This window comes from Clostridium celatum DSM 1785, from assembly GCF_000320405.1.
Classification (GTDB): domain Bacteria; phylum Bacillota; class Clostridia; order Clostridiales; family Clostridiaceae; genus Clostridium; species Clostridium celatum.
Window position 1 is genome coordinate 1 of record NZ_KB291649.1, and the last position, 50,259, is coordinate 50,259.

At 27.7% G+C, this 50,259-nt stretch carries 48 protein-coding genes, 1 pseudogene, 1 riboswitch and 1 other annotated feature; of the genes and pseudogenes, 6 read left to right on the forward strand and 43 right to left on the reverse strand.

Annotated elements, in window-relative coordinates; translation table 11 throughout:
* Positions 1-70: 70 nt before the first annotated feature.
* From HMPREF0216_RS08970 to HMPREF0216_RS09085, 24 genes are all read right to left on the reverse strand, one after another.
* Positions 71-1,021 carry a TDT family transporter gene (locus tag HMPREF0216_RS08970; RefSeq protein WP_040419555.1) on the reverse strand — a complete coding sequence of 317 codons (951 nt, stop codon included), beginning with the start codon at positions 1,019-1,021 and terminating at the stop codon, positions 71-73.
* A 398-nt stretch (positions 1,022-1,419) separates the two neighbouring features.
* Entirely contained in the window at positions 1,420-1,878 is a 459-nt protein-coding gene (locus tag HMPREF0216_RS08975; protein ID WP_005213725.1) for an MOSC domain-containing protein, read from the reverse strand.
* A gap of 5 nt (positions 1,879-1,883) precedes the next feature.
* Positions 1,884-2,855 (reverse strand): GTP 3',8-cyclase MoaA, encoded by a 972-nt coding sequence (gene moaA / locus HMPREF0216_RS08980; RefSeq protein ID WP_005213726.1) that lies wholly within the window; start codon positions 2,853-2,855, stop codon positions 1,884-1,886.
* Positions 2,856-2,989: 134 nt separating this feature from the next.
* Positions 2,990-3,466, reverse strand: coding sequence for a cyclic pyranopterin monophosphate synthase MoaC (moaC, locus tag HMPREF0216_RS08985; protein ID WP_040419558.1), 477 nt, complete (start codon positions 3,464-3,466; stop codon positions 2,990-2,992).
* Positions 3,467-3,477: 11 nt separating this feature from the next.
* On the reverse strand, positions 3,478-4,494 hold the full coding sequence (locus HMPREF0216_RS08990) for a molybdopterin-binding protein (protein ID WP_005213728.1): 1,017 nt from the start codon (positions 4,492-4,494) through the stop codon (positions 3,478-3,480).
* A gap of 15 nt (positions 4,495-4,509) precedes the next feature.
* Positions 4,510-5,001, reverse strand: coding sequence for a MogA/MoaB family molybdenum cofactor biosynthesis protein (locus HMPREF0216_RS08995; protein WP_005213729.1), 492 nt, complete (start codon positions 4,999-5,001; stop codon positions 4,510-4,512).
* A complete protein-coding gene (locus tag HMPREF0216_RS09000) occupies positions 5,001-5,576 on the reverse strand; it encodes a molybdenum cofactor guanylyltransferase (RefSeq protein WP_005213730.1) in 576 nt (191 codons plus the stop codon). The genes HMPREF0216_RS08995 and HMPREF0216_RS09000 overlap by 1 nt, the downstream gene beginning before the upstream one ends.
* Positions 5,577-5,585: 9 nt before the next feature.
* Complete coding sequence (locus HMPREF0216_RS09005; protein WP_005213731.1) at positions 5,586-6,791, reverse strand: molybdopterin molybdotransferase MoeA; 1,206 nt, start codon at positions 6,789-6,791, stop codon at positions 5,586-5,588.
* Between the two features lie 179 nt (positions 6,792-6,970).
* A riboswitch (molybdenum cofactor riboswitch) is annotated at positions 6,971-7,107 on the reverse strand.
* A gap of 10 nt (positions 7,108-7,117) precedes the next feature.
* Positions 7,118-7,615, reverse strand: a complete 498-nt coding sequence (mobB, locus tag HMPREF0216_RS09010) for a molybdopterin-guanine dinucleotide biosynthesis protein B (protein ID WP_040419561.1) — start codon at positions 7,613-7,615, stop codon at positions 7,118-7,120.
* A 241-nt stretch (positions 7,616-7,856) separates the two neighbouring features.
* Positions 7,857-9,083 carry an NAD(P)/FAD-dependent oxidoreductase gene (locus HMPREF0216_RS09015; RefSeq protein ID WP_005213733.1) on the reverse strand — a complete coding sequence of 409 codons (1,227 nt, stop codon included), beginning with the start codon at positions 9,081-9,083 and terminating at the stop codon, positions 7,857-7,859.
* Complete coding sequence (locus HMPREF0216_RS09020) at positions 9,083-9,490, reverse strand: 4Fe-4S dicluster domain-containing protein (protein WP_040419564.1); 408 nt, start codon at positions 9,488-9,490, stop codon at positions 9,083-9,085. The genes HMPREF0216_RS09015 and HMPREF0216_RS09020 overlap by 1 nt, the downstream gene beginning before the upstream one ends.
* Before the next feature lie 210 nt (positions 9,491-9,700).
* Complete coding sequence (locus tag HMPREF0216_RS09025; protein WP_040419567.1) at positions 9,701-11,788, reverse strand: molybdopterin oxidoreductase family protein; 2,088 nt, start codon at positions 11,786-11,788, stop codon at positions 9,701-9,703.
* A gap of 291 nt (positions 11,789-12,079) precedes the next feature.
* On the reverse strand, positions 12,080-13,051 hold the full coding sequence (gene asrC, locus HMPREF0216_RS09030) for a sulfite reductase subunit C (RefSeq protein WP_005213736.1): 972 nt from the start codon (positions 13,049-13,051) through the stop codon (positions 12,080-12,082).
* A gap of 13 nt (positions 13,052-13,064) precedes the next feature.
* Positions 13,065-13,859, reverse strand: a complete 795-nt coding sequence (gene asrB, locus HMPREF0216_RS09035; RefSeq protein WP_005213737.1) for an anaerobic sulfite reductase subunit AsrB — start codon at positions 13,857-13,859, stop codon at positions 13,065-13,067.
* Entirely contained in the window at positions 13,852-14,868 is a 1,017-nt protein-coding gene (gene asrA / locus HMPREF0216_RS09040; protein WP_005213738.1) for an anaerobic sulfite reductase subunit AsrA, read from the reverse strand. The genes asrB and asrA overlap by 8 nt, the downstream gene beginning before the upstream one ends.
* A 304-nt stretch (positions 14,869-15,172) precedes the next feature.
* Complete coding sequence (locus tag HMPREF0216_RS09045; RefSeq protein ID WP_005213739.1) at positions 15,173-15,868, reverse strand: Crp/Fnr family transcriptional regulator; 696 nt, start codon at positions 15,866-15,868, stop codon at positions 15,173-15,175.
* 168 nt (positions 15,869-16,036) lie between these two features.
* Positions 16,037-18,685, reverse strand: a complete 2,649-nt coding sequence (gene adhE, locus HMPREF0216_RS09050; RefSeq protein ID WP_005213740.1) for a bifunctional acetaldehyde-CoA/alcohol dehydrogenase — start codon at positions 18,683-18,685, stop codon at positions 16,037-16,039.
* Between the two features lie 478 nt (positions 18,686-19,163).
* Entirely contained in the window at positions 19,164-19,967 is an 804-nt protein-coding gene (locus tag HMPREF0216_RS09055) for an ABC transporter ATP-binding protein (RefSeq protein ID WP_040419571.1), read from the reverse strand.
* Complete coding sequence (locus HMPREF0216_RS09060) at positions 19,927-20,853, reverse strand: ABC transporter permease (protein ID WP_005213742.1); 927 nt, start codon at positions 20,851-20,853, stop codon at positions 19,927-19,929. The genes HMPREF0216_RS09055 and HMPREF0216_RS09060 overlap by 41 nt, the downstream gene beginning before the upstream one ends.
* The gene (locus tag HMPREF0216_RS09065; protein ID WP_005213743.1) at positions 20,853-21,893 is read right to left on the reverse strand and encodes an ABC transporter substrate-binding protein; all 1,041 of its coding nucleotides are present in this window, start codon (positions 21,891-21,893) and stop codon (positions 20,853-20,855) included. Before HMPREF0216_RS09065 ends, HMPREF0216_RS09060 begins: the two co-directional genes overlap by 1 nt.
* A 244-nt stretch (positions 21,894-22,137) precedes the next feature.
* On the reverse strand, positions 22,138-22,554 hold the full coding sequence (locus HMPREF0216_RS09070) for a HutP family protein (RefSeq protein WP_040419574.1): 417 nt from the start codon (positions 22,552-22,554) through the stop codon (positions 22,138-22,140).
* A gap of 82 nt (positions 22,555-22,636) precedes the next feature.
* Entirely contained in the window at positions 22,637-23,095 is a 459-nt protein-coding gene (locus HMPREF0216_RS09075) for a MarR family winged helix-turn-helix transcriptional regulator (protein WP_040419577.1), read from the reverse strand.
* Between the two features lie 314 nt (positions 23,096-23,409).
* Positions 23,410-24,534 carry an SEC-C metal-binding domain-containing protein gene (locus tag HMPREF0216_RS17905; protein ID WP_005213746.1) on the reverse strand — a complete coding sequence of 375 codons (1,125 nt, stop codon included), beginning with the start codon at positions 24,532-24,534 and terminating at the stop codon, positions 23,410-23,412.
* 124 nt (positions 24,535-24,658) lie between these two features.
* A complete protein-coding gene (locus tag HMPREF0216_RS09085; RefSeq protein ID WP_005213747.1) occupies positions 24,659-25,624 on the reverse strand; it encodes a tRNA dihydrouridine synthase in 966 nt (321 codons plus the stop codon).
* A gap of 216 nt (positions 25,625-25,840) precedes the next feature.
* Here HMPREF0216_RS09085 and HMPREF0216_RS09090 point away from each other — a divergent pair, with 216 nt between their 5' ends.
* Positions 25,841-26,794 carry an alpha/beta hydrolase gene (locus HMPREF0216_RS09090; protein WP_005213748.1) on the forward strand — a complete coding sequence of 318 codons (954 nt, stop codon included), beginning with the start codon at positions 25,841-25,843 and terminating at the stop codon, positions 26,792-26,794.
* Positions 26,795-26,894: 100 nt separating this feature from the next.
* Here HMPREF0216_RS09090 and HMPREF0216_RS09095 read toward each other — a convergent pair whose 3' ends face one another.
* The 3 genes from HMPREF0216_RS09095 to HMPREF0216_RS09105 are packed head-to-tail and all read right to left on the reverse strand — an operon-like array spanning position 26,895 to position 30,351.
* Positions 26,895-27,881: a U32 family peptidase gene (locus HMPREF0216_RS09095; RefSeq protein ID WP_005213749.1), complete on the reverse strand. Its 987-nt coding sequence runs from the start codon at positions 27,879-27,881 to the stop codon at positions 26,895-26,897.
* Positions 27,882-27,903: 22 nt separating this feature from the next.
* Complete coding sequence (locus HMPREF0216_RS09100) at positions 27,904-29,244, reverse strand: hypothetical protein (RefSeq protein ID WP_005213750.1); 1,341 nt, start codon at positions 29,242-29,244, stop codon at positions 27,904-27,906.
* A gap of 3 nt (positions 29,245-29,247) precedes the next feature.
* Positions 29,248-30,351, reverse strand: a complete 1,104-nt coding sequence (locus HMPREF0216_RS09105; RefSeq protein ID WP_040419580.1) for a metallophosphoesterase — start codon at positions 30,349-30,351, stop codon at positions 29,248-29,250.
* 281 nt (positions 30,352-30,632) lie between these two features.
* Here HMPREF0216_RS09105 and HMPREF0216_RS09110 point away from each other — a divergent pair, with 281 nt between their 5' ends.
* On the forward strand, positions 30,633-32,033 hold the full coding sequence (locus HMPREF0216_RS09110; protein WP_040419603.1) for a DUF4317 domain-containing protein: 1,401 nt from the start codon (positions 30,633-30,635) through the stop codon (positions 32,031-32,033).
* A gap of 72 nt (positions 32,034-32,105) precedes the next feature.
* Here HMPREF0216_RS09110 and HMPREF0216_RS09115 read toward each other — a convergent pair whose 3' ends face one another.
* From HMPREF0216_RS09115 to HMPREF0216_RS09135, 5 genes and pseudogenes are all read right to left on the reverse strand, one after another.
* Positions 32,106-32,945: an aldo/keto reductase gene (locus HMPREF0216_RS09115; protein ID WP_040419582.1), complete on the reverse strand. Its 840-nt coding sequence runs from the start codon at positions 32,943-32,945 to the stop codon at positions 32,106-32,108.
* Positions 32,946-32,955: 10 nt separating this feature from the next.
* Complete coding sequence (gene rpiA, locus HMPREF0216_RS09120) at positions 32,956-33,627, reverse strand: ribose 5-phosphate isomerase A (RefSeq protein WP_005213754.1); 672 nt, start codon at positions 33,625-33,627, stop codon at positions 32,956-32,958.
* 33 nt (positions 33,628-33,660) lie between these two features.
* On the reverse strand, positions 33,661-34,515 hold the full coding sequence (locus tag HMPREF0216_RS09125; RefSeq protein ID WP_005213755.1) for a MurR/RpiR family transcriptional regulator: 855 nt from the start codon (positions 34,513-34,515) through the stop codon (positions 33,661-33,663).
* A 200-nt stretch (positions 34,516-34,715) separates the two neighbouring features.
* Positions 34,716-35,027, reverse strand: a complete 312-nt coding sequence (gene trxA, locus HMPREF0216_RS09130) for a thioredoxin (RefSeq protein ID WP_005213756.1) — start codon at positions 35,025-35,027, stop codon at positions 34,716-34,718.
* Positions 35,028-35,910, reverse strand: a pseudogene (locus HMPREF0216_RS09135) (NAD(P)/FAD-dependent oxidoreductase).
* Positions 35,911-36,195: 285 nt separating this feature from the next.
* On the opposite strand from HMPREF0216_RS09135, the gene HMPREF0216_RS09140 reads away from it, so the two are divergent.
* Both HMPREF0216_RS09140 and HMPREF0216_RS09145 read left to right on the forward strand, forming a co-directional pair.
* Positions 36,196-36,867 carry a Crp/Fnr family transcriptional regulator gene (locus HMPREF0216_RS09140; protein ID WP_005213759.1) on the forward strand — a complete coding sequence of 224 codons (672 nt, stop codon included), beginning with the start codon at positions 36,196-36,198 and terminating at the stop codon, positions 36,865-36,867.
* Positions 36,868-36,879: 12 nt separating this feature from the next.
* A complete protein-coding gene (locus tag HMPREF0216_RS09145; RefSeq protein ID WP_005213760.1) occupies positions 36,880-37,302 on the forward strand; it encodes a cytidine deaminase in 423 nt (140 codons plus the stop codon).
* Between the two features lie 63 nt (positions 37,303-37,365).
* On the opposite strand, the gene HMPREF0216_RS09150 is transcribed toward HMPREF0216_RS09145, so the two are convergent.
* Together HMPREF0216_RS09150 and fliB are read right to left on the reverse strand one after the other, a co-directional pair.
* Entirely contained in the window at positions 37,366-39,333 is a 1,968-nt protein-coding gene (locus HMPREF0216_RS09150) for a class I tRNA ligase family protein (RefSeq protein ID WP_005213761.1), read from the reverse strand.
* A 58-nt stretch (positions 39,334-39,391) separates the two neighbouring features.
* Positions 39,392-39,670: a binding site (T-box leader), on the reverse strand.
* An 88-nt stretch (positions 39,671-39,758) separates the two neighbouring features.
* Positions 39,759-40,907: a flagellin lysine-N-methylase gene (gene fliB, locus HMPREF0216_RS09155; RefSeq protein WP_040419584.1), complete on the reverse strand. Its 1,149-nt coding sequence runs from the start codon at positions 40,905-40,907 to the stop codon at positions 39,759-39,761.
* 169 nt (positions 40,908-41,076) lie between these two features.
* On the opposite strand from fliB, the gene HMPREF0216_RS09160 reads away from it, so the two are divergent.
* The gene (locus tag HMPREF0216_RS09160) at positions 41,077-41,772 is read left to right on the forward strand and encodes a YoaK family protein (protein WP_005213763.1); all 696 of its coding nucleotides are present in this window, start codon (positions 41,077-41,079) and stop codon (positions 41,770-41,772) included.
* A 197-nt stretch (positions 41,773-41,969) separates the two neighbouring features.
* Here HMPREF0216_RS09160 and HMPREF0216_RS09165 read toward each other — a convergent pair whose 3' ends face one another.
* From HMPREF0216_RS09165 to HMPREF0216_RS09195, 7 genes are all read right to left on the reverse strand, one after another.
* Complete coding sequence (locus HMPREF0216_RS09165; RefSeq protein ID WP_005213764.1) at positions 41,970-42,284, reverse strand: nucleotide pyrophosphohydrolase; 315 nt, start codon at positions 42,282-42,284, stop codon at positions 41,970-41,972.
* A gap of 67 nt (positions 42,285-42,351) precedes the next feature.
* Positions 42,352-42,627 (reverse strand): hypothetical protein, encoded by a 276-nt coding sequence (locus tag HMPREF0216_RS09170; RefSeq protein WP_005213765.1) that lies wholly within the window; start codon positions 42,625-42,627, stop codon positions 42,352-42,354.
* 42 nt (positions 42,628-42,669) lie between these two features.
* Entirely contained in the window at positions 42,670-43,197 is a 528-nt protein-coding gene (locus HMPREF0216_RS09175) for a putative immunity protein (protein ID WP_005213766.1), read from the reverse strand.
* A gap of 199 nt (positions 43,198-43,396) precedes the next feature.
* Positions 43,397-44,212, reverse strand: coding sequence for a MerR family transcriptional regulator (locus HMPREF0216_RS09180; RefSeq protein ID WP_005213767.1), 816 nt, complete (start codon positions 44,210-44,212; stop codon positions 43,397-43,399).
* Positions 44,213-44,224: 12 nt separating this feature from the next.
* Positions 44,225-45,541 (reverse strand): MATE family efflux transporter, encoded by a 1,317-nt coding sequence (locus tag HMPREF0216_RS09185; RefSeq protein ID WP_005213768.1) that lies wholly within the window; start codon positions 45,539-45,541, stop codon positions 44,225-44,227.
* 191 nt (positions 45,542-45,732) lie between these two features.
* Complete coding sequence (locus HMPREF0216_RS09190; RefSeq protein ID WP_005213769.1) at positions 45,733-46,908, reverse strand: macrolide family glycosyltransferase; 1,176 nt, start codon at positions 46,906-46,908, stop codon at positions 45,733-45,735.
* Positions 46,909-46,940: 32 nt separating this feature from the next.
* Positions 46,941-47,366 (reverse strand): helix-turn-helix domain-containing protein, encoded by a 426-nt coding sequence (locus HMPREF0216_RS09195; protein WP_040419585.1) that lies wholly within the window; start codon positions 47,364-47,366, stop codon positions 46,941-46,943.
* A gap of 285 nt (positions 47,367-47,651) precedes the next feature.
* Between HMPREF0216_RS09195 and HMPREF0216_RS09200 the strand changes: the two genes are divergently transcribed.
* Positions 47,652-48,032 carry a hypothetical protein gene (locus HMPREF0216_RS09200; RefSeq protein ID WP_005213771.1) on the forward strand — a complete coding sequence of 127 codons (381 nt, stop codon included), beginning with the start codon at positions 47,652-47,654 and terminating at the stop codon, positions 48,030-48,032.
* A 64-nt stretch (positions 48,033-48,096) separates the two neighbouring features.
* Here HMPREF0216_RS09200 and HMPREF0216_RS09205 read toward each other — a convergent pair whose 3' ends face one another.
* Positions 48,097-48,954: an AraC family transcriptional regulator gene (locus HMPREF0216_RS09205; RefSeq protein ID WP_005213772.1), complete on the reverse strand. Its 858-nt coding sequence runs from the start codon at positions 48,952-48,954 to the stop codon at positions 48,097-48,099.
* Positions 48,955-49,063: 109 nt separating this feature from the next.
* On the reverse strand, positions 49,064-49,993 hold the full coding sequence (locus tag HMPREF0216_RS09210) for a MerR family transcriptional regulator (protein WP_005213773.1): 930 nt from the start codon (positions 49,991-49,993) through the stop codon (positions 49,064-49,066).
* Between the last annotated feature and the right edge of the window lie 266 nt (positions 49,994-50,259).

Below are 50,259 nucleotides of genomic sequence, written 5' to 3' on the forward strand. Positions count from 1 at the left end.
TGTTGCCCATGCTGGGCACACACAAAAAAAGATGACCCTTTTATAAGAATCATCTTTTAATAATATATAATTATTTTGTTTTGTAACTATTAACTAACATCATAAAGAATTTAAATAATACAAAACCTATTATAGCTGTTGTTATATACATTTGAATTCCTGCAATTTGATTAACTGCATTTCCAAAGCTTTCATATCCTTGCTTTATTAAGTATGCAGACATCTTAGATGATGCTACAATACCTATAGCCATAGGGAATGTAAGTCCAGCAAATCCTGGATGGAAATCAAATGAGAAGAACTTTGGTAATTTAACTAATATAAATAATAATGCGCAAATTACTGCAAAGTATAAATAATACACCATAAATTTATTAGGTGTTTCAATAAAATTAAAGTAACTTACTAAGCAAAGACTTGATGGAGCAAGTACTATAGCTTGAGTATGGAATAATGGAGTATTTAATTCATGCTTACATAATCTATAAATCATAAATGGTATTATTATAGTGAATACTGCAATACCATAGTAAACAACTATTTTACCAATTAAAGGCTCATTCATAACTCCACCAACAACTGTTGAAACCATTATACCATTGTATGTAACAAACCAACTTGGAACGAAAGTTTGAATATTTACACCTTTAACAACATTTCTATATGTAAATACTAAAATATGAATTGCATGTAATATTAAACCTACAAACCATAATGTTTTCCCAAAAACAGGACTAGCATTGTAGAAATAACTACCTAAAATCATAGTTATCATAGTAAATCCAGCATAAAGTGAAGCTGGTACTGTGTTTGAGTATTCCTTAGCACAAGTCTTTGGATATACAACTATCTTTGTAAGATAAGCAAGTAAAACTACAACTGCTACCCATGAAGTTATATGTCTTACCCATGTATACCCCATATTAGAGTAAACAGTTGATAATGTTAATGCCCCAACCATAGTTGGTAAAACTGGAACAGGCATGTTTTCGATCTTTTGTATTAATGATCTGTTATTCATAATTCCTCCTAAAATATTAAAAATAAAATAATTTCTTTATTATATTTTGCTCATTTATTAACATTTAATCATTTGTTAATTTTTTCACTTTAAACTTCACAAAATTCATAAAACATCCGAGCACAATTTAGATTATAATTTTTTTTGTAGACAAAGTATGTGATTTATATCACAATATTGTTAATTTTTTAATTATTTTATTTGATTTTTCAAATTACTTTATTTAAGATATTTGCCTCATCTTCTTTAGCTTGCTTATTTTTTAAATAAATATTATAAAAAAATAATTTACAACAAAAAAAAAATCATATGCGAAATAATACTAATACACATATGATTTTTAAAATTTCAAAATTACTTTCTATGATTTTTCATAATAAAAATATAGTATCAGAAAATTATAAGCTTAATATCTTCTTTCCAGTATCAACTAAAGTTACTTCATCGTTAAGCTTAACCTTTCCACCTTTTAATACTCTAGTGAAAATTCCATTCTTAGGCATTATACATTCACCAACTTGATAGTATATTGCACATTTATCATGACATTCTTTACCTATTTGAGTTACTTCTAATAAAACATTTTCTCCAATAGTTAATCTTTGCCCAACAGGAAGCTTATTTAACTCAAAACCTTCTATTACTAGATTTTCTCCAAAAGCTCCAAAATCAACATTTCCACCTTTATTTCTGAAATCCTCAATCTTTTCTAATGCTAAAAGACTTACTTGTCTATGCCATTTTCCAGCATGAGCATCTCCTTCTATTCCAAACTCTTCTATAAGATTTGCTTCCGGAACCTCATTCTTTAATGTTCCTTTATGTTTACTCGTACATATAGCTATAACTTTTCCCATTTTTCCTATCCTCCAATTTGATTCATAAATTTTAATTCTTTATGCTCACTATCTTCTAAAAATAAATGTTTTTCTGGTTTATCATATATATTGTTATAAATTACTTCTTTAAGTTTCTCATCATTTACGCCTTCTCTAAGTATAGACTTTAAATCTACTCCATAATCAAAATGTAGACATTGCTTTAAAAACCCTTCTGGAGTTAATCTTATTCTGTTACAATCTTCACAAAAGCAATTACTCATTGCACTTATAAATCCAACTTTACCCTTAGCTCCATTAAGTCTTATATAAGTTGCCGGACCTCCAGATTGATTTCTTACTACTTCTTCAAAATCAGAAGCTTTTCTTCTTATAATATTTAACACCTCTTCATTAGCTACGCCCTTATAATTTATTGCAATTCCTATAGGCATAAGTTCTATAAATCTTACATCTATCTCTTTTTCTTTTGTAAGATTTACAAAATCCATAATTTCATCTTTATTTATATCATTAACTATAACTGTGTTTAATTTTACCTTTATTCCTAAAGAAATAGCTTTATCTATAGCAGCTAACACATTATCTACATGCCCTAATCTAGTTAATTTATTAAATCGATCTTCTTTTAATGAATCCAAACTAATATTAACACCTTTAAGACCATTTTTAACTAATTCATCCAATCTATCTGCAAGTAAAATCCCATTAGTAGTTAAATAAATTTCTTCAATGCCCTCAATACTATTTATTTTTCCTATAAGGTCAACTACTCCAGGTCTCACAAGAGGTTCTCCTCCTGTTATTCTTACCTTTTTTATACCTAGTTTTGCACTTTCCTTTACAACTCTATATATTTCATCATCAGTTAACTTCTCATCTTTCTTCAAGAATTTATTGTCCTTTTCATCCATACAATAAACACATCTTAAATTGCAATTATCCGTTACTGATACTCTTAAATAATCTATCTCTCTTCCGAATCTATCTTTCATATTTTAATTATCGAGTAAAGTTTTAATATAGATACTTTATTGCGTATTTAGATATTTATTAAAATATATTATAACTAATTATTTAAAATTTCATTATTTCTTGGTGAATATCTAATACCAACATTTAGCCTTTATTAAAAGTTAAACTCTCCACTCTTTCCTCCTGTTTTTTTAAGCAAATGAGTTCCTTCTATAATCATTCTCTTATCTACAGCTTTACACATATCATAAATAGTTAATGCAGCAACTGTTGCAGCTGTTAATGCTTCCATTTCTACACCTGTCTTATCAACTATTTTTACTGTAGCAGTTATTCCTATATAACTTTCATCTTTATTTATATCAAAATCAACATTACAGCTTGTTATCATTAACGGATGACACATTGGAATTAAGTTTGAAGTTTGTTTACTAGCCATTATCCCTGCTACTCTAGCAACACCTAAAACATCTCCTTTTCCAATCTTTCCAGCTTCAATAAGCTCTAATGTCTCTGCACTTACTTTTATTTTAGATACTGCAACTGCAACTCTAGCAGTTTCCTTTTTCTCAGAAACATCTACCATTCTAGCATTTCCGCTATTATCAAAGTGTGTTAATTTATTATCCATATTGTTACCCCCTATTTTCCAAATGAACAATGTGGGAATGTACAAACTTTACAATCTAAACACAATCCCCCATGACCGTATTCCACTATATCATCTATTGTTAGTCTTTCATCACTTAATACTCTTGGAAGTACTAAATCTAAAACTGTTCTCTTTGAATACATAGCACAACTTGGTACTCCTAGTATTGGAGTATTGCCATGATATGCAAGTAAAAACATAGCTCCTGGTAATACTGGTGATCCATAGGTTACAAGTTCTCCTCCACATTCTTTAATTGCAGTTGGAGTTACATCATCAGGATCTACAGACATTCCTCCTGTACATATAACCATATCCACACCTTCGGCTAAACCTTTTTGAATTTCTTCAATTATTCTTTCTTTTTCATCTGGTAAGATTACTTGCCTTATAACTTCACTTCCATAATAACCTAACTTTTGCTTAATTACAGGTAAAAAAGCATCTTTAATTCTTCCTTTATATACTTCATTTCCCGTAGTTATTAAAAGACATTTTTTAGGTTTAATTTCTGCTACAGTTATTATTTTTTCTTTAATTAAATTTTCAGCTGTTATAATTCTTTCTTCATCTATTATTAACGGAATAACTCTTGTTGCTCCTATTTTTTCACCTTTTTTTATTGGAGTATTATTATGTAGTGTAGACACTATAATTTCTCCAACTGAATTTAATTTAAATAAATTATCCTTATCTATTTTTAAAACTCCATCTCTTGCAGCAAAAAAGTCAACTTTACCCTCTTTTATTTCATCAGATAAACTCACACCTTCACCAACTACTAAATCTGCTATTCTTGTAGCTGCATCATTTTCATGTAACTGACCTTCTACTGGCTCCCAAACATAAACATGTTCTTTTCCTATAGATAATAATTTTTCTATATCTTCTTCTTTTATAATATGACCCTTTTTAAATAATCTTCCTTTAAATTCTCCTGGTATTATTTGTGTTACATCATGAGAAAGTATACTTCCTACAGCATCTTCAACCTTTATCATTTTCATTTTCAAGCCCCTCCTTTATTTTCTAGCACATTCCTTTGCAGTACCTAATAATATATCTATTCCATGCTTTATATCATTCAAGGCAAAATCTAAAGCTTCCTTACACGCCTTAGGACTTCCTGGTAAATTAACTATTAATGTATCTTTTCTTATTCCACTTACTGCTCTTGAGAGCATAGCTCTTTTAGTAATTTGAAGGCTATACCATCTTATAGCTTCACATATGCCTGGAGCTTCTCTCTCAATTACTTGCTTAGTAGCTTCTGGTGTTATATCTCTTTTTGAAAAACCAGTTCCACCTGTACTTAATACTAAATTAACCTTTAGTTCATCACACATATATTTAAATTCGTTAGCTAACATTTCTTTTTCATCAGGTAATATGACTTGTTTAACCACTTTAAATCCAGCAGCCTCTACTATTTCTCTAACTACCTCGCCACTTTTATCTTCTCTTTCACCAGCATATCCTTTATCACTACTTGTAATTATTCCAACTGTATACATTAACGCTCCTCCAATTCACTATATTCTTTTTCTGTATTTATATTCAAAAAATCATCTTCTATAAACTTTGCTTCTTCATTACCTTCAATAATCTTATAATTTAAAGATTTAATTAATAATTGAAGCTTATTGTTATTTTCTTTTATAGCTTCTTCTAAATTTCTAATTATTTTTTTAGAATATATTGAGCATAAAGGTTGTAACCTTTCACTTACTCTAGGTATTAGCACCTCATAGTCGCCACTATAATCTCCTAAAATATTTAAAGTTTTTTCAGTAATAAGTGGCATATCACAAGCTATACACAAAACTTCATCTGTAGTTGAATTTACTAGTGCTGAATGTATTCCACTTAAAGGTCCATTTCCCTTATATATATCTTCAACTACTCTTAGGTTAAATCCTTTATATTCTTCTTTATTATTTGAAATTATAATTATTTCTTTATAATTTTTTCCTGCCTCAATTATATGTTCTATAAATTTCTTTTCTTTATAATTTAATAATGCCTTATTGTTATAATTCATTCTACTGCTTTTTCCACCAGCTAAAATAGCTAAAGTTTTATTTATCATAATATTCTCCTAAAACTTAATTATATCTACTAGTTCTCCCTTTTTAAGCCCTTCATTTCCAGCTTCAACTTCAATCATACAATTAGAGTTTAAGTTAGAACTTAGTATACCATTTCCACTTTTAACTTGAGTTAAATATACATTTTGCACTCCATCTTCAATTACAGCTTTCCCTCTAATAAATCTTCTTTGAGGACTCTTTTTTCTAACTTCATCACATAAAACAGCTTTTTCTCTTTTTATTTCTAAAGTTTCTCTTCCTAATAATTTTTCTAATGTAGTTTTTACAAAAAGTTCAAATCCTGTTAATGCAGCAGTTGGATTTCCTGATAAACTAATTACTACCGCATTATTAACTATGCTACACAACACTGCAGATCCAGGTTTCATCTTAACTTTCCAGAAAAGTCTCTTACCATCAATATTATTAATTGCTTCATTTAATAAATCTTTTTCACCAACCGAAACTCCACCAGTTGTAATAATTAAATCCATATCTGTTGATATTTTTTTTATTTCCGCTCCGATATCTCCTTGAGAATCTTTTATATGATTTATATACTTAACGTCATGTCCAAGTTCCATTACTCTTGAAATAATAGTATATTTATTACTATTAAATATCTTACCTTCTATAAGCTTATTTTCTATATCTATAACTTCATCACCAGTACTTATTAGTGCAATTCTTGGCATTTTATAAACCTTAACTTTATCAATACCTGTACTTGCTATAATACCTATATCAGCAAAATCTAATCTTTTATTCTTTTTTACTAATAAAGTTCCTTTTTGTATATCTTCACCTTTAAAACATATATTTTCATTTTCTTTTAAGGTTTTAGTTAAAGTTATATATCCATCATTGTCTAAAATAACATCCTCTTGCTTAACTACGGCATTTGCACCTTTAGGTATAGGAGCGCCTGTCATTATTCTTATAGCTGTTTTTTCCACTACTTCACTAGTACAAATATCACCTGCAAATACTTTATCTATGACATTTATCTTTTCATTACTATTACTATCATTAGCAATAACCGCATATCCATCCATAGCAGATTTATCAAATGGTGGATTATCTATTTTTGAATAAATATCCTCTGCTAAAACTCTTTTAACAGCCTCAATTAAAGTAACTTCCTCAGCTTCCAGGCCTTTTATATTTTCATTTAATATACTAATAGCCTCTTCTAATGATATGAAAGACTTCATCTACTCACCCCTTCAATATAGTTTGTAATTTATAAATTAATCTCTACCTTAACACTACTAACTTCTAATTATAAAAATAGGCTTATTACTTCATATTTTAGGTATGAGTAATAAGCCTATTTTAAATATAAAGCCGTAAATTTATACGTTATAATTTATTTAGTAAATTATTAAATATATTTAAATCAACTTATTTTCCTTCCCAAAACGTGGAGATAATACCTTTTCAAGTATTACCCTTGAACTTATAAAAGTTCCGGTTAAGCTCCTTAAAATTTCTTTCTTAGGATACTTAACTCTAGAAAATATTTTTTATTGATATTTTTTTAAAATTTAAAATTTTTTTCTTTTTCAATTAAATCTGCCATTGCTTTATAATCTTCTTTAAAAACTATTTTTACATCATCAACATTTAGCTTTTTATCACTTGCAATTGCGATAAGTTTTTCCTTTGGAGTTATTATATTTTTACTTACTCCGTCCCTATAAACTTCAATTTTTCTTAAATCACTTTTTTTATATCCTTCTACTAAAACAATATCTTTATCTAATACCATTTCTATAATATTATTCAGATTTGTTTCTTCTTCTAATTCTTTTATCATTGCTAATCTATTTTTAGATGATATTATAACAGTTTCTGATCCAGCTTCTCTATGCTTATATGTATCTTTTCCTTTTTTATCAATATCAAATCCATGAACATCATGCTTTATAGTCGCTACACTATGCCCTCTTTTTTTTAATTCTTTTATTAATCCTTCAAGTAAAAATGTCTTTCCAACATTAGAACCTGAGCCTACTATATTCACTACCTTTGACATATAATTCATCCCTTATTACAATTTATATAAAAATAATTACTAATATACTTTATTTATCTTAAATAATTATTTTAATTGAAAATTCAAAATTACTTACCATTTGATTATATAATATCTAAGATGTTAATTTTCAATTTTCAATTAAATATTAATTATATAAAAATAATCTTGAAGATTAAACATTAACTTTGCCTAACCTTCATAGATTATTTTTATATTTTCACTTTAATTTTGATTAATTCTATTTATAACTAAATTCAAAGTTCTTCTCTATATTAAAGAAATCTGCATAATCTATATCAAATAGACTCTTAGTTACTTTAGAAACATCAATATTTTCTTTGATAAGTTGAGTTAAAACTCCTGCATAAGATAAATCACCTTGAATTATAGCTCCATAAATTTTCCCATCTTTATGAATTATCTTCTTATAGTTATCAGCATCTACCTTAGTTTCAACAATATATGTTTCATCTGCTGGTTCTACCATACCAAGAGACATAGTAGCTATTCCTACAAAGTTCATTGTATTCTTACTTCCAAAGAAATCTGTCATTATCATTTCTTTTCCTAACATATTGTGTGCAGCAATTATACCTTCCTTTACAGCAGTTGGCCATATTGGATTTCTACCAGTTACATCACCAGCACCATATATGTTTTCTACATTAGTTTTACCTTTTGCATCAATAATTAATCCAAATCTATCACATTCAACATTGCTATTTTCCATAAATGCTACATTTGATCTAACACCAGTTGCAACTACTACTAATTCACATGGAATTTCTTCTCCAGTATTTAATACTAGTGCCTTTGGATTGTTGTTTTCATCTAAAAGTAATCTTTCAGCCTTAACATCTAGCTTTAAAGAAACACCTTCTTCAATAAATTTATTTTCATACACATCTGATGCATGCTTATCTAATTGTAATGGAAGTATTTTATTACTCATTTCAACAAGAGATATATTTAATCCTTGTCCAAGTAATCCACTAACTGCATCTATACCAACAAGACCAGCTCCTAAAACTACTACATTTTTAACTTTAGTTGCTTGCTCTTTTATTAATATAGCATCATCTAAATTTCTAAGTCCAACTACATTATTAGCTTCTCTTAAACCTTCTACTGGAGGAATGAATGCTGATGCTCCACTACATACTAATAATTTATCATAGCTTAAGCTTTCTCCATTAGATAATTCTAAAGTTTGTACATCATCATTAAGAGATTTAACTTCTACACCTTTAATCCAAGTTATGTTGTTATCTTCAAAGAAATTCTTTCCTGTAAAGTTTAACGCTTCAACATCTCTATGATTTGAAATGTAATGATGAAGTATACATCTTGAATATACATTTTCATCCTTAGATACTAAAATAATTTCAGCATCCTTGTCTAATTCTCTTAAAGTTTTTGCTCCACTTATACCTGCCGCAGAGGCTCCTATAACTACATATCTCATTATTCAGTTACCTCCTCTAATGTAATTGCTGCCATTGGACATCTTTCTACACATTGTGCAGTTCCATGTGCTTTACATGCATCACACTTCATTATTTCCTTATGTTTTCTGCTATCAGCCTTTAACACCCCATAAGGACATGCCATTATACACATGTAGCAACTAGCACAATGATCTTTGTTGTATTCAACTAATCCAGTTTCTTTATTCTTACTCATAGCTCCTGTCATACAAGTATAAACACATTCTGGTCTATCACAATGTCTACAAAAAATTGGAGCATATTTTCCAGTACTATCTATAGTAATTCTGCTTCTTGTATCTTCTGAATCGTGAGCTACGATACATGCTGTTGTACAAGTTAAACATCCTACACATTTATCTCTATCTATCTTTATTCTTTTCATCTTTAGACACCCCTTAAGTGAAAATCCAAATTTCATATTTGGTTATTTGAACTTACTCCACATAAAGTGGAGTTTCCTTATTAAAATCCAAATTTCATATTTGGTTATTTGAAGTAACTTTTCATATTCAGTCAAAGTTATAAATTCAATTTAATAAATCAATATTTAGAATCTAATTCAACTTCGCTCCACAACTGTGGAGCTTTATTTTTATTTCTTTATTACATTTACTGCAACAGTTTTGAATGATGGTTCCTTTGAGTATGGATCATAAACTGAAGGTGTAAGTGCATTAGTTTCAATATAGTGAATTGGAGCATATAAATGATCCTTCTTAACGTGATCAGATATTTTTATAGTAAAATCTTTAGTTACTCCATTTTGAGAAGCTATTGAAACTCTTTCATTTTCAACTATATTTAATTCTTTAGCAAGCTCTGGATGCATAAACGCATATGATTCCTTTGAGTAAATTCTTTCTGATTCTTCAATTTCTCTTGATCTAACTTGAGTATGCCATTGACCAACTGTTCCTCTTCCTGAGTTAAAGATATATGGGAACTCTTCACTTGCTTGTGTTGGGTTTTCAGCTATATCTTCAAAGTGGAACTTAGCCTTCTTTGATGGAGTATAGTAGTTACCATCTTCATATAATCTTCTTTCATCATCTACTAAAGTTTCTCCTGCTCTAAATGGCCATTGAACACCTCTTGAACCTTCCATATTTGGTCCTTCAAGCATTTCATAAGTTACACCTGTGATATCACAAGGCATTCCTTTAGAACATTTCTTTAATAATTCAAATACACTTCTTGGAGTTTCCCATCCTTTAAGATTATCTCCCATTCCAAGTTCTTGTCCTATTTTGTAGAATATTTCAAAGTCAGATAATTCTCCTTCTTCTTTAGATATAACTGGATTAACCTTTGATAATCTTCTTTCAGTGTTTATTAAAACACCTTCCTTTTTAATTGCTGGTACTGAAGGTAAGTATAAATCAGCTAATTTAGCACTATCAGTATCTTCATATATATCTTGAACTACGAAGAAATCTAAGTTCTTAACACATTTTTCAAACTCTTCATTGTTTGCCCATGAATGTCTTGGGTTTGTACAAATAACCCATAATCCCTTAATTTCACCTGCAATTGCTTTTTCTATTATTGCATTGTAAGGAATTGTTGGTTTAGTTGCAAGGTAACTTTCATCTACTCCTATTGCTTCTGCAACAGCTTTTCTACGTACTGGATTATCGAAATCTCCACCACCAAATAACCCTGCTGTGTTACTAAATGCTCTTGATCCCATTGCATTACATTGACCTGTAAGTGAGTTCGCACCTGTTCCTGGTCTTCCCATGTTACCTGTAATTAATGCTAAGTTAATTATAGATTGTGCTGTTCTAACTGCTTGGTAACCTTGGTTAATTCCCATTGTCCACCAGAATGAAACTCTTTCTCCAGCATGGATTATTTCAGCAAGTTCTATAACTCTTTCAGCTGAAATTCCTGTTTCAGCTTCAACATTTTCTAATGTAAATTTAGCCACATGATTTTTGAAATCTTCATACCCTTCTGTATGATTTTCAATATAGTTTACATCTATGTATCCTTTTTCTATTAAAACATTAGCTAAAGTATACATTAATACTAAGTCAGCTTTTGGCTTAATATCTATCCATATATCTGAATTCATTGCTGTTTCTGATTTTCTTGGATCTATAGTTATTATTTTAGCTTCTTTATTAGCTTTAATACGTCCCCAGAATACTGGATGAGCTATAACTGGATTACCTCCAATTAATATTATCGTATCTGAAAGCTCAGCATCATTTAAAGTATATGGAGGAGCATCAAATCCAAAACTTTGTTTATGAGCAACTACTGATGTAGCCATACATAATCTTGTATTACCATCACCATTAATTCCCATGTGATTTCTTCCCACATGTCCAAGTAATGCCATATCTTCTGTTGGCATTTGTCCTGTACTAATGAAAGCAACACTTTCTTTTCCATACTTTTCTTGGATAGCTGTCATTTTTTCAGCAAAAGTTTTTATACCTTCTTCCCAAGAAATTTCTTTCATTTCTCCATTTTCATCTCTTAAAAGTGGGCTCTTTCTTGCTTTAATTTTTGTTTGTTGTTTATCTAAGTTTAAACCTTTTATACAACAAAAGCCTTTATTTACAGGATAGTCTACAGTTGGTGAAACTTTAACTATCTTGTCGTTCTCTACATGAAAATCTACATTACATGCTAATGCACATAAATTACAAGTTGATTGAATCTTTTTCATGACCTTCCATCTCCATTTCATTCATAAATAAATTTATACTTAACACTATTTATTAATAGTAATAAGAAATATCTTAAACTACGATTAATATGCGATATTAATTATCAGCACCAATAATTGTCATATATTTAACAATCACACTTAAAAAAATTGCTATTTTTTATTTATATATCTAATATAATTATTGATGGAAAATGGGTAATTAAACTGTAATTATCCATTTCCATCTTAAACTTTTTTTTATTAAGTAAACTTTATTGCTTTAAACTATAAATCATAATTAAATCTAAACTATACGTTTCGGTATTTTATTCCACTCCAATAAACATTATTCATCATTATAGCCTTATCTGAAAGTTCAACACCTTCTAAAGCCCATTTCTTAAACTCTTCAAATCCAGTTCTATCTACAATATATCCGATATGTTCTTTACCACCTGGTGCATTTCTATCTATATATTGTTCAACATACTTATAAGTATTTACTATTATCTTGATTATACTTTCTTCGTCAGCCCAGATTAAGAAATCTTCAGCAAGTCTTGGGTTTTTCTTACCTGTTCTACCCATTATAGCTAATCTATAGTACTTTTCTTTACTTCTAGTCCATGCACCTGTTGGACAGTTGATTACACATTCACCACATCCGATACACTTGCTATGATCTCTTACCGGAGTATAGTTTTCAGCGTGTAATGCTGCTGTAGATTTTTTAGTACATGCTCTAACACATGCCCCACAAGATATACATTTACTTTCATCTAATTGTGGTTCTGTCATACCAATGATACCAAAATCATGCATTCTAACCTTCATACAATCATTAGGACATCCAGTTAAAGCAACTTTGAAGTGTAAATCATTTGGGAATATAGCATTTTCTATTTTCTTTGCAAAATTAGTAGTATTGTAATTTGCAAATGGACAGACATTATTTCCTATACAAGCACTTACGTTTCTTGTACCAGCTGATGTATATCCCTTACCTGGAACTACTTGATTAATTTCTAAACCTTCAATAATTGGTTGAAGTAATTCATTAACCTTGTCCATGTTTCTCATATCTATTCCTGGAACTTCAAAACCTTGTCTTGTAGTTAAATGAACTGTTCCATTACCATACTTTTCAGCTATTTCTTGAATAAGACCTAAATATTTAGCATTTAAGTGTCCACCTGGAACTCTTATTCTTGAAGCTGTAATTCCTCTATGCTTAGTAACTCTGAAAGCATTCTTTTTAAGCTTTTTAGTATTGATATCCATTAATTACTTCCTCCTAATCGATTAAAGATTTTCCTACTGTATAATTAAATACTGGACCATCTAAACAAATGTAAGTGTCATCTATTTTACAGTGTCCACATTTACCTATTCCACAGCACATTTTTCTTTCTTGAGAAATCCAAATATTTTCTTCCTTGATTCCAAGCTTTAAGAATTCTAATACTGTAAATTTCATCATCATTGGAGGCCCAACTACTACTACTTGTACATTTTCCATATCTTTAATTTCAAGTTCAGGAATATATTTAGTAACTAAACCAACTTTACCTTCATAACCTTCTTTTGCAGTATCAACTGTTAAGATAAGATTCATAGTCTTTTCCCAAGTTTTCATGTCTTCTTTAAATAAAACATCTTCTGTTGACTTAAATCCTGATATTAAAGTCATTCCTTTACAATCTTCACTATTTCTTGAGAAATATTCTACTATCCCTCTTACTGGTGAAAGTCCTGTTCCTCCAGCAACAACTATAACTTCTTTATCCTTATAGTTTTCTATATCAAAGCCGTTTCCATAAGGTCCTCTTAAGAATAACTTATCGCCTACATAATTTTTAAATATTTCATTAGTAACCTTACCAACTCTTCTTATTGTTAAGTCAACATATCCTTCACCAATTCCACTTACTGATATTGGGGCTTCCCCATACTTTGGAAGTGATACCTCGAAAAATTGTCCTGGTTTAACATCTCCTGTATAAGCCATTCTGAAAGTATATTCAATTGGAGTATGTTCAATTACTTCTAAAATTTCTGATCTAAATGGTATGTATTCATTTTTAGTCATTATTCTTCACCTCATTCATAGCATCTTCTAACTTGTTTATTATAGTTGAGAAACTAATGTATTCTGGACATATATCATCACATCTACCACATCCTACACACATGTTGTATCCCCATTTTTTCTTATAGTCATAAACTTTATGAAGAGTTTTAAATCTCATCTTTTGTCCTTTTTCTTTTCTAAAGCTATGTCCACCAGCCATATCAGTATATCCATCTACGTGACATGAAGCCCATACTCTTCTTCTTTCACCAGCATTTTTATTATCTTTATATGTTATATCTTGCATTGTGAAGCATGTACATGTTGGACAGACAAAATTACATCTACCACATGTTATACATCTTTCGTTGTATTCATTCCACATTGTAGATTTCATTACTTCTAATCCTAAATTTTCTGGTATATTAACTTTAACCGCATTTTCTGTAACGAATTCTGGAGTTACCTCCTTAGCTTCTTTTTCTATAGAAGCTATAGCACTTTCTATTTCTTCGTCTTTTATATCTAGGTATACTTCATTTCCATCAACTTTTATATATGCATTATATTCATCTGTTTTGTTTGACCCCATACTTACGCAGAAGCAATTATCAAAACTTTTTTCGCATCCCATTACAACAAATTTAGCTTTTTCTCTTAGCTTTTTGTAGTATATATCTTCAAATCCATTTCTTAAGTATATATCATCAATTCTTCTTACAGAATGCATATCACAGCTTCTTAAGAAAATTAAAGCTGGTCTTTCTTCTACTTCTGCTTCTTTGCACTCATCTTCTGTAAAGAAGAATAAAGTTTGTCTTGTAGGTAAAATTGTTTCTTTATATGAAAAACTTGATTTTGCATCAAATTCTATTTCTTCAATTCTTTGAATTTCTCCGTATCTAACTCTATCAGTATCTGAAAAAGTTCCTCCACCAACAAAAACTTTTGGAGCATAGATTTTATATGTTTTGCTTAACTCTTTTAAAGCTAAGTTCATATTATCTAAGTTAAGTTTATATCCCATGTTAAACACCTCTTAGTATATTTTTTATCCTTGCTATTTGTTAATATATTAACACTTTTCATGATATAATTATATTTTTAAATAAAAAAAAATGATGTGACATTCATCACATCATCTTAAAATTTATTATTTCATTTGTTAAAATAAATTTTGCCGCTACATTTTCTATTAAATTTTTTTAATTAATATTTTCTATAAAATAATATGTTCACGTCTATAAAAAATTATCAATAATAACTATTTATGAGTTTTATACGGCAAAAAAATACAAAAGCTATAAATAATGCTATAGCTTCTGTATTTTTTAAATATCTTTAAAAAATCTAATTAATTTTTCTCTATCTGGAATTATTATTTTTTTATTTTTATTTATTATTAACCCCTTATTATTTAATATTTTTAATGCTCTAGAAATAGTTTCACGTGGTGCCCCAAACATATCTGCAAGGTATGTAATTGTAATACTTAAATCTATTAAAGTTCCCTCTTCAACTTCTCTTCCATAATCTCTAGATAATTTCCATAGTTTTGCAGCTACTCTTTTTTCCACTTTAATTGGAATCGAGTTTTTACTTTGTCTATATAATCTTCTTACTTTAATTGCTAATGAATTTATTATTATCTTAGATAACTCAAAGTCATCTTTCATTATGTCAATAAACTTTATCCTATCAAAACAGATTATTTCAGCATTTTCAAAAGCTTCACAGTTAATTGATGAAGGTAAATCATCTATTATTATTTCATTTATAATAGATTCTTTTCCTAATATAAAAATAACTTTTTTTTGTGCAGATTCACTTTGCTTATATAATGCAACCTTACCACTTTTAACTATGTATATACTATTTATTATTTCTTTATCTCTAAATAAGTGTTCGTTCTTTTTTAATTCTCTTATATAGCAAATATCATTTAATCTACTAAGTGTTTCATTATTAACCTTATCGAATAACCCTAATTCTTTAAATATATTAATAGTATCTTTACTAAAAATCATATCTCCTATGTTTTTATTTTATCTTACTTTAGTATATCATATATTTATTATAAATTTACTACCTTTATATGTAAGTTTATTCTTAGGTTAATATAAAAAAGATCTCGGTATTTCTACCAAGACCTTTTTTTAATCAAGTTAATACTAATTATCTATGCTAAATGTATATTACTTGTTTTTCTTTTCTTTTTTAGTTGTAGCTGCTTCAGCTTTAGCTTCTGCTTTAGCATCTCTTCCATAGTAGCTAGTGATATACATTTCTTTTAATTCTTTCATTAATGGATATCTTGGGTTAGCTCCTGTAGATTGGTCATCAAATGCTTGCTCAACCATTTCATCTATTGTTTCGAAGAACTTAACTTCACTTACACCAGCATCTTTTATTGTTTTTGGCATATTAACTTTAGCTTGTAATTCTTCTATAGCTTTAATTAATAATTCAACTTTTTCAGCATTAGTGTTTCCACCTAATCCTAGGTAATCAGCTATCTTAGCATATCTGTAAGATGCATTTGGATATTTGTATTGTGCAAATGCTGCTTGTTTAGTTGGTGCTTCTTCAGCATTGAATCTTATAACTTCATTCATAACTAATGAGTTAGCCATACCGTGTGGTAAGTGGTGGAATGCACCTAGCTTATGAGCCATTGAGTGGTTAATTCCTAAGAATGCATTACTGAATGCCATACCTGCCATACAAGATGCATGAGCCATTTTTTCTCTTGCTTTAATATTAGTTGTACCTTCATTATAAGCATCTGGTAAGTATTTGAATACTAATCTAATTGCTTCTAAAGCTAATCCGTTAGTATATTCTGAAGCCATTATTGAAACGTAAGCTTCAATTGAGTGAACTAATACGTCGATACCAGCACAAGCTGTTAATCCCTTAGGAGAAGTCATCATTAATTCTGCATCAACGATAGCCATATCTGGAGTTAGTTCATAGTCAGCTAATGGATATTTAACTCCTGTTTGTTCATCAGTAATAACTGCGAATGGAGTAACTTCTGATCCAGTACCAGCTGAAGTTGCTATTGATACCATCATAGCTTTTTGACCCATAGTTGGGAATCTGTATATTCTCTTTCTAATATCCATGAATGTCATAGCTAAATCGTGGAAGTTAACTTCTGGATGTTCGTACATAACCCACATAATTTTAGCAGCATCCATAGCTGATCCTCCACCAAGTGAAATTATAACGTCTGGTTGGAATGATGTCATTTCTGCAGCACCAGCTTTAGCACATCTTAATGTTGGGTCTGGTTCAACATCTGAGAATATTTTGTATTGGATTCCGTTCTTTTCTAAAACTTCAGTAACTTTATTAGTGTATCCCATTTCGAATAACACTTTATCTGTTACGATGAATGCTTTCTTTTTACCCATTTCAGCTAATTCTTCTAAAGCTACTGGTAAACATCCGTATTTGAAGTAAGTTTTTTCTGGAACTCTAAACCAAAGCATATTTTCTCTCCTTTCAGCGATGCTCTTAACGTTAATTAAGTGCTTAGGACCAACGTTTTCTGAAACTGAGTTTCCTCCCCATGATCCACAACCTAATGTTAATGATGGTGCTAATTTGAAGTTGAATAAATCTCCGATTGCCCCTTGAGCTGCTGGCATATTTATTAATGTTCTAGCTGTTTTCATTCTTTCTCCGAATGCTAACACTCTGTCTCTATTCTTAACTTGATCAGTGTAAAGTATTGAAGTATGTCCCATACCACCTAATTCGATTAATCTATCAGCCTTATCTAAAGCTTCTTCGAATGATTTAGCTTTGTACATAGCTAAAACTGGAGATAATTTTTCGTGTGAGAATGGTTCTTCTAATTCAACTGAAGTAACTTCCCCAACTAAAACCTTAGCTGATTCTGGAACGTTAACTCCTGCCATCTTAGCTATCTTGTAAGCAGATTGACCAACCATGTCAGCATTTAATCCACCTTTTTCATTTAAGATAACTTTTCTTACTTTATCTACTTCTTCACCTTTAAGGATGTATGCTCCTCTAGCATCTAATTCTTTCTTAACTTCATCATATACTTGTTCTAAAACAACGATTGATTGTTCTGATGCACAAATAACCCCATTATCAAATGTTTTAGAAAGTAATATTGAGTTTACAGCCATTTTAATGTGAGCTGTTTCATCAATGATTGCTGGAGTATTACCTGCTCCAACCCCTAAAGCTGGTCTTCCTGATGAATAAGCAGCCTTAACCATTGCTGGACCACCTGTAGCTAGGATTATATCTGATTCTCTCATAACATTTTGTGATAATTCAACTGAAGGTTCATCAATCCATCCGATTATTCCTTCTGGAGCTCCTGCTTTAACTGCAGCTTCTAAAACTATTTTAGCAGCTTCTATTGTAGCATTCTTAGCTCTTGGGTGTGGAGATATTATGATAGAATTTCTAGTCTTTAAAGCTATTAAACACTTGAATATTGCTGTTGATGTTGGGTTTGTTGTTGGAACTATAGCAGAGATAACTCCAATTGGTTCTGCTACTTTTGTAATTCCGTGAGTCTTATCTTCTTCTAAAACTCCACAAGTTTTCATGTTCTTATATTGGTTATATATATATTCAGCAGCAAAGTTATTCTTTATAACCTTGTCTTCAACTATTCCCATTCCAGTTTCTTCAACAGCCATTTTAGCTAACTTAATTCTGTTGTGGTTAGCTGCTAAAGCTGCTTGTCTAAATATTTCGTCTACTTGTTCTTGAGTATAAGTAGCGAATTTTGCTTGTGCTTCTCTTAATTGTTTAATTCTTGCTGTTAATTCTTGAGCGTTTGTAACTTTCATTATTACATCCTCCTAATAATCAATAATTTATGTTAATTTGAATTGATATCTATTATTTTTATTAGACATTGTTAAATTTATGTTTTGATTGTTATTTTTTTAACCTGTCCACAAACTTATTGTACTTGATTGTTTATTTTTTGTCAAACTTTTTTTGAAAATATTTTTATTTATATTTTTTAGCATATTTCAAGCTCATATCAAAGCCTTTATTTTAAGCCAATGATAACATTTTCATCAATTATGTTTATTTTTAGACACTTTTTATATTTTTTTCTTTACTTTTTTGCACATTTATTTTAAATAACTTTAATTTTGAAAACTTTCTTTACATATCTTTTTTGTTATTATTATAACAATTCAAATGTAACTTTATTGTTTACTTTATTAATATTTCTCTATTCTCAGGGTTTTATTCTAAAAATAAAAAGAGAAATTTCTAAGGTGAAATTTCTCTTTTTATTGCATAGTATCTACTTTACGCTAATGATGTTAAAAGACTTCTATCACTAATCTCATCCATTAAATTCGCTCTTCCAAATAACTCCGTCAACTTTTCTGTAGTTAAATTACTCTTCTCATTTCCGTCTACATCTATTATAATCTTACCTTCATGCATCATTATAAGTCTATTTCCACATTCTAATGCTTGTTTCATATTATGAGTAACCATTAATGTAGTAATTTCTTTTTCTTCTACTATTCTTTTAGTTATCTCCATTATTTTATTTGATGTTTTAGGGTCTAATGCAGCTGTATGTTCATCTAGTAATAATAGTTTTGGTTCTGACATTACAGCCATAACTAAAGTCAAAGCTTGTCTTTGCCCTCCTGAAAGCAGATTCACCTTATTATATAATTTATTTTCAAGTCCTAAATCAAGGCTTACTAACAATTCCTTATAATAAGCAATTCTTTTTTTATTAATTCCAAAGGTTAGTCCATATTTATGACCTTTATTATCTGCTAATGCCAAATTTTCTAATATCGTCATATTAGGAGAAACTCCCATGGTTGGATTTTGATAAACTCTTCCTATATCTTTTGCTCTTACATACTCCTCTTTAAAAGAAATATCTTTTCCATCTAATATAATCTTGCCCAAATCTACTTTTATATTTCCACTTACTAAATTTAATAGTGTTGATTTACCTGCTCCATTAGATCCTATTATTGTTATAAAATCACCTTTTTTAATTTCAATATTAAAATTTTCAAAAACTTTATTTTCATTGATGGTGTTAGGATTGAATACTTTGTATAGCCCCTGAATTTTTAACATCTTCATCACCACCTTTTCCAACTACTTCTTTGATTTTATTTTTCTTACGCTTTATCTTAAAAATATCATTATTAGATGCTAATGCGATAACTACTATTATAGCTGTCATTAACTTCAAATCATTTGGATTTAATCTCATCCACAACGCTATAGCAACTACCAATTTATAAATTATAGCTCCTAATATAGATAAGGTTGTTGCTTTAACAAATGAAATCTTACCAAAAATAGATACTCCTATTATTACAGCAGCAAGTCCCATAACAACTGTTCCTTGTCCCATAATTACATCTGCAAAACCTTGATGCTGTGCAGTAAGTGCTCCTGCTAATGCTACTAATCCATTACTTATCATAAGTCCCATAACCTTAATAATATTTTTATTTATTCCAAGTGCTGACACTACTTGCTCGTTATCACCAACTGCTACTAATAAAAACCCAGCTTTTGTTTTTAAAAATAAATCTAATAATGCCTTAACTACAATTACTATAGCTAATATTATAAATATAGAATTAATAGAAGTATTTTTAAATATATGATTTGTACTAAAAAGTGGAGTATTTGCCTTGCCCATTATTCTTAAATTAATTGAATATAATCCTATCATTACAAGTATTCCAGACATTAAATTACTTATTTTTAGCTTTACATGAAGAAATCCTGTAATAGAACCTGCTATAGCTCCACCTATAGTTGCTACTAATATTGTAATCCAAGGATTTACCCCCTTAACTAAAAGTGCCGCTGAAATTGCTGCACCTAAAGGGAAAGTTCCATCAACTGAAAGATCTGGAAAATCTAAAATCTTATATGTTATATAAACTCCTATAGCTACTAACGCAAATAATAACCCTTGCTCTATAGCATTTATAATAATCTCCACTAATTAACCCCTCCAGTAACCTTATTAGCTTTTTCTAATGTATCCTCTGGAATAGTTATATTTAATTTTTCTGCTACAGCAGTATTAATTGTTATATCCATATCAGCCATTGTAGTTATGGCTATATCACTTGGATTAGTTCCTTGTAAAACTTCTGCAGCTTTGTATCCTGCTTCCTTACCCAATTTAAAATAATCAATTCCTATTGAGCATAATCCTCCCTTTGAAACTCCAGCTTCTTCTGCACATAATATTGGTATATTTTTATTTATACAAAGATTTCCTACTAAATCATAAGCTGATGCAATTGTATTATCTGTTGGTACATATAATGCATCAATTGAACCTAGAACTGAACTTAAATTTTGATTTATTTCACTTACATTTGTAACTGATACTTCTTTAATTTCTATATCTCTATCTTTTACAGCATCTTTTAACGAATTTACTTGTATAACTGAGTTAACTTCTGATGAACAATAAATAACACCTAAAGTTTTAATATCTGGTACTAATGATGATAATAAATCTAATTGATTATCTATTGATACCATATCTGAAGTACCTGTAACATTGGTTTCTGAACTCTCCCATCCTTTTGCTACTTCTGCTTCTACAGGATCAGTAACAGCTGTAAAAACTATTGGAATATCCTTTGTAGAGTTATAGGCTGCTTGTACATTTGGAGTTGCAATAGCAAAGATCATATCTACCTTTGAAGTTACAAATTGATCTGAAATAGTTTTTGCTATTGATACATCCCCTTGTGCATTTTTATAATCAAACTTTATATTTTTTCCTTCTTCAAATCCCTTTTCTTTAAGTCCCTCAATAAACCCTTCTCTTGCAGAATCTAAAGCATCATGTTGGATAAACTGACTTATTCCTATAGTATATACATCACCATTATTTTCATCTACTACACTTGTTTTTTCATTTCCTTCTTCACTCTTTTCATTAACTGTCTTTGAACATGACATTAGCCCTGTAATCATTAAAAGTCCACTTAAAATTACTGCTATTTTTTTCTTTCCTACCATATTTCCATCCTCCTAAAATTTAAAACTACTTAAAACCTCCTACATATCCTCCTTAATCATAATATTTAACTATTATTTTTTACACTTATATAATCATTATGACTTTTATTTATTCTTTTGTTACTATTATTTAAGTTATTTTATTAAATTATTACTTTCTATATTACCATATTAAAATATTTTTGTAAATATTTACCTGTAGCCAATGTAAAAAAATAAGGACTGATTAAAATCAATCCTTTTGTTATTCAGGTACAGCCCTATGCCCTATCCCAATTACAACTTCATCAAGATGTAAAAGTCCAACACTTAAGAAAATACATACACTCATATGTTGCCCTTTTCTCGCTATTCCAACTTTTCCACCAACATTTTGACCACTTGCTCTTTCTCTTATTTGCATTAAAGCATCTCTAGTAGCACCTATAACTCCACCTTCATGCAAATGTTCATCTCTTATTACAGAACTTCTTTTTGCTGCAACTAAAGCCCTTTCTAGTATCTTAGATGTTGATTCATTAATATTACCACCTATATTTACAGCTGTAGCTAATATACCTGACTTTTTATATTCATCCTTCAATCTTTCTTCTTCTTCTCTACTAGAAATCGCCATTTGTGTAGCAATTTTAGCAACCTCCATACTCGAACTATTAACCATCCTCAGTTCCTCCCCACACATCATATAGAATATTCTCTATTTATTAAAATCTAGTTATAATCACCTTATATTTAATATAATTTTATTTTTTAAAATTATACTTTTCTTCAAAGAAATTAGTAATCTTTCTTAGTGATTCTATTAGAATTCTTTCTTCATCCTCATTTAACTCTAAAATAACTCCTTTTATCATATCATCATGAAAATTAGCATGACTATGATATGCCTTAACACCCTTTTCAGTAAGCTTAATTAAAACCACTCTTCTATCTTCTTCTATTCTTCTTCTCTCAACATACTCTTTCTTTATTAACTTATTTATTGCTGTAGTTAAAGTACCAACTGTAATATCTAAATCATTGGCAACTTCACTCATAGTAAGTTCACGATCTATACCAATTGCTTCTATTATATGCATTTCTGTAACTGATAAATCATTGAACTCTCCTTCTTTTAAAACTTTACCTTCTATTTTTAAAATATCATTAAATTGTCGTACTAATAACATATTTAATACGGCTTCTGATTCTTTTCGTATCATTTGTTTCACTCTCCTAAAACATAAACAATAATAATTACTATTATTATAAAATAAATTTACCTATATAGACTAGTGTAAATTTAAATTTTAATTAAAAGAAACCATATCAAAACTAAATATTAATATATAGAAAAATCAAGAAACATTTTAAATTTAAAAGGGCAAATTAAAAATGACAAATTAAAGGAATTTTAATAACTTTTTCCTCTATTTGCCATTTGTAATTTTTAATTTATATTTGATTTGTTTCTTAATTTAGTTAAATTATTTTGATAAAACCTCTTAGTAACTAACCAATATATTAATTCTTCTTTTTAACCACAGCACTTTTTGTATTTTTTACCACTTCCACAAATACAAGGATCATTTCTACCTATTTTGATTTCTTTTACAACTCTTGCTGCTGCTTTTTCAATCTCATCTTCAGTATGACCTTTTAATGACCATCTTCTTATAGATTTAACTAATGTATCTAATTCTTCTTTAAATATTTTCTTTTCTTCATCTGATTCTATTTCATAAGCATCTAAGAACAGTTCTATAGCATTATCTTTATCCCCTTCATTCTTAATTTCAAAGAATAAAGCATCCATTTCACTTCTTAATATCTCTTTATCTACAACAAAAAGTTCTCCTAAAACCTTTTGTAATTTTAAACTTTGCTTATTTTCTTCTAAGAAATCTACAGCTCCAGCTTTTATTAAAGACTTCTTATCAAATTTATAGTAGTTTGATGTACATATATTTTGTAATTCTATAATTTTCTCTGTATCTTCTACATCAATATGAGCTATAGTATCATTATTAACTACATAGTCATATCCTAATTCTTCTCCAGCTAATATTAATGCTTTTATGTAATCTAATTCAAAATTCTTTCCATATAAGCTATTTATAGTCTTTTCTATAAATTCTACAGTAATAACTCCATAATAATAAGCCATACCAGCAATTATTTTTATTATTTCATTATTAACTCTCACCTTATCCTTTAATTCTTTTGAAGAAATATTTTCAACTAATGGTTTAATTTCTTCTGGTAAAACTATAAATGGCTCTTCATTTTGCATAACTGTAAAAGCTATACCTCTATTTCTTAAGAAATTAGCATATATGATATCTGTACATTCATACTTTTTAAATCCATTGTTCTTTATTAAATCCTCTAAGAACTTTAAAGTATTTTCATCCATCATATTTATAGCACTATTACCATTATTAATTATAACTTCTTTAACTCTATGTACTGCATCTGCTTTTTTTAATGTTGTAATTCCCTTAACAAAATACTTTCTAGCAATTTTAACTAGCTCGTCCTTTGTCATTTTTGATAGTAGTGATTCTAAAGAATTATCTCCTTCAGCATCCTTCCAAATCTTCTCAGCATTTTTAATGTCTGATTTGATTATTTCATCTTGTAATATATTTATATCTTTCATTAAAACTAACTCACTCCATATCTTTTTTATAAAAAAACCAACAATACAATTATAAACATTTTTTCGACATAGTCAAAATTATTTTTCATTCACAAATATTTTGCTAAATATTATATATTTAACCCTAATATTCATTACTAAATAATCCAGCACCTTTTATTATCTCTTGCTCTTCAAACAAACTTAAAACAGCTTCTTCATAATCCCTAGCCTTTTGTGCCTTCTTAATTTTTTTATAGTATTTTTTACTATCAGTAAATATATGAGCCATATATCCCCAAAGCTCCTTCATCCTATACATTGCATTTTTATCTTCTTTTAATAGCTCTTTATATTCATTAAAAATTTCATCATGAAATTTTTGTAATACTTCTTTGCTCATAAAAGTATCATTTTTAATTTCTCCAACTAATCCTGGATTAGCTAATAAGCCTCTTCCTAACATTATTTTATCTACTTGTGGAAATATTTTTGTAAATCTATTATAATCTTCCTTTGTAAAAATATCTCCATTATAACATATTGAATGCTTACTTAAAGATAATGCATCTTTAAACACTTCTAAATTAGGCGTATTTCCATAGAAGTCTTGTCTAGTTCTAGGATGAATAATTAATTCCTCCAAAGGATACTTATTATAAATGTCTATTAATTTATAAAACTCCTCTGGACTATCTTTCCCTATTCTAGTTTTTATGGAGATTTTCATATCTTTTATTTTAAATATTTCATCTAAAAATATATCAAGCTCTTCTCTTTTAGCTAAAAAACCTGAGCCCCTTCCTTTTGAAACAACCGTTCCTGCTGGACATCCTAAATTTAAATTAATTTCATCATATCCCAATTCTTTAAGCTTCTTTGCTGTTATAATAAAACCTTCTGAATCATTAGTAAGTATTTGTGGAACTATATTTAAACCTTCATTGTTTTCTGGCTGTAAATCCCTTAATTCTTTAGTTTTAAGACTTAAACTTTGATTTGGAACAATAAAAGGTGTAAAGTATTTATCTATATTATGAAAATATTTTTCATAAGCATTTCTATATATATGTCCAGTAATCCCTTCCATAGGTGCTAAATAATATTTCATGTAACTACGGCTCCTTTATAAATATTCTAAAAAACATTATATCAGCCAATACTTCTCTTATCTATAGTATAATTTACAAGAAATAATATTATCTTTTAATTTTCTCCTTTTATTCCCATTGATTTTTTCTTGTCTAATTTATAATTCATATGTTAAAATAAACTTCATAATATTTGATTCTCAAACTATTTGATTTTACTAAAAGGAGATTAAATAATGAAAAAAAAGAAAATTATTAGAGTACTTATAATTACTATTTTAGTTTTTGTTATGCTAGGGTTAAGCTTTATAGGAAATTATTTTTACAATTTAGCTTTAAATCCTGATACACCTAAAGATATTGTTTTTGGAACACCCGAAGAAGCATCTGAAACAAGTGGACAAGTATTAGATACTGATATTCAATGGTTATTAACTGAATCTAACTATAGTGATGAAACCATAAACTCATTTGATAATTTAAAGCTGCATGGCTATAAAGTTTTAAATCCAAACAACTCAAATAAATGGGTTATTACTGTTCATGGTTATACTAGTGAAGGAATAAATATGAGTTCCTATGCTAAAAACTATTATGATATGGGTTATAATGTTCTAATACCTGATTTAAGATCCCATGGTCTAAGCGAAGGTGACTACATCGGTATGGGATGGGATGATAGATTGGATATTATTTCTTGGATAAATAATATATTAGAAGATAATGCTGATGCTGAAATTATATTACATGGCGTTTCTATGGGTGCTGCTACAGTATCTATGGTATCTGGTGAAGACTTACCTTCTAATGTAAAGGCAATAGTTGCTGATTGTGGTTATACTTCTGTTTGGGATGAATTTGCTTATCAGCTAGATGATTTATTTTCTCTACCACAATTTCCAATACTTAACGTATCATCTTTAGTATCTAAAGTAAGAGCTGGCTATTTTTTAGGTACTGCTTCTTCTTTAAAACAAGTTGAAAAATCTAAAACTCCAATTTTATTTATTCATGGAGATAAGGATGACTTTGTTCCTTACTATATGATGGAAGAACTTTACAATGCTACTAGTTCCGAAAAAGAAATGCTTACAATAAAAGATGCTGGACACGCTAAATCTTCTGAGGTTGACCCAGAAACTTATTGGACAACAGTATATAATTTTACTAACAAATATATAAGTAACTAATTAAAGTTAATTGAAAAAAAGTATGATATAAGCAAAATATTATATCATACTTTTTATAATGTAACTTTAAATATCCTTGTGAACAACTAAATATATACCCCTAATAATAACATTCTTTGCTACAAGTACTATTGAAAAGCTTGCTTTTTATAGCTTTCTCATAACTTTCTTCACTATCATTATTTTCAAGCATATTAATTGCCTTTTTTAAACCTATAATATCTTTTTCCATATAATCAATATACTTTCCTCTTCCGACAACCTTAAGATGAGTAACTCCTGCATCTTTTAGTTTTTTTAATGCACAAATACCACAACCTGTACTTCCTAAAATATATTCTTCACTCTCATCATTATCTTCAAAACTAATAATTTCATTATTTAATTCTTTATAATAAAGTTGAAGTTTCTTATGAACTTCTGGAAAATTATTAATCTCACTATTTATTTTTATTAAATCATATGGCATTTTACATAAGTGTGACATTTCATCACAATGTAGTGAACTACAAAAAGCTCCACTATAATGACACATTTCATTTAATATAAAAGCTTCATATTGTAAGTTCTTAACTTCATTATTTCTTATACATGATTTCATATCTTCTATTGTGTTTTTTCTATGAAAAACATATCTAGATATATTAAGCCTATTAAAGAAATCTATAGAAAGACTATTTATTTCAGCACATTCACCACTTAAATGAATTGAACACTTTATTCCTTTTTCTTTTAAATATAGTATAAGTGCAATATCTGCAATTATAAATTCATCAAAACCAATTTCTATTAAATCTTTCATTATATTTGCTATAACTTCATACTGCTCTTCTAAATAATATAAATAATTAAATGTAATACTTACTGGTACCTTATAAACATCTACCATAGCTTTTAGTATTTTCATATCTTCTAATGAATTTATTTGAATATTATAATAAAGTACTTCTCTTCTATTTAAGGGGAATAAACTACCATAATACTTATTCCACTCATATGGAACATATCCACAAAAAACTTCATCTGCTCCTGCCTTAACTAATCTAATATAATCATCAATACTTCCCATGCCAGCTACTATCTTCATTTTATTTTGTCCTCTTCTATCTTTAAATAAAGTTTAATAAAATTCTATCTATTCCTTCATTAATATATTGCTCTAACTTTTTTGAATCTTTTAATAATGTATCATCTAATGAAAATAAGGAATTATATCTTCCAATGATTTTTAAATGCTTTGGATATGAAAATACATAATCATTACAGTACATAGGACATCCCATTGCAAGTTTTTGCTTACCTCTTTCCATTGTTGTACACTTTGCATATAAGGTACAATATTGTGATGTATTAGTAACATAAAAAGGTAGATGTAAAGTATGCTTCCCTTTCGCAATATTTATCTTATATCCACAACTTTCATACTCATACCTATATATATTATTTTCTCTTAAAAACTCACTAAATATCTTACTATTAAGACTGTTATTACCTATTAAATTTTTATTTTCAGAATATCCATTTTTATAAATATATCTAGGATCTTTTTTTCTTTTATTTAATAAAACTCCTAATGATAAAGTTAAATAATTCTCTTTATTTTCTATTAACTTTAACATTCCCCAATCATTTATTACTATTTCTATTTTCTTATTATTTTCAATACACCAATTATATATTTCATTTATTATATCTTTAATATTATCAATATAACATTCTCTAATATATGTAAAGCAAACTGTAACTTCTAAATCTTCCTTCGTTGCTTTTCTTATTATATCCATAAGCATTTTCTTCTTTGGAAATAAGTTATGACAAAACTCATTTCCAATATAAATTCTTGATATCTTTTTATTAAAAAGTTTATGATTTTCAATAAAATTTTCTTTTAAATAATTACTCATAAATTCATTTATATTCATATTTAAATATTTTTTATATAAATTATAATTATCTATATTAACTGCTATCTCTAGTAAATTTAAAATGCTTTCATTGAAGTTATCATAATTTAAATTAGCCATCCATTTTTGTTTTTGAGTTATATAATCCTCATAAAAATCATAATCTTCCTCTGAAGGATATCCCACCATATCTTTTGAAAAATCATTTCCATCACTATAAGTCTTTAATCTAATATATCTTGTATAATTACTAAAAGCCTTTCTTACATTTTTTAAATACATTTCATCATTAATAGAAAAAACATAAGTTATATAAAACTCATGCTTTACCTTATTTATTAAATCATATTGCTCTATAGCAATTTCTTCATATTTATTTTCATCAAATATATAAAATGCCACTTTTAATTGTCTTATATCTTCTATTTCTTGTGCTAATCTTACAGTCAAGGTTTTAGGAGATATTTTTACTATTCTTACTTCCTTGTTATTTAGCAAGCAAGTTATTAATCCTGCTGGTAATAATTCAACTTCTTCTCTTTCCAAAATTTATTTCCTCACAATATCAATTACTACATATTCACAATGTTTTTCTGTTCTTAATGGATATCCCCATCCCGCTATTCCACATGATACTATTACATCCATATCATCTTTTTTCTCATATCCATATTCAATTTCATTAATGTTAAATAGCTCCATTAATTGTCCTAATGGCCATATTTGACCATAATGTGTATGTCCCGAAAGCATTAAATCATATCCACTTTCACTATTTTCTTTTAATTCACATGGTTCATGATCAACTATTATTTTGTAATATTCATCACTTACCTCTTTTGATAATTCTTGTGATGACTTTCTACTTTCATTTACATAAGACCTATCTTTTCTTCCTATTATACATACTTCATTATTTATTTCATATATATCATCTGCAAGTATTTTTATTCCAGAATCTATTATTGCTTCCTCTAACTCTTCTTCAGTATAATTAGGATCTACTGTATATGTAGATTTGTCATGATTACCATATACGTAATATATACCATATTTACTTTTAATCGTAGATAATATTTTAAATGCTTCTTGCATTTCATTTAAGGTTGTGCTTTCATCAACAATATCTCCACCTAATATTACTATATCTGCATTAGTTTTTGATATTTTATCACAATATTTTTGTAGAATATCGTTATTCATTTTACTTCCAAAATGCAAGTCTGATATAAAACTAACTCTATATCCTTCACTTATAATATTTTTATTGGTATATACAGTATAATCTTTTTCAATTATATTATAAAAATTTATATATCCATAAACAATTAAAATTGCTGTTAATGATAATGGTATAATTCCACTTCTATAAATTACACTAATAAAGCTATTATTAATAAATTTTCTTACAATGAAATAAACTAATTCAACTACCCATGCAATTATGACAATATGAAATACTACAACTGCCCATGTTCCCCAAACCTTTAATGCTGGTATCATTACAATAAAAGTTAGTAGTAAATTTATAATCTTCTTTTTCTTAATTTTTCTATCCTTAATAAGCAAATCTAAAATTCTTCTAATAAAAATATACATATATATTCCCAAAGGAATCATAAATATTAATGGTAATACAATATAGAAAAACATCTCATACCCCTTCCTTCTATCTAATGTTTCTTACCCAATATTTCTTTTCATATTATTAAAAACTTAATTTTTTATAGATGAATATTATTTACTAATATATTTATTTCTATCCTATTTTATACAAAATAAACTATTTAATAATATTGCTATGTTATAAAACACTTCTTATCAAATAACAAATTTTTCTTACTTGCACAGCTATTCAATGAAGATTATACTTATATTGGTAACATATTCTTTACTATGTAGTAATAATAAGTGATGTAATGAAAGGAATATATATGAGAAAAAAAGATATATTAGAATTAAAAAAGCGTTTTAAAAAAGACCACTGTACTTTTACTAAAATGTGTGGCTGCTATGTTAATGGCGAAAAAAATATCCTTTTAAAATTTAGAGAAACATTTTTAAACTTAGAAGAAGATGATTATTTTAAATATTTAGAAATTGCGAAAAAAGTTCTATCAGGAACTATTGGAAATAATCTTTTAGAGCTTAATTTTGAGCTAAACGAAGAGTTTGTAAATGAAAAACAAATGTCTTTTATGCAACTAAAAAATAGTCAATTAAAAGATGATTCTTTGCTTGATAATTTTTATAATTCAATAATAGAAAATTCTGACTATACAGGCAACTTTCTAATACTTATTTTCCATGATACTTATGATATCATCACTAAAACTAAAGATAATGCTAAATTAGATGAATCTGAAGAGGTCTATGAATATATTTTATGTGCAATATGTCCTGTTGAACTTTCTAAGGCTGGTCTTAGATATTTTGAAGAAGACAATGCAATAAAATCACGTACAAGAGACTGGATTGTTGAAGCTCCAAGTAACGGTTTTGTATTTCCAGCATTTATAAATCGTAGTACAGATGTTAATTCTATTATGTACTATACTAAAAATGCAAAAGATACTCATCCTGAATTAATGGAAAATGCTTTAGGATGTCCTTCAAAACAAACTAATACTGAGAAGAAAGTATTATTTAATGATATTGTTCGTGATGCTCTGGGTCCTGATGAGAAGAAAGCTGAACATTTCTTTATGGAAATTCAAGAAAGCCTTAATAATAAAATAGAAGAACATAATATTATACATGAAGATAGTGATGAACCTGTAATTTTAACTAATGACATTATTCAAGATATTTTGTCTGAAAGTGGAGTTCCAGAAGAAATTACTACCGAAATTGAAAAATCGTATAACGAAAACTTTGGAGATACTCCTCCTCTTGCAGAAATATTAATAGATAATAAAGCACTTGCTGCAAAGGCTCAAAAGAAGAAAGAAGAAATGCTTGAAAAACAAGTAAGAATACTTCAAAATAAATTAGAAATAGTTCAAGAAAGCTTAATAACTTCTTCTGAAAAATCTCTAGAAGAAGCCCCTACTAATTCAACTGAGTTATCTTCTGATTTATCTACAGTTAATGATATTGAAAATGATACTGTAATAGCTAAAACTGAAGATGAAATAGATTCTCATATTGATATTAATATTAATGATACTTTAGAAGATACTACTGAAGATTTAAATGCTGACATTGTAGTTAAAGTAAATCCTGAAAAAGTAGAGCAAATAGAAACAAAAATAATTGATGGTAAAAAATATATTGTTATTCCTATTGATGACAATGAACAAGCCAATGTTAATGGTATAGAAACTTTACTTTAAAGCTTTATAAAGGCAACATTAAAATTATGAATAAAATCAATTTCGATGTTGCCTTTATATAACTCTTTTTTATTACTTATCAAACTCAAGATATGTTGAATTTTGTGGTGGTGTTGATACTGATATACTATCTCCTTCATTTAAGCTATTTATTGCATTCATATCATCTGCTGAAAGTTCAAAATCAAAAATATCTAAATTTTCTTTTATTCTACCTTCATTTGATGATTTAGGTATAGGTATAATTCCTCTTTGAATATGCCATCTTAATACTATTTGAGCGATAGTCTTTTTATATTTTTCTGATAAACCTATTATCAGCTCATTTGAAAATATTCTCCCCCTCATTATAGGACTCCATGCAACTAATTGTATATTATTATCATTGCAATAATCTAATAAATATTCTTTTGAGCTTTGAGGGTGTAATTCAACTTGATTTACCATTGGCATTATTTCTGCAGTTTTTTTAAGTTCTTCCAAATGTCCTATTTTAAAATTACAAACTCCTATTGCCTTTACTTTTCCTTCTTTATAAAGATCTTCAAAAGCTCTCCATGTTTCAGCATTTAACTTATTTGGCCAATGTATTAAATATAAATCAATATATTCCACTTGTAATCTTTCTAATGACTTATTAAAAGCTTCAATAGTTTTTTTATACCCATGATCATCATTCCAAAGCTTTGTAACTAAAAATATTTCTTCTCTCTTTATATTACTTTGCTTTATACCATTACCAATACCAACTTCATTTCCATAAAAAGATGCAGTATCTATTTGTCTATAGCCTGTTTCTAACGCATACTTTATTATTTTAGCTGTTTCTTCATCACTTCCAGATTTATATGTTCCAAATCCTATACTTGGCATCTTAACCCCATTGCTTAATACTCTAAACTCTTCATTCATAACAAAATCCCTACCTTTCACACTCTATTATTCTTATTCCATTTTCAGATGCAACTAATGCCTTTGTTGCTATATTATAAAATAGAGAAGTATCTAAAACTCCAACTATTCTTTTTAAACTATCATTTAATTTACATATATCTCCGATATCCTTGCCATCAAACTCTACATCCATAAGAAATAATCCATTATCACTAATAGCAAATCCATCTTTCGCACTACTGCTTCTCATGTTAGGCTTACCACCTAATGCTTTTATATTTTTTTCAACCAAAGACTTACTTTCAGGTAATATTTCTAAAACAATTGGATACTTAAATTCAAGCTTAGAAGAAACCTTACTTTCATCTACAAGTAATATATACTCATCAGCCATAGATGCTATTATCTTTTCCTTTGTATGAATTCCTCCACCACTTTTTAGTGCCACTAAATCATTGTCTACTTCATCACACCCATCAAAGGCAACAGATATTGAATCTACAGCCCAAGTTGGTAATACTTTTAGTCCATTTTCAATACAAAGTTTTTCAGTTTTAAATGAAGGGGTAACAACTTCAACCTCTAATCCAGATTCTTTAATATAAGAAACTAGATAGGAAATAGTACTTCCTCCTCCAAGTCCAATAATAGATTTATCCTTAATATATTTTAAAGCTTCCTTTGCACATGCTTTTTTCAAATTCTACACTCTCCCTGTAATCTTACTTGTAATTTATATTTTTTCATCTGCTATTGATTGTTCATGTCTACTTATGTTCCTATAGACATCATCCTTTCCTACTGTTAAGAAAAGATATAATATTTCAATTATTGTCATAGCTGAAATTCTCGAAAAATAATATTCAGATAAAAATAATTTTTCTCTTGTTGATGTCTTAATATGATAATCACAAATCTTTGCTAAAGATGAATTATCACTATTAGTTATAGATATAGTAGTAGCCCCTTTTTCAGCAGCTATTTCTATTACATCAATTAATCTCTTAGATTCTCCAGAGTTAGAAATTGCTATGACAACATCATCTTTTGATAAATTATAAGTATATGCAATTTGAGTCTCCCATATTGTATTTGCAACTGCCATAATTCCTATTTGATTTAGTTTGTAACTTCCATCTAAAGCTACAGGAATTGTATTACCAACTGCTACAAATTGTACAGTTCTTGCATTTCTTAATAATTCTAATATTTTTTTTAAATCATCTTCATTAATCATTGAAATTGTTTGTTTTAATTCTTCAATCTTATTAGCTAAAATATTGTTTAAAGATTCCTTTATACTACTTTCAGTAACACTACCTGAAATATTAAATTTTTCTTTTTTTGAATCTACTATTTCTTGAGCTAATGTAAGCTTCAAATGATGAAAACCCTTCATATAACACTTTTTACAAAATCTTGTTACACTTGCTTCACTTGATCCTGCTTCTTCTGCTAATTCGGAAATTGTCATTTCAATTACTTTTGCTCTATTATTCAAAATATAATCGGCAATCTTCTTCTCTGCCTCAAAGAAATTATTATATTCAGCAAAAATTATATCGATAACAGATTTATTTTTTTCCATAAAATTTTCTCCTTAAATGTACACTTGTCATTAATAAAAATATATCAATAAAATTTATTTTTGTAAATGATTTTTATAGCGAAATTTATTTTCATAGACTTTTTATATTTTTTTATCAAAAATAAATGGAAGCCTAGTTTTTGTAATATACTAGGCTTCCACTTTGTAACTATAATTTTTTATATGTTTTTTATCTTGATTTATAAATGTTTTTCCACCATTTCTTTTATTTTTTCCTTAGGCATAAATCCTACACTTACTTCTTTCTTTTCTCCATTTTTTAGCACCATCATTGTTGGTATAGTTGAAATTCTAAACTTATCTGCTATGTCTCTAGCTTCATCCACATTAACTTTAATAAATTTAGCCTTTCCCTCCATTTCATTGCCTACTTCTTCAAATATTGGAGCTAACATTTTACAAGGTCCACACCAATCTGCAAAGAAATCTACTATAACAACACCGTCCTTAACTTCATTATTAAATTCATTTGATCCTACTATTTTTGCCATTTATTTTTCCTCCTTAGAATTTTTCTTAATTTTATCTAAATAAGTAACTGCTGATAATGCAGCTATATTTCCTTCTCCTGCAGCTTTTATATATTGATAGGGTGCACCTACTATATCTCCTGCAGCAAAGCAACCTTCTATATTAGTTCTCATAAGTCTATCAACTTCTACATGATTTTCATTAATCTTTAATCCTGGAACAAGTTGACCTGGTGATATACTATCTCTTAATATAAATAATCCATCAGTTTCAATTTCTCTATTTTTAAGTACTAACTTGTTTAACAGAGTTTTCGCCTACAATTTCTACTAAGGTATCATTTACTATTTCTATTGATGAATCAACTTCTACTTTCTCTTTATACATAGGTATATAATAAACCTTTGAAGCAATACTAGCTATAAAGTTTGCTTCAGCTTCTTCATGCTTATTATAAGCTATTATCGTTACTACTTTATCTTTGTAAAGAGGAGCATCACAAGTTGCACAATATCCTACACCTTTTCCTAAAAACTCTTCTTCTCCTTTAAAAGGCCTTCCAAAGTTAACTCCTGTAGCTAATATTATTGAAGTTGCTTCGTACATTTTATCATTTACCATTAAGGCAAAATAGTCACCCATAGAATAAATATTATTAATTTTTTCTTCTGTTATTTCTATTTCCATTGCTTTTAAATGCTTAGCAAACTCGTCTCTTATCTCTGCCCCGCTCTTTCCATAAAACCCTAAATAGTTATTTATCTTATGGGCTTTAACTAGTTTATTGCTTATTTCTTTGCTTCCAAAAATAATAAACTTTTTATTTCTTATCTTTGCATTTAATGCAGCTGATAATCCAGCGGGTCCACTTCCTATAATGGCAATATCGTATCTTTCATTCATTTTTATCCCTCCTTGTTGTAGCATTATACACTTACTTTAACACATTTTTTATTATTTTATTTCTGTTAAGGAAAATTTAATTTATAAAAATATTTTAGTGGTAAATCTCTACAACATTTATTCTATTATTATCATAAGTCTTATAATAATAAATTCCCTTTTCTTAATGCATATTAATTTGTGGCCAATACTTTTGGACATTTGTCCTTAATTTTTTTAGTATTGCTTATTTAATACAATTAATATGATATAATTAATGTACTTTATTTAATAAGGAGAATTGAAATGAACAACTTACCTTATTTTTTAAACACTTGTCCTGATTATATAAAAAGCAAATTTACAAATATAAAGTTCAATACTTTTGATAAAATACTTGTACAAAATGAACCAGCTAACTCTGTTTATATAATAAAAAAAGGAAAAGTAAAAGTTTATTCATTAACTCCTACTGGAGTTAAATACCTAGAGAGAACTTATTGTGAAAATGAATTATTTGGTGAACTTGAAATATTTGCTGATAAACCAATATTGAATTATGTAGAAGCAATTGAACCTTGTGAAGCAATTAAAATTTCTAAAGAATCTTTTTTAGATTGGATTAAATATGACAGTGAGTTTTCTTTATATGTACATATAGAACTTTCTCAAAAAATGTATCATACTTCCATTAATAGTAAAGCAAATGTTGCTTACAATTTAAAAGATAGAGTACTTTTCTTTTTATGGAGGTTTTTAGATGAACATAATTTAAATACAGTTCATAAAGATATATTAGTAGAAGGTGTAGGTTCAAATATTAGAAGTATTAACCGAATTATTAAAGATTTAGTATCTGAAAATCTTGTTGAATATAATAAAGGATTTATTAAGGTAAAAGATATCAATAAACTTGTTGATATAATTTTCTCCCCTAATCCTAATAATAATTTAGTAGACATTTTAAATAAGAAATAAGGAGGCAAACTTATGATAAATAAAAAACTATTAATAGAAAAGGCATTCGATGCTCAAAAATTTTGCTATACACCATACTCAAATTTCAATGTAGGTGCTGCTTTACTTTGTAGCGACGGCACAATTTATCAAGGATGTAATATAGAAAATGCTGCATTTACACCAACAAACTGTGCTGAAAGAACAGCCTTTTTCAAAGCAATTTCTGAAGGTCAAAAAGATTTTACTGCTATTGCAATTGTAGGAAATAAAAAAGATGTAAAACAAGGAGAAGGCGATTTTTGTGCACCTTGTGCTGTATGCAGACAAGTTATGGCTGAGTTTTGTGACTTAAAAACATTTAAAATAATAATTGCAAAAAGTACAGAAGAATATTTAGAATATACATTAGATGAGCTTTTACCATTAGCATTTACAGGTAAAAATTTAGATTAAAATAAAAATGTACTGCCAACATAAATAATTTTAAACTTATTTATGTTGGCAGTTTCTTTTTGATTAATATTGATGTTCCATTTTTTTAAAGAAATCTACTTTAGGTTCAAGAAATTTAAATTTATGATTAGTGCCATCTTTAAAATAAAATTCTATAGGTTTAAATATATTATCCCAATTCCATAATTCATCATCAATATTTAAATAATCCCTAAACATTTCACAACCTTCTGGTGCTATTGGATGAATTAATATAGCTATAACTTTACAAGCATAAAAACAATCTACTAATAATTGTTTCTTAAATTCTTCATTTTTAATATTATTAGCCCAATGCTTATTTATCTCTCTTATATACTCATCAATAACATAAGCTATTCTATGGAAATCTTGATTATACATATGTCTTTCATATTCTAATACAGATTTTTTTGTTAATTCTTTTATTTTTTCACTTACCTCTCCTGTAGGAATATTTTCATTTAAGCTTTGAAGTGTATAAAAACATGAACGAATAATTCTGTTAAAGACATTAGTCAAAAGATTTCCTTCTTTTAATACTGTATCAGCCCCTACTTTTTCTTCTTCCTTCATATAAACTTGCGGCTTAAAACCAACACTTTTAGATGATAATCCTAAACTCATAAAATGCATTCTTAATTGGTCTTTAGTATAAAATTTTAATAACTCATCTGCCATTGGAGGTTTAACATCTGAACTACTGCTTGCTTTTTTATCCATAAATAAAATATGCTTATTAGAAACAATATGAGGCAATTTAATATCTGTAATATCTATTTTTTCATCTTTAGCTTTTTTTAAAGCCATAAACATTGCCATTTCTGCAATTGAATAAAAATAAATGTTATCTTCTCCTATAAATTGATAAACCATTGAATCTTCATCTTCCCACCAGTTATGCCACTTTTCAGGATCTTCTCCCTTCTCTTCTAAATAAGCCTTTGTAAATGAAATTGGTGCCCATAAAGATTCTGGCCATACCCAAAAAGTTAAATTCTTTAAATTCTCCTTATCTGGTACCTTTACTCCCCAAGAAATATTTCCTGATAATCTAAAAGGAACTAAAGTCTTACCACTAGTATAATTAATATTTAAATTATCTAATACTTCTTTAGCTTTATCTCTATCTTCTAACCTTTCAAAGACAAAAGTTACTGAAGGTTTCTTTTCTTCATCTATAGTTTCATGTTTTGGAAGTTTAAATTCCAAGTCTTCAATATTATTAATATATTTTCTTGGAACATATATTACAGGTTTCTTTAAAAATTCATCTATAGCTTTGATTTCATATTTTCTTCTATTTGTATTCTTCTTTAAAAACTCATTAAGTTCTTTCATATTATCCATAAAATCATCTAACGTAAAATACCAATTATCTACACTTTTTAATATTGGTCTTTTTCCTGATAATGCACTAATAGGATTAATTAATTCAGATGGCATATATTGATGCCCTAATGAACATTCCTCTGCATAAGCCTTATCAGAAGTACAACCTGCAATTGGGCATTTTCCAATTACTTGTCTGCCATTAAGGAAAGTTTTCTTATCTTCATCATAAAATTGTAATGCTGATAATTTTTTTATATAACCATTGTTAAATAAAGTATTAAATATCTCTTTCGAAACCTCATTATGAAATTCTGCTGTTCTTCCAAGTGCTGAAGCTCCAAAAATATTTAAGCTAATATTATAATCCTCTAAAGTTTTCTTTTGACTTAAATGATTAGATTTAACATAATCTTCTATAGTCTTTTCATATCCATTTTCCTTTAACTTTCTGTAGCTTTCGAGAATAGGTGAACCATAACAATCAGTACCTGATATAAAAATAACATTTTCTTTTCCTATTCTATCTCTTAAAAATCTTGCAAATATATCTGCGTGTACAAACATTCCTCCAACATGACCAAAATGAAGATTTTTATTTCCATAAGGCATTCCAGCAGTAACTACTGCCTTTTTAGGAAATACTGGCCTTTCATCCTTTAATAATCTTTTACTTATCATAACTCTTACTCCTTTATAATTTAATTTAAACGTCAAAAAAGCCCCCGTAGAAATAATCTACAGGGGCGAAAATTCTAATTCCGCGTGTGCCACCCTTTTTCCCTAAAATGTCACCATTTTAAGCTCTTCAAGTACACCATTTCCCTAAAATTTTAGGTCAAATCATACTCTAGTTCTGTAACGTGAACATACGTCATAGCATCACTTATAAATAATTTTTATAAGATCCGTATGCAGCTCCGAGGCTTGTTTCATTGTGCTTTCATAATTTTCTTTCCACCAACCGAAAACTCTCTGTATATTCCTTCACAATTACTCTTCTCTTCATAGCATTTATTTCTTTAATTATACTTCTTATAATATTAGGTGTCAATTATATTGCTTAATAACTTTTTCTTCACCATAAATGTAAATACATAATTTTATTAATATAAACTTATAAAACAAATATATCCCATTTCTAAAATTTCATTGTCAAACCCTTCACTTATAAAATCTATAACTGCTTCAGAGTTATTACTAATAATTCTTGAAAATGCTACTATATAATCTTTTATATCTTTAATATCTACTATTTCATTTTCGCTAATAGAATATTTTAAAAATCCTGCATATCTAACCAATAAATATTCTAATATTATTAATTGGAATGACATCACAATTTCTTCAATTTCATTACTATTGCAGCTTCCTAAAACCTTAGATATAATACAATTTTCTAATAAGTCATTATACTTCTCAAATACCTCTTTATAACTCTCCCATTGCTCACAAAGGTATTCTATATCTATTTCTTCTGCAAAAGTTGAAATATCTTCTAAAATCTCTTCTAATACTGAAACTTCTCTATAATTCTCTACAATATCTATAAACAAATTATTTATTTCTTCCATAGATTCGTAAATATCTAAATTCATTTTACCATACATATCTATAAGTTCTTTTAAGTATTCTTTATTTTTATATTCATCTACTTCTTTTAATAGTTTTCTTTCATTCATATGTCTATTTTCTAAGATAGTTAATAACATTTGAAAAGAGATTATTAATTTATAATCTAGTGACAATTCATCTTGCTTAATTATATTAACTAAAGCTTCTCTAATCTTAAACTCTAAGGAAGATTCTAAATAATTATTACACTCTTCACTTATCATATTTATTTTTCCTTCGATATTGCTTATAATTTCTACAACTTCAGGACATGCACAAGATAAAGAAAGTTCTTCTCTATCTTTAAATTTATTTTTTATTCTAGGGAAACTCTGACATGTTAAAGATATATATTCTTCCCCATGATTTTTTACTATTTCACATAGTCCTTTTTCATCTAATAATGGACATTTATCATGAGTCTCTTTATCTATAAAATATTCTTTCTTCTCTCCAGAATTCTTTACCTTTAAATTTTTTAAAATATAATTAAATTTACTTTCATGGCTTTTCCAATTATTAAATGTATCTTCATCTACATTTATATCCCAACCTTCACAACATGTAAATTTACATTTATCTGCTATACATTTAAAGTTATCATATCCTGTAATTTTTAATATACTATCTTTTTTATTCATCATTTGTCTCCATTTCAAATTTATTTAAATCTATACTAACTATAATAATTTAAAATATCTAATACTTCCATATATTTTAACTATTTAAATGTATTTAAAATATTTTCCTAATTTAGGGCATAATATATACGTCATTATCATTAGTATTTAAATAAAAAGGTGGAGTTATATGAAAAATAGAAATGACAAACCATCAAAATTACCTCCCTTTGAAAAACCTATATTTATGATGATAATAACTTTTGTTGGAGGTTATATGAATGGTTACACTTATATAACTAGACATAATATATTAGCTAATATGCATACTGCTAATATGTCTAAATTAGGAATTAATATTGCACTTGGAAATTGGTTAGATGCACTTAGCTACTTTCTTCCTATTATTGCTTGTATATTAGGTGCTACCTTTAGTCAATTAATTAAAGCTATAATTGTCACTCTTAATTTTAAAGGAGATTGGAGAAAATATGGTCTTATTTTAGAATCAATTGCATTATTTTTTATAGGATTAATTCCTATTTATTGTCCTGATGTTATAGTTACTAATCTAGTTTCTTTTTTTATGGGATATCAATTATGCTTATTTAGAAACTGTCTTGGTATACCATTTAATACAACTATATGTACAGGAAATATTAGAAATATTGGTCAATTATTGTTTAATGCACTAGATGAGGAAACTAGAGAATCTATAAAAAAATTAATTACTTTTACACTTCTTACCTTTTCCTTTGCAATTGGAGCTATTCCAGGTACTTTAATATCTCTTGCCATAAGTATTAAAGCTGTGTGGTTTTGTAGTTTTATATTACTTTTACAAGCATTTTGGATACATAGTTATGAAAACAAAAATAAAATATGAAATTTATATTATAATGACTTTATCAGTAAATATATTTACTTGACTAATATTAATTTTTCATAAAATAAATTAACAGCACTAGACTACTTTTTTCTAGTGCTGCTATATAAACTTAATTATTATCTCTTATAATTTTATACCTTAACTATATTTTTAAAACTTTTAACTGATATAAATCAACTTATTATAAATATTATTTATAGTTCAGTATATTTTTTACTAGTTCCCTTTGCCTTTTCTACTGGATACTTCTTTTCATTTTTATCCATCTTGCTATTTATTATATCTTCTATATTAACACCTAAACAATCAGCCATATGAACACAATAAACTATTACATCTGCAAGTTCATCACAAACCTCTTGTTTATCAAAATTATCATCCCATAAAAAATGCTCTAATAATTCTCCTGCTTCTACGCTTATAGCTTTAGATATATTGCTAGGTGTATGAAATTGTGACCAATCTCTATCATTCCTAAACTTTCTTATTCTTTCTATTGTTTTATCCATATAATAACACTCCTAAATTTAATAATTAATCCAATCTTTTATACTTTTAATTGTCCATATCTATATTTTACATGTGTCTTATTTTATAAACTCTCCACTCTAAAAATAATGTTACTAATGCTAAAATTGATAGTAGTGGATTAGGATATCCTTGTATATTTTTGAATGTGAAAAAATCTGCTAAGAACGCTACCCATATTATTCCACTAATAATATGTATTATAATTTCCACCCATTTTTTGCTTATAAAAGCATCAAAAATTCCTTTTTCTTTAATATTATTTTCTTTTTTAATAACCTTTTTATTTTTTGTATTGTTTTTACGTTTCTTATTCTTTGCCATTTTTAAAGCCTCATTTCTAAGTAAATATTTTTTAAGTCATAGCTAACAATTCCAATTAATCTTAGCTGGATTTTCTTCATTTTCAATAGCTATATTACGCAATTCTTGTTCCATTTTCTCACATTCATTAGAAGCAATTTTATCGTATGTTTCTGAACTTTCATTTAATCCTACTTTATGATAAGCAATAGCTGCTGCTCCATAAAATGCCATACCTAAAGAATGTGTAGATCTATGAATTGAACCTACCGCTTGTACTATAGTTTTTGCACTTACTTCAGCCACTGGATTTTTTACCCATTCTTTAGCTACAGAATTAGCCTCTCTAATAACCTTCTTTGCATCTACTAACTTTATTTTACCTTCTATGTAATCACGAGCTGCTTCTAATGCATTTTTTAATCTTGTATCCTTTGAATCATATTCTTCATAAATAGGAAGAATATTTTTTTCTGCATAATTAATGCACCAAATTGCTATTGTTTCTTTACTTTGTGTTTCAATAAGTCTCATAAGTGAAACTATGTAAGGTGATTCTGCAGTTCCAAGCATTTTTCTTAATTTAGCCATAAAAATTACCCCTTTATCTCTTTTAAATTAATATTTTTCTTTTATTATAGCCTAAATAATTTAATGCTAAAACAAAATTAGCCCTATTATTTATAAGATTACATTCCATATTCTCAATAAATAAAACAAGCCAATGATACTTTTAATATCATTAACTTGCTTTAACCTAAAATTTAAAATAATTGTTTTATTATTTACTTTATTTAATTTGTATTTCTAATTGAATTATTGACTTTTCAGCCTCTTTCGCATTTATTCTTGATAATATTGAAAATTCATTAAAATTCCCAACTGTCTCTATATTATTTTTTTCAATATAATCTAACATCTTTTGATAGTACTTTAAATTGTTTTTATATCCATCATCATAATACATTGTAAGATACTTTCCTTTTGGTAATACAACATTATCTATACCTTTAGTTGAATTCTCATGCTTGTAAAGCATTATAGCTGTATAAACTACCTTGTCCTCACTTTTTAATATATCTAACGATGTTTCAAATACTATTTCAGAATTTAATATCCAATTTTCTTTTTCTGCCTCTAATAAAACTTTTCTTAAATTAAGCTCTACATCTCTCTGATTTCTTATTATACAATTATATTTTTTTACTATTCTTTTATCATTATACTTAATAAAAATTTTATTTTCTTCAACTTCCTTAGTTTCTTTTATCCTATCCTCTAAAAAATTAATATATGACTTAACAGATTCCAGCTCTTTTATTTTTTCATCTAATACTTTTCGTTGTTGATCAATTAGTTCTATCATAGAATCTGCCGTTATTTCACTTTTTAACAACTCTTCTATTTCTTTTAATGATAAGCCTATAAGCTTACATTGTTTTAACAAATCAATTTTTATAAATTGATTAATTGAATAATATCTATAATTGTTTTGCTTATTTATATAATCTGGTTTAAGAAGCCCCATCTTATCGTAATATCGCAATGTCTGAATTGGAACATTAGTTAATTTAGATATTTCTCCAACTGAAAAATAAGTTTCCATACTAAAAATCTCCTAAGTTAATTTACATTTTTCTATAGCTTTTACCGTATAAGATTTAATATTAATAGAATACCTCAATATTATGAAAGTTAGTAGTTCAGAAACTAACAAGCTAATCCATATACCATTAATACCTAATAATTTAGATAAAATAAATAATATTAAAGGCAGTAATATTATACTTCTACAAAGGCAAAAAATATTGGAAATTTTAGGCATATTTATTGCTTGATAATAAACTGTACTTGTTAAATTAAATCCTACCATAACAAATCCAATATTTATTAAATTTAAACCTATATATGAAATATTAGCTATTGTAGCATCTGAAGTAAAGATTGATATCATTCCTTTTCCAAATATAAAGCATATGCTAATAAATACTATATTTACTATTACTGCTGCCTTAAGTGTTAAAGAATAAAACTTTAACATCTTGTCTGATTTTTTTGCACCATAATTATAACTTAATAATGGCTGTACCCCAAGTGATAATCCTAATAATACCATATAAATATTAGTTGTTATATAATTAATTATTGCAAAAGCTGATAATGATTTTTCTCCTCCATAATTCACTAATACTACATTCATAAAGAATATTATTATTGAAAAACTTACTTCTGCAAAGAAAGATGGAAATCCTATATTCACAAATTCCTTTATTGTTTTCTTTTCTAATTTTATATTCCCAAAAGTTAATATACCTTTCTTCCTTATAAAATGAGGTAATAATATACCTATTGTTACTACTTGTCCTAATCCCGTTGCAATTGCTGCACCTTTTATTCCAAATTGTAATGGGAATATAAATATATAGTCTAAAACTATATTAGTTACTGCTCCTGCTAATATTGATATCATTGCAATCTTTGGTCTTCCATCATTTCTAACAAAGCTATTTACAGCAATACCAATTAAATTTGGAATACAGAATAAACTATAATATCTTAAATAGGTTGAAGCTAAAGGAATTAATGTATCTGTAGCTCCTAATATCTTCACTATATATTTTGAAAATATAACAGAAATTAAACTTACACCTATACTTAATATTAATAACAACTTAAATACTTGCCTAAATATATTTACTGCCTTTTCTTTATTGTTACTTCCTATATTTTTAGATACAAGATCTCCCCCACCTACTGCAAACATAGTTGCTACTCCAAATAGCATTATAGTAAATGGCATAACTATATTTACTGCTGCTAATGCAGAATCTCCAACGCCTTGTCCAACAAAAATCCCATCAATTATTGTATATAACGATGAAACAAACATAGCTAAAGCTGAAGGAACTGCATATTTTAAAAATTCTTTTATCATAATTTTACCTCCATTTTTGTTTCTTTAACTATGATAAAGTCTATAGTAACTATAGAGTCAATAGTTCTTATTAATTATTAATAAGATTACTTTCCATATGCTCAACAAAATAAAAAGTGCTGATGACTAATAATATCACCAACACTTATACTAAAAATATTCTATTAAAGTTAAATTTATTATTATATATTTTATTTGCTTTCTTGTATAACTTTTAATATTGCATCAGCTGCTCTTTTTGCTCCGCCTGAATTATGAAAACTTTTTGCTACACTCTTTGCTCTTTCTTTATATTCACTGTTATTCATAACTTGAATAACTGCAGATTTAATATATTCTATCTTGTCTCTTTTTAGCATAACTCCTGCACCTAAACTCTCAACTCTCTCTGCTACCATCTTCTGTTCTGAATGCTGTGGAAATAACACCATTGGAACCCCATAATATAAACTTTCATTAGTGCTATTCATACCACAATGAGTAATAAATACATCTGTTTCTTGAAGAACTTTAATCTGTTCAACAGTATTTTCAATTTTAAAATTACTAGGTATATCTCCTAAACTCTTAATATCAGTATCATTACCTACAGACATAATTACGTCAAAATTAGTGTCTTCAAATGCCTTCATACAATTTTTATAGAATTTAATATTTTTATTATTAACTGTGCCAAGTGAAATATATATTCTCTTCCTATTTCTTTCCTTACTCTCAACTACAACTTTAGAAACAGATGGTCCTACAAAATAAAATTTATTAGAGAAAGTTTCTACCATAGGTTGAAATTCTTTTGATGTATATACAATGGTATTTGTCTCATTATCATTTGTAACAATAGAAATAAAATTCTTAACATCATATCCTTGATTTCTTAAAAGCTCTATTTTTTTATTAATACGTCCCATACCAAAAATCATATGCATTATTTCATTTAATCCTTGTTTCATCATCTTTGCTGTATACTCATTAAAAGCAAATGTTGTTGTTGAGCATATATAAGGAATATTTAGTTTTTTTGCAAATAGTTTTCCCCAAAAGCTTAAAGAATCTGATACAATGCAATCTGGTTTAAAGTTTTTAAGTTCATTACAAACTTTTTCATCTAAAGCTAAAGTAGTGTCTACAACCATTTCTATTAAAGCTGGAAAATCCCTTCCTATTTTCTTTTCATCTTCTGGTCTAAGTTCTGGCAGATAATCATCACAACAAATACATTTTGCACCTGCAGCTTCAATTTTATCTTTAAATTCATTAAATGAATAATACACCACTTCATTCCCTCTATCTACTAATTCCCTCACTACTTCTATTGTGGGATTAGTATGCCCATGTGCAGGAATACAGAAAAAAACTATTTTACTCATATCTTTCTACATCCTTTTTATAAGTTTTAATTTTATTCATCCTTCATTGCTACCCCCATAGTTCCTACAAAATTTATTAAATCACGTTGATGAACAATTCCAAGACCTCTTTCCTCATCTCCTAGTATCAATAATTTATCACCTGTATTTATATTAAATATAGTTCTTGCTTCTTTAGGAATTACAATTTGTCCTCGTTCTCCAACTACAACAGATCCAAAGAAATACTTTCCTTTAGGAGGCACCGCAATTCCTGTTTTTTCCTCTGAATGGTTAACTAAATCATCTAATTTAACGTTATATAAATTTGCAAGCTTTATACAACTTTCTATATCAGGAGTAGATTCTCCATTTTCCCATTTTGCTACTGATTGCCTAGAAACATTAATCTTCTCTGCTATATCCTCTTGTGTATATTGATTCTTTTTTCTTAGACTTTTTAAATTCCTACTAATCATACTTTTCATACCCCCTACATTTATTTTATTAAACTTACTATTTATTTTCTATCAACTAACCTTAACATCCATATATATATTTATATATATTTATATATATTTATATACATTTATTTATTTTTTACTTTAACTTTATTATTTTCTTTGATAAATTTTTCATTTATATATTACCTTACCTTTCTTATTATTTTTGTAAAATATTAACAAATAATTTATTTAATTTAAACAAACTGATCTTTTCTAAATACTATATAGTATAAAATCTAATGATAGGAGATGAGATACATGTCAAGAAATTGTTGCAACACTACATCATCTTGCTGCAATCCTTGTGATGGTTATGGTATATTCAGCTTTGGTGGAGCTTGGCTTTATATACTAGCAATAATGTTAATATTTGGTGGCGGCGGCTTTTGCCCAGGTAGCTTTTGGGGAGGCTATAATAATATTTTCCGTTGTAGTGGATTTAATAATGGGTGGTGTGATAATATCGACTCTAACAATTTTAACAGCAATAGCTTTAGTAGCGGCAATTATAGTAATAGTACCCTTAGTAGTAATAACATTTCCAATACTAATTTTGCTAACCTTCTTAGTAGTCTTTCTAATAACCTTTCTAGTGATAGCAACTTTGATATTGCTAGCCTTACTGAATCTTCTAATTAGGCCAACCAAAAAAGCTATTAGGATTAATCCTAATAGCTTTACTATTACTAAAAAACTTATATAATTAATTTTTCTTTACTGGAATCCAAACTTCGCTATAGTAATTTTCATCTAAAGTTCCTTTTTTATATTGACTTGGATCTGTATACATTTCTATATTATAACCTGCTGCAATGCTATATTCTCTTTCATTTGGTAACCACTCTGAAAATATTTTTTTATTAGTCTCTTGAATCGCTGTTGGGCTTGGTCCATAACAAGGGAAAATAGCCCAAGTAAACTTAGGAATTGTTTTAACTATATATCCTTCCATTCCTTCTTTCTCTGTAGAATAATCTTCTGCAATCAGATACTCAAATTCATTTCCACCCATTTCCTCATCAATATTAATACCGTACATTCCGCATATCTCATTTAATTTTCCTTGTGAAATATGCTCATTCCAAAATAAAGGTACTTCCATAAATGCAGAGTCATACTTAAATTTCTTGGATGCACCTATTACCTTAAATTCATCCTTCTCAACAATTTTATAATCCATAATATATCCACCTTCCAATGAAAATTTTATTCTAAGAGCAACAAATGATTTTACCATTGCACCCTCTTTCCGAACAGCAGATGGTGTAACTCCATGAAATCTTGTAAAAGCTTTAGTAAAACTATCTGGAGAGTCATACCCGTACTTTATTGCAATATCTATTATTTTTCCATTAGTAGATAAAATCTCACTGCCGGCAAGTGCAAGCCTTCTTCTCTTAATGTACTCACTTAATGAATAACCGCATAACATTCCAAAACCTTTTTGAAAATAAAAAGGAGAAATATTTACTCTATCCGCAATTTCTTCAATAGATAAATCTTCGGTAATATTCTCTTCAATATAAGAAATAGCCTTTCTAATACTTTCAATCCATTCCATAACTTTTACCTCCCTCCAATTCGTTAATCTAATCTTATCATCATTAAAGGTCCCTATCCCGACTTTTTAAGCTTTCTTTTGTCCTATAAAAATCATATCTTCCTAAACATTACTCATTATCTCTAGATATTATTATCCTCATATTTTCATCATATTTAATCCCTAACTCTTTAGATAGCTTATCATTTAATTTTATAAGTTTATCATGATACTCCTTATACTCACTACTTAATATTTTCATATTAGGTAAAAAGATATCATAGTATCCACTGCTATTAAAAAATTCATTAAGTTGCTTTTTAAATTTATAAAAAGGATTCATAACCTTTAATAATGATTTATCATTTTGTTTTTCTATATTATCTAATAATTTTTGCTTATACTTTTCTAGCTCTTCACCTTCTGCATTTAACATATTGTTTATTTCATTTCTTGTACCAGCACTTATTTTCTTTGCCATTTCATCATTTATATTCTCATATCCAATTTGAATAAATCTAGGTATTTTTATCTCAGGAACATTATCTAAAAATTCAACAATATTAATCCATGCTTCATATTTATCTGGAGTATCTAGAGATTCATTTAAGTATGGTGCAAAATGATATGCTAAATATTTTCCCAGTCCACCTGGAAAAGATCTAATCAACTCTCTCTTAATGAATTCTCCATTATTTTTTTCAATTTCAATAATCTCATCATTCAATTCTTTTATGGTAATTTTCTCAAAGTTATTTTCTATTATTTTTTCTAAACATCTCTTTTGCATTCTTATTTGAATTTCTTTATTTTGCTTATCTTTAATAATGTTATTAATTATATATTTTTTATCTTTACTCTTTACTATTACCTTAATATCTTTAATTGCTATATCTAGTTTTCTATATAAAGATATTTCATTTAATAATGCTATATCTTCTTCTGAATACTCCCTATATCCATTATTACTTTTTTTAGGCTTTAATAATCCCTGCTTTTCATAATATGAAATTGCCTTCTTTGTTAGCCCTGTTAAATTACAAACTTCATTTATTAACATACAACCACCTCTAATTTATATGTTAATCTAACCCCTTAGGTATCAGTCAATAACAATTTATTACTTTTTTTTAATTTCACCTATTTTGTAATATGATATTTTTTACTTAGAAAAATAGTCTTAGCCACTGATATTACTTGACCAAGACTACTTTTTTCACTTACTTATAGTATGATTGTGCATATAATATACAATTTTTTCTAATACAGTATTTATTTTATTATAATAAAACATCAAAAAAGGTTGTAGTTTAAACTACAACCTAT

Bases quoted from the DNA above. Each gene is read 5' to 3' on its own strand.
- HMPREF0216_RS08970 (WP_040419555.1), bottom strand. From the start codon at position 1,021: ATGAATAACAGATCATTAATACAAAAGATCGAAAACATGCCTGTTCCA.
- HMPREF0216_RS08975 (WP_005213725.1), bottom strand. From the start codon at position 1,878: ATGGGAAAAGTTATAGCTATATGTACGAGTAAACATAAAGGAACATTA.
- moaA (WP_005213726.1), bottom strand. From the start codon at position 2,855: ATGAAAGATAGATTCGGAAGAGAGATAGATTATTTAAGAGTATCAGTA.
- moaC (WP_040419558.1), bottom strand. From the start codon at position 3,466: ATGGATAATAAATTAACACACTTTGATAATAGCGGAAATGCTAGAATG.
- HMPREF0216_RS08990 (WP_005213728.1), bottom strand. From the start codon at position 4,494: ATGAAAATGATAAAGGTTGAAGATGCTGTAGGAAGTATACTTTCTCAT.
- HMPREF0216_RS08995 (WP_005213729.1), bottom strand. From the start codon at position 5,001: ATGTATACAGTTGGAATAATTACAAGTAGTGATAAAGGATATGCTGGT.
- HMPREF0216_RS09000 (WP_005213730.1), bottom strand. From the start codon at position 5,576: ATGATAAATAAAACTTTAGCTATTTTAGCTGGTGGAAAAAGCAGTAGA.
- HMPREF0216_RS09005 (WP_005213731.1), bottom strand. From the start codon at position 6,791: ATGAAGTCTTTCATATCATTAGAAGAGGCTATTAGTATATTAAATGAA.
- mobB (WP_040419561.1), bottom strand. From the start codon at position 7,615: ATGTCAAAGGTAGTGAATATAGTAGGCTCAGGTTCTAATGTTGGAAAG.
- HMPREF0216_RS09015 (WP_005213733.1), bottom strand. From the start codon at position 9,083: ATGAGATATGTAGTTATAGGAGCCTCTGCGGCAGGTATAAGTGGAGCA.
- HMPREF0216_RS09020 (WP_040419564.1), bottom strand. From the start codon at position 9,490: ATGAAAAGAATAAAGATAGATAGAGATAAATGTGTAGGATGTTTAACT.
- HMPREF0216_RS09025 (WP_040419567.1), bottom strand. From the start codon at position 11,788: ATGAAAAAGATTCAATCAACTTGTAATTTATGTGCATTAGCATGTAAT.
- asrC (WP_005213736.1), bottom strand. From the start codon at position 13,051: ATGGATATCAATACTAAAAAGCTTAAAAAGAATGCTTTCAGAGTTACT.
- asrB (WP_005213737.1), bottom strand. From the start codon at position 13,859: ATGACTAAAAATGAATACATACCATTTAGATCAGAAATTTTAGAAGTA.
- asrA (WP_005213738.1), bottom strand. From the start codon at position 14,868: ATGGGATATAAACTTAACTTAGATAATATGAACTTAGCTTTAAAAGAG.
- HMPREF0216_RS09045 (WP_005213739.1), bottom strand. From the start codon at position 15,868: ATGATTTTTAGTAAAGATACTATTAATATATTTAAAGAATTAGGGTTA.
- adhE (WP_005213740.1), bottom strand. From the start codon at position 18,685: ATGAAAGTTACAAACGCTCAAGAATTAACAGCAAGAATTAAACAATTA.
- HMPREF0216_RS09055 (WP_040419571.1), bottom strand. From the start codon at position 19,967: ATGTTAAAAATTCAGGGGCTATACAAAGTATTCAATCCTAACACCATC.
- HMPREF0216_RS09065 (WP_005213743.1), bottom strand. From the start codon at position 21,893: ATGGTAGGAAAGAAAAAAATAGCAGTAATTTTAAGTGGACTTTTAATG.
- HMPREF0216_RS09070 (WP_040419574.1), bottom strand. From the start codon at position 22,554: ATGGTTAATAGTTCGAGTATGGAGGTTGCTAAAATTGCTACACAAATG.
- HMPREF0216_RS09075 (WP_040419577.1), bottom strand. From the start codon at position 23,095: ATGATACGAAAAGAATCAGAAGCCGTATTAAATATGTTATTAGTACGA.
- HMPREF0216_RS17905 (WP_005213746.1), bottom strand. From the start codon at position 24,534: ATGAAAGATATAAATATATTACAAGATGAAATAATCAAATCAGACATT.
- HMPREF0216_RS09085 (WP_005213747.1), bottom strand. From the start codon at position 25,624: ATGAAATATTATTTAGCACCTATGGAAGGGATTACTGGACATATATAT.
- HMPREF0216_RS09090 (WP_005213748.1), top strand. From the start codon at position 25,841: ATGAAAAAAAAGAAAATTATTAGAGTACTTATAATTACTATTTTAGTT.
- HMPREF0216_RS09095 (WP_005213749.1), bottom strand. From the start codon at position 27,881: ATGAAGATAGTAGCTGGCATGGGAAGTATTGATGATTATATTAGATTA.
- HMPREF0216_RS09105 (WP_040419580.1), bottom strand. From the start codon at position 30,351: ATGTTTTTCTATATTGTATTACCATTAATATTTATGATTCCTTTGGGA.
- HMPREF0216_RS09110 (WP_040419603.1), top strand. From the start codon at position 30,633: ATGAGAAAAAAAGATATATTAGAATTAAAAAAGCGTTTTAAAAAAGAC.
- HMPREF0216_RS09115 (WP_040419582.1), bottom strand. From the start codon at position 32,945: ATGAATGAAGAGTTTAGAGTATTAAGCAATGGGGTTAAGATGCCAAGT.
- HMPREF0216_RS09125 (WP_005213755.1), bottom strand. From the start codon at position 34,515: ATGGAAAAAAATAAATCTGTTATCGATATAATTTTTGCTGAATATAAT.
- trxA (WP_005213756.1), bottom strand. From the start codon at position 35,027: ATGGCAAAAATAGTAGGATCAAATGAATTTAATAATGAAGTTAAGGAC.
- HMPREF0216_RS09140 (WP_005213759.1), top strand. From the start codon at position 36,196: ATGAACAACTTACCTTATTTTTTAAACACTTGTCCTGATTATATAAAA.
- HMPREF0216_RS09145 (WP_005213760.1), top strand. From the start codon at position 36,880: ATGATAAATAAAAAACTATTAATAGAAAAGGCATTCGATGCTCAAAAA.
- HMPREF0216_RS09150 (WP_005213761.1), bottom strand. From the start codon at position 39,333: ATGATAAGTAAAAGATTATTAAAGGATGAAAGGCCAGTATTTCCTAAA.
- fliB (WP_040419584.1), bottom strand. From the start codon at position 40,907: ATGAATAAAAAAGATAGTATATTAAAAATTACAGGATATGATAACTTT.
- HMPREF0216_RS09160 (WP_005213763.1), top strand. From the start codon at position 41,077: ATGAAAAATAGAAATGACAAACCATCAAAATTACCTCCCTTTGAAAAA.
- HMPREF0216_RS09165 (WP_005213764.1), bottom strand. From the start codon at position 42,284: ATGGATAAAACAATAGAAAGAATAAGAAAGTTTAGGAATGATAGAGAT.
- HMPREF0216_RS09170 (WP_005213765.1), bottom strand. From the start codon at position 42,627: ATGGCAAAGAATAAGAAACGTAAAAACAATACAAAAAATAAAAAGGTT.
- HMPREF0216_RS09175 (WP_005213766.1), bottom strand. From the start codon at position 43,197: ATGGCTAAATTAAGAAAAATGCTTGGAACTGCAGAATCACCTTACATA.
- HMPREF0216_RS09180 (WP_005213767.1), bottom strand. From the start codon at position 44,212: ATGGAAACTTATTTTTCAGTTGGAGAAATATCTAAATTAACTAATGTT.
- HMPREF0216_RS09185 (WP_005213768.1), bottom strand. From the start codon at position 45,541: ATGATAAAAGAATTTTTAAAATATGCAGTTCCTTCAGCTTTAGCTATG.
- HMPREF0216_RS09190 (WP_005213769.1), bottom strand. From the start codon at position 46,908: ATGAGTAAAATAGTTTTTTTCTGTATTCCTGCACATGGGCATACTAAT.
- HMPREF0216_RS09195 (WP_040419585.1), bottom strand. From the start codon at position 47,366: ATGATTAGTAGGAATTTAAAAAGTCTAAGAAAAAAGAATCAATATACA.
- HMPREF0216_RS09200 (WP_005213771.1), top strand. From the start codon at position 47,652: ATGTCAAGAAATTGTTGCAACACTACATCATCTTGCTGCAATCCTTGT.
- HMPREF0216_RS09205 (WP_005213772.1), bottom strand. From the start codon at position 48,954: ATGGAATGGATTGAAAGTATTAGAAAGGCTATTTCTTATATTGAAGAG.
- HMPREF0216_RS09210 (WP_005213773.1), bottom strand. From the start codon at position 49,993: ATGTTAATAAATGAAGTTTGTAATTTAACAGGGCTAACAAAGAAGGCA.